Origin of the sequence: Luteibacter rhizovicinus DSM 16549 (genome assembly GCF_001887595.1) — a bacterium.
Lineage (GTDB): Bacteria > Pseudomonadota > Gammaproteobacteria > Xanthomonadales > Rhodanobacteraceae > Luteibacter > Luteibacter rhizovicinus.
In genome coordinates this window covers 4480723-4538393 of the sequence record NZ_CP017480.1, presented here as the reverse complement: position 1 = coordinate 4538393, position 57671 = coordinate 4480723, and the positions used below count along the sequence as shown (strand labels likewise).

Here is a 57671-nt window from a genome sequence, read left to right as displayed (position 1 = left end):
GCGCCGGTCAGCATCTCGCCCAGGTGCAGGCTGACGCCGGGTGCCGCTTGTGTGAAGCGCAGCAAGGTTTCCGGCAGCGCACGGTGAAATGATACGGAGACGGCATAGGCCAGCCTCAGCTGGCCGGTGAACCCCGCGGCCGCTTCGGTCACCACGGTTCGCGCGCTTTCCGCCCGCGCCAGGATGGCCTTGGCTTCGAGCAGGAACAGCCGGCCCGGCTCGGTCAGGGCGACGCGGCGACGGTTGCGGTCGAACAGGCGCACACCGAGATCCGCCTCGAGGGCGAGGATCTGCTGCGACAGCGGAGGCTGCGAAATATGCAGGCGCTGGGCGGCCTGGGTGAAACTGAGGGTTTCCGCCACTTCCACGAAGTAGCGCAGCTGGCGCAGATCGAACATAGTCGATTTTCGTCTAAGTGACTCGTGAAAGATATATTGGCGAGAATTTCCTAGGAAATCTATTATCCGTCTCGACCTACCAATCAACCCTCCCCCTGGGTCGGTAGGTCCCTCGCCCCGCATCGACGCTAAACACCGGTATCTGGCCTACCTCCCCCCCGAGGCCCATACCGAGGCGTCCTCTGCGGGGCGACTTTATTTCTGCTGCCGGAAATGTGGGAGCCGATTCATCGGCGAATGGACATGTGGGAGCCGATTCATCGGCGAAAAGCCTACGGAGCGGTCTAGCCGCAGCCCATCGCCGGCATAGCCGGCTCCCACAGAAGGCCAAAGCATCGCCGATAAATCGGCTCCTACCGGCTAGAGGTTTGCGGTAAAGGCGCACTCGGTGCTGGCGCGCACGTGACCTTCGTCGACGCCGGGGGCCAGCTCTATGAGTTCGAGACCGCCGGGCGTGACGTCGAACACTGCCAGGTCGGTGATGATGCGGTCGACCACGGCCTTGCCCGTGAGGGGCAGGGTGCATTCGGTGAGGATCTTCGGCGTGCCGTCTTTGGCGGTGTGTTCCATCACCACGACGACGCGCTTCACGCCGGCGACGAGGTCCATCGCGCCGCCCATGCCCTTGACCATCTTGCCGGGCACCATCCAGTTGGCGATATCGCCTTCACCGGTGACCTGCATGGCGCCGAGGATGGAGATATCCACGTGGCCGCCGCGGATCATCGCGAAGGAATCCGCGCTGGAGAAGAACGACGCGCCGGGGCGGGCGGTGACGGTCTGCTTGCCGGCATTGATCAGGTCGGCGTCCACTTCGTCTTCGGTCGGGAACGGGCCGATGCCGAGCAGGCCGTTTTCGGACTGCAGCCACACGTCCACGCCATCCGGCAGGTGGTTGGCGACCAGGGTCGGCAAGCCGATGCCCAGGTTCACGTAGTCGCCGTCGGAGAGTTCCAGGGCGGCGCGCTGCGCCATCTGTTCACGAGTCCAGGCCATGGTGTTCTCCTCAGGCGCGCACGGTGCGCTGTTCGATGCGCTTGGACGGCGCGGGATTGTGCACGATGCGATCGACGTAGATGCCCGGCGTGTGGACCTGGTCCGGGTCCAGCTCGCCGACTTCGACCATGATCTCCACCTCGGCGATGCAGACCTTGGCCGCCGTGGCAGCCATCGGATTGAAGTTGCGCGCGGTCTTGCGATAGACGAGGTTGCCGGAAGGGTCGGCTTTCCAGGCCTTGACCAGGGCGACGTCGGCCACGATGGAGCGCTCCATCACGTACATGTTGCCGTCGAACTCGCGGGTCTCCTTGCCCTCGGCCACCTGCGTGCCGTAACCGGTACGGGTGAAGAAGGCGGGGATGCCGGCGCCGCCGGCGCGCAGCTTCTCGGCCAGGGTGCCCTGCGGGGTGAACTCGACCTCGAGCTCACCGGCCAGGAACTGGCGCTCGAACTCCTTGTTCTCGCCGACGTAGGAGGAAACCATCTTGCGGATCTGGCGGGTCTCCAGCAGCAGGCCGAGGCCGACGCCGTCGATGCCGGCGTTGTTGGACACGGCGGTCAGGCCCTTGACCCCGGAATCGCGCAGGGCTTCGATCAGCCGTTCGGGAATACCGCAGAGGCCGAAGCCACCCACGGCGATGATCTGTCCGTCGGCCACGAGGCCGGCCAGGGCCTCACGGGCGCTGGCGACACGTTTGTCGCGCGAATGCGACTTCACCTGGTTCATGCGTTGTCGAGTCCATCCGGGCGGTCCCGCCGCCGGTTCGCCCGCCATCATAGCCGAGCGCCATCACGTCCCGTGGTCCTTCGTGGGTTCACGCTCGTCCATGGTGCTGGGCAGCAAAGTCGTATTCGGACAAGAACTGATGCCCGGTCTGCGGTTTGATTGACAGGTTTCCGAAGGCCCGTCTCCCGCAATTCCCCAACCTGGAGGTTCTCGTGAGCAAGCAGAAGATTGGCGTGATCGGCATGGCCGTCATGGGTCGCAACCTGGCCTGGAATATCGAAAGCCGTGGACACGCCGTTTCCATCTTCAATCGAAGTAAGGAAAAGACCGACGAGGTGATGTCCGAGAGCAAGGACAAGCAACTCGTGCCGACGTACTCGCTCGAAGAGTTCGTCGACTCTCTTGAAAAACCCCGCCGTATCCTGCTGATGGTGCAGGCTGGCAAGGGCACCGATGCGGTGATCGAGCAGTTGCGCCCCTTGCTGGACAAGGGCGACATCCTTATCGACGGCGGCAACACCTACTACAAGGACACGGTGCGCCGTGGCGAGGAGCTGGCGAAGGACGGCTTGCACTTCATCGGTACCGGCGTGTCCGGTGGCGAGGAGGGTGCGCTGAAGGGTCCGTCGATCATGCCCGGCGGTCCGCGCGACGCGTACGACCTGGTCGCACCCATCCTCACCGAGATCGCCGCGAAGGCGCCGGATGGGGAGCCCTGCGTCACCTATATCGGCCCGGGCGGGGCCGGTCATTACGTGAAAATGGTGCACAACGGCATCGAATATGGCGACATGCAGCTCATCTCCGAGAGCTACGCCGTGCTCAAGCACGTGCTCGGCCTCGACAATCAGTCGCTGGCGGATGTCTACAGCGAATGGAACGAGGGCGAGCTCGATAGCTTCCTGATCGAGATCACGTCGAAGATCTTCACCAAGAAAGACGACAAGAGCGACAAGATGCTTGTCGACATGATCCTCGACCGGGCAGCGCAGAAGGGCACCGGTAAGTGGACCAGCCAGAGCGCGCTCGATCTCGGCGTCCCGCTCACCCTGATCACGGAGTCCGTGTTCGCCCGCGGGCTGTCCTCCCTGAAGGAGGAGCGCGTGGCCGCGAGCAAGCAACTGGCCGGGCCGAAGGCCGAGAAGTTCTCGGGTGACCGTTCGGCGTTCAAGGAGTCGGTCCGTCGCGCCCTCTACATGAGCAAGCTCATCTCGTATGCCCAGGGATTTGCCCAGCTGCGCGCGGCCTCGGACGAGAACGACTGGAAGCTGGACTACGGCGCCATTGCCAAGATCTTCCGCGCCGGCTGCATCATCCGCGCCCGCTTCCTGCAGAAAATCACCGACGCCTACAAGAACGACGGCGACGTCAAGAACCTGCTTCTCGACCCGTACTTCCGCGATATCGTGCAGAACTACCAGGGCGCGCTGCGCGAAGTGGTCGCCGAGGCGGTTCGGGTGGGCGTGCCGGTGCCCGGTTTCTCCGCGGCCATCGCCTACTACGACAGCTATCGGGCCGAGCGTCTGCCGGCCAATCTCATCCAGGCCCAGCGCGACTTCTTCGGGGCCCATACCTTCGAGCGGGTGGACGAAAAGGGCAGTTTCCACGCCGAGTGGGCTGAGTAGAGCCATGTGGGAGCCGATTCATCGGCGATCCCGCGGCAGCGGGCCAGATGATCGCGGCCTGGTTATCGCCGCTGAAGCGGCTCCGACATGGACCAGGCTGTCTTCCGAGCGGACTTGCTTCACGGCTTGAGACGTAAGAACTAGCGCTGAGTGGGAGCCTCCCTTTAGAGTTGGCGCAATCGAGAGGGCTGCCGCGTGCGCGGCGGCCTTTTTGCGACCAATCAGGGAGTACGTTGTTTGACGCAGAGACGTAAGCTGACCGGCGCCGTGGCGCTCGCGATAGCGCTGGCCGGATGCTCGACCCTGCCTCAGCCGCGCGACGACGGGGCGTTGCAGCGCGAAGCCATGGCCGGCACCGAAAAACCCGCACCTCGGTCGGTGATCCTCCCCAGCACCAACCCGGCCGCGCCGAGCGTGGCTGCGCCGGAAGTGACGACGGGCACGGGCGAGTTCGTCAAGGCCGTCGGCCTGGCGAAGCCGACCCCGGTCGCCGAAGGCGCGGGCACGGTGACCTTCAATTTCGAGAACCAGCCGGTCGAGTCGGTGGTCAAGGCGATCCTCGGCGATCTGCTGCATGAAAACTATTCGATCGTGCCGGGCGTGCAGGGCAACGTGTCCTTCTCGACCTCCCAGCCGGTCACGGCCGAGCAGGCCTTGCCGATCCTGGAGACCCTGCTGTCGTGGACGGGCAACGCGCTGGTCCACAGCAATGGCCGTTACGTGGTGATGCCCGCAAAGGACGCCGTCGCCGGCAACCTCGTGCCGAGCATCGGCGCGAACGCGCCGGCCGGTGGCCTTCAGGCGCGGCTCTTCCCCTTGCACTTCATCTCCGCGACGGAGATGCAGAAGCTGATCAAGCCGTTCGCGCGCGCCGATGCCGTGCTGCTCGCCGACCCCACGCGCAACGTGCTGGTCATGGCCGGCACGCCGAGCGAGCTGGAGAACTACCAGCGCACCGTGGCCACCTTCGACGTGGACTGGTTGCGCGGCATGTCCGTGGGCGTGTTCAGCCTGCAGCGCGCGGAGGTCAAGGACCTTACGCCGATGCTCGACAAGCTGTTCGGCGACAAGGGCAATACGCCGATGGCGGGCCTGCTGCGTTTCATTCCCATCGAGCGGACCAATTCGCTGGTGGTGATCAGTCCGCAGCCGGCGTACCTGGACGAAGTGCGCAGCTGGATCGATCGCATCGACCATGGCGGCGGCAACGAAGCGCAGCTCTACGTCTATGACGTGCGCAACGTACAGGCGTCCGACCTGGCCGATTACCTCTCCGACATCTACGGCGGTGGCTCCAGTGGTGGCCGCTCGGGCGATCGCGGCGGCAAGGTCGGTCCGGGGCTGAGCTCGGGCACGCTCGGTGGCGACAGCGATTCGCGTAACGGTTCCGGCTCCGGCTTCGGCAACAGCTCGGGCACGTTCGGCAGTGGCTCCTCGTCCTCGTCGTCTGGCGGTTACCTCAATACGACCGGCGGCAACGGCATCAACGGCTCGTCGTCGGGTTTCGGTAGCGGCGGCGGTTCGTCGATCAACGGTTCGCAGAGCGGCTTTGCCGGCAGTGGCTTCGGTGACGACGACAATTCGCATCGCTCACATACCGGCGCGATCACGACCGACGAGGGCGTGCGTATCACCTCGGTGGATTCGAATAACCAGCTGATGGTGCGTTGCCGCCCGGCGCAGTGGGCGGAGATCGAGCAGGCGATCAAGCGCCTCGATGCCGTGCCGCTGCAGGTGCAGATCGAAACGCGCATCCTCGAAGTGGCCCTGACCGGCAACTTCCAGTTTGGTGTGCAGTGGTATCTGGAAGGTCTCGTCGGCGGCAAGAACGGGTCGGTGGGCCAGCCGGGCAACCAGCAACAGTGGGCACTCGGTAGCGGCGGCAACGTCTACAACCCGACCACGGACAGCTTCTTCTACTCGTTCGTCAACAACAACCTGTCCGTCGCGCTGAAGGCGATGGAGACCAGTGGCAATACGAAGACGTTGTCCGCGCCATCGCTGGTGGTGCTGAACAACCAGAAGGCGCACATCCAGGTCGGCGACCAGATTCCGATCACGCAGACCTTCGTCAACACCGGCGCGAACACGGACAACACGATCGGCCAGGTGGAGTACAAGGACACCGGTGTGATCCTCAACGTGCGTCCGCGCGTGAATCCGGGTGGCCTGGTGTACCTCAACATCAACCAGGTGGTGAGCGCGCCGGGTCAGAAGGACATCACGACCGGCAACTTTCCGATCCAGCAGCGCGAGGTCGCCACCCAGGTGGCCGTGCAGAGCGGGCAGACGGTGTTGCTCGGTGGTTTGATCAAGCAGGACGAGGGCACCACCGATACCGGTATTCCGGGGTTGAACCGCATTCCCGTCTTCGGACGCCTGTTCGGTTCGACCACGCGCAGCCGGAACCGCACCGAGCTGATCGTGCTGATCACACCGCGCGTCATCACCAATGGCGAAGACGCGAAGCAGATCACCGACGAGTACCAGCGCAAGTTCGAATCGCTGCAGCCGTATCGGGAGTCGCCGGCCAAGCCGCGCGCCGCCGAGCCGACGGTGACGGTGCCGTTGCATCCCTGAGGTGGCGGGAGTTCTATGTGGGAGCCGCTTCAGCGGCGATAGGGTGCTTGCCGCAACCTGGCCCGCTGCCGCGGGATCGCCGATGAATCGGCTCCCACAAGAAGCGGCTGTTACCGAGCTGGGGTTGGGGCTAACGGGGTGGGGTAGGTGACCTTCGGTCGGTAGGGCTGGACCGAGATGCCCAGGTTCGGGCCCATGCGGTGGCTGAGGCTGTTGGCGTTGTACAGGCCCAAGCTGTTGGTGGGGCGCTTGGTGATGTCCGCGTCCCTGGGCAGGGGTACCGGAGTCGCGCTGCTGGCGACCAGCTGGTTGAGGCAGGCGTAGGACAGGCTCGTGCCGTCGTTGCTGCCGTGCTCGACGCAGCCCGGCGTCGCCGATGCGTGCACGCCGGGCAGGGTGACCACGCTTTTCGTCTCCTGCGCGGAGGCACCAGACGTTGCCGCCATGGTCAGTACGAACACCATCTGCCGAATACGCATACATCATTCCCTGAGTCGTCGTTGCGCTGAATAGCACGTGCGGCGCGCCCTACGTAAGTGGCGAGGCTGTTGTCATGGCTTTGTCACTAACTTTGTCACGGAAACAGCGCGGTTGTGTCATTTGCCGCGCCTAGCCTTCCCACGAGACAAGTCCCCGTCCCGTACGCCCATGCGCGAAGGAATGACCGTGACACGCTGCGTTTTCGCGCTGGTCGCGTGCTCGATCCTGCTCGCATCGCCGCTCCTCGCGGCGCAGGCGCGGACCCCGGCGGACGCTTCACAGGGGTCGGAAGAAACGCATGCGCCAACGCGCTTCGACATCGACGCACAGCCGCTCGCTACCGCGCTCCGCGGTTATAGCGAAGCGACGGGCATTGCCGTGCTGTTCGACGATTCCCTTGTCGCGGGTCGCTCGTCACCGGGTATCCATGGTGTCGCCGGCGCACGTGATGCGCTACGTGTTTTGCTCGTGGGAACGGGCCTCAGCGCTCATTTCGCCTCGATGAGCGCGTTCACCGTCACCGCCGATCCGACGACCGATGCCGAGGTGCCGGCCGTGTCCGGCGTCGCCACGCACGATGAGTTTCCTGCGCTCGACGAGCACGGTGCCGCGGTGATCCAGGTGGCGATCGAGGCTGCGCTCTGCGCGCACGCAGCGACGCGTCCGGGTAGCTTTCGCCTGGCCATGCAGGTGTGGATCGACGCCGCAGGCGTCATCGGGCGCGTGTCCGCACTGGCGCCGTCGGATGACCCGCAGCGCGACGCGCGCGTCGTGTCGACGCTACGCGGGGTGCGCTTGCCAGCGTCTACGTCCCGTTTCAGCCCTGTGACAGTTCTGCTAACGCCGTCGGCTTCCGGCGCATCGCGCTGTGCCGGTTCGCGCGAGTGGGAGAGCTGACGTGGACACCACGATGCTCGGGCTGTTCCTCGCCAACTACGAAGACTTCCGCCGTCGGCTGCGTCGCCGTCTGCGTTCGGACGATCTCGTCGACGACGTATTGCAGGAGACCTACCTGCGCGTCGAGCGGCTCGATCCCGATGCCGAGCGCGCCACGCACCCGACCGGTTATCTGTTCCGCATGGCCCTCAACATGGCCGCGGATCATCATCGTTCCTCCGGCCGGCTGCTCACGGGCGAGGAAGTCGATGACCTGATCCAGGGTGCGGACGATCATCTCGATCCACCCACCGTGCTTTCGTCGCAGCAGGACATCGCGGCGCTGGGCCTGGCCCTGGACATGCTCACCCGTCGCCAGCGCGAGATCCTCATCGCGGCACGGATCGACGAGCTGCCGCAGGTGGAAATCGCGGCGCGTCACGGCATCTCCGTGCGCATGGTCGGCAAGGAACTGAAGAAGGCTCTTGAGACCTGTGCCACAAAAGTAGGCAGAAAATCGGTACAGCGGTTCGGTCCCGGGGCGGGAGATCCGTCTTGAGCGGTATGGACACGACCAAGACCAAGGAGAGCGAGCGCCAGGCCCAGGCGTGGCTCGTGCATCTGACCTCGGGCACGGCCACCCGCGAGGACGGCGAAGCGTTTCGTCGCTGGTGCCTTGCGAGCGAGCAGCACGCCGAAGCCTTCGCACGCACGCGGCAGATGTGGCACGACCTCGGCCCGGCCATCGCCCGGCGCCAGGACGCTGCGCCGCGTGGTGGGCGCCCGGCGCCACGTCACGCGGTGAGGATGAGTCGCCGCGCCTTCCTCGGGTCGGCCATCGCGGCGTCCGTCGCTGCCGTCGTCGTCGCCCGTTATGGCTTCGACATGGGCGGGCAACGCGGCACGGGTGCGACGCTGCGCACGGCTGTCGGCGAACAGCGGCACGTCGACGTGACGCAAGGCGTCGCGCTGGAAATGAACACCGCCACGGACATCGGCGTGCGTTCCTCGGGCAATGCGATCACCGGCTTTCGCCTGCGCTCGGGCGAAGCGGTCGTCCGCATCGACGCGAGTCATACCACCCCCTTCGTCGTTGAACTGGACGACGCCCGCGTGCTCTCCGGCCCGGGCGCGTTGTTCGCCGTGCGTTGCGTGGATGGCGTGTCCTCGGTCACCTGCCTCGAAGGGCAGGCCGTGCTGGCACGGGCCGCGACGAAGACCCTGGTCAAGCCGTCACAGCAGTTGGCCTTCGACGCCGATGGCCTCGGCGCCGCGATGGCCGTGAACCCCGATACCGCGCTCGCATGGAGGCATCGCGTCCTGATCTACGACAACCAGCCCCTGGCCGACGTCGTCACCGACATCAATCGCTATCGCCCCGGTCGCATCGTCATTACTGACCGTGCCCTCGGCGAGCGGCGCGTGCATGCGCGTTTCACCCTGGACCAGATGGCCGACGTGGCCACGCTGATCGAAGACGCCTATGGCGCGCACGCTACCCACCTTCCTGGTGGCTGGGTGTTGTTGAGCTGACTGTCGCCCGGGGCCGGCACCGTCGGCCTCATGAATTTTTCGTGACAACGGTTCAGTGCCGCCACTGCCCACGCGTCCTTAGGGCAGATGGAACATCAGGGGAAGGTCCGCGTGGCTACACGAGCAGTATGGGTGCGAGGCGCACGCGCGCTGGCGCTGGCGATCTCGCTATCGCTGACAGGTGCCGCCGCGGCGCAGGACGCGCCGACCGCGTTCGACGTCAACGAGTACGTCGTCGATGGCAACACGACACTGCAAGCGCTGGATATCGAAACGGCCGTGTATCCGTTCCTCGGCCCCGGCAAGTCGATGAACGACGTGGGCGCCGCGCGGGACGCGCTGCAGAAGCTTTACCAGGCGCACGGGTACCAGTCCGTCGTGGTCGACCTGCCGCCGCAGCAGGTGAAGGGTGGGGTGGTCCGTTTCCAGGTCACCGAGAACACCGTGGGCCGCGTGCGCGTGGAAGGCGCGACCTACCGCTCGCCCAAGGACATCCGCGATGCCGTGCCGGCGCTGCGCGAAGGCGACGTGCCGAACTTCACCGATGCCCAGCAGCAGCTCACCGACGTGAACAAGCGCGGTGGTGCGCAGGTGGTTCCGGTGCTCGCGCCGGGCAAGCTGCCGCAGACGATGGACGTGACGCTCAAGGTCACCGACAGCTCGCCGCTGCACGCCAGCCTCGAGGTCAACAACGACCATAGCGTCAACACGCCCGAGCTGCGCACCGTGGCCAGCGTGCGCGACGACAACCTGTTCCAGAAGGGACAGTCGGCGTCGCTGACGTATATCGTCGCGCCGCAGGATCGCAACGCGGCGGAAGTCTGGGCCGGCTCCTATCTGATTCCGCTGAGCAGCGACTGGAGCGTGCTCACCTCCGCGTACAAGTCCAACAGCAACGCCAATGCCGTTGGCGGCACCACGGTGCTGGGCAAGGGCAACGCCTTCGGCTTCACCTTCGTGCGTACGCTGCCGACGCATGGCGAGTACTCGCAGTCGCTGTCGCTGGGCGTGACGCGCAAGCACTTCGACCAGAACATCAGCCTGGGTGAGCAGACCTCGAAGGCACCGATCGCCTATATCCCGGTAGTGGCCAGCTACCAGGGTCAGTCGGTCGGCGAACGCTCCTCCAGCAGCATCGGCGTGAGCGGCACCTTCGGCTTCCGTGCCGGTGGCAGCGACTCGGCGGCCTTCGACAACCAGCGCTACAAGGCCAAGCAGAACTTCTTCTACGTGAAGTTCGACGGTGGCCACACGATGCTGTTCGAAGACGGCTTCAGCCTGGCGGGCCGCCTCGGCCTGCAGCTGTCGACCTCGTCGCTGGTATCCAGCGAACAGTACGCGGCCGGCGGCGACAGCACGGTTCGCGGCTACCTCGAAGCCGAGGAGACCGCCGACCACGGCGTCATCGGTTCGCTGGAATTCCGCACGCCTTCGATCGCCCAGCACATCGGCGGTTGGGTCAACGACTGGCGATTCCATGTTTTCGCCGACGCCGCGCGTCTGGCGCTGATGAACGCCTTGCCCCAGCTGATCGACGCGGCCAATCCGGATGCCGGCAGCACGCGCGTTACCAGCTACGACCTTTCCAGCGTCGGCGTCGGTACCCGTTTCCAGATTTTCAACATCGCCACCGGTGCGTTCGAAGTGGCCTATCCGTTCAACAACGGGCAGGCCACGCGGGCACACGACACTCGCATCCATTTCTCACTCAAAGCGGATCTCTGACCGGCAGGTCGGACCATAGACTCCAGGGGTATCACCGTGACTCGAATCTTGTTACTGACCTGCTTGCTGATCCTCGGCTGGGTGCCGGCGGCTCATGCCGACACCTCGTGGTGGAACCAGGACTTCTCCTTCCGCAAGGCCATCACCATCGACACGACGGCCAAGGGCGGCAACGTCACGACGGCGGTCGGTCGCACGCCGCTGCTGGTTCGCCTGCACTCGGGCAACTTCACCTTCGACGGTGTCTCGGAATCCGGCGCAGATGTTCGCTTTGTCGCCGCCGACGACAAGACGCCGCTGAACTTCCAGATCGAGAGCTTCGATCCGGTGCTCGGCGTGGCGCTGATCTGGGTCGACGTGCCGCAGGTCGCCGCGGACGCGCAGCAGCAGATCTGGATGTACTACGGCAACGCCAAGGCCCAGGGTGCCGAGAAGGCCGGCGCGGTGTTCGACGCCGACTACGCTGCGGTGTATCACTTTGAAGAGCCCGCCGGCACGCCGCCGCACGATGCCACCGCCTATGGCAACAACGCCGTCGGCAACGATATCGCCGGCGTCGACGGTGTCATCGGCAAATCCGCGCACTTCGATGGTTCCAAGATCGTCACCCTGCCGGGCAGCGTGTCGATGAATGTCGCCGAAGGTGGCACCTTCACGTTCAGCACCTGGATCAAGCTCGATGCCTTGGCCGACGGTCGCGCACTGGTCTATGCCCGTCGCCAGGGCGAGCAGAAGCTGCTGATCGGCCTCGATCACGGCGTGCCCTTCGTGCAGACCGGCGACGCTACCAGCACGGCCGGCGAGCCGATCAAGGCCGGTGCCTGGACGCACCTGGCGGTCACCGCCGCCGGCGACGACATCGCGCTCTATGTCGACGGCAAGCCCTACGCCAAGCTCGCTGCGAAACTGCCGGCGATGACCAGCCAGGCCACGCTCGGTGGCGATATCGCCGGCCAGGCCGAGACCTTCGTGCCGTTCACCGGCCTGATGGACGAAGTGCGCCTGTCGCGCATCGCCCGCCCGGCGACGCTGATCGCGGTGGACGCGCAGACCCAGGGTGCGGAATCCAGGCTGCTGAACTACGGCGCCGACGAGAAGCAGTCGGGTGTGGGCTTCGGTTACTTCGGCATCATCGTCAAGTCGGTCACCGCGGACGCCTGGGTCATCATCGGCATCCTGCTGGTCATGGCCGCGTTGTCCTGGGTGGTCATGTGGCAGCGCGCCGCCTACGTGAACCGCGTGACGAATGCCAACGAGGACTTCCTCGATGCCTTCCGCCAGCAGGGCCGCAACATCCTCGCGTTGTCCAAGGATCCGGCCGCCGCCCGCCTGCAGGATGCCTCGCTGTATCGCCTGTACAAGGTCGGCGCCGCGGAAGTCTGGAACCGCCGCGATGCCGACGGTCACGACCACATCGCCTCGGAATCCATCGAAGCCATCCGCGCCACGATGGACTCGGTGCTGGTGCGCGAGAACCAGCGCCTGTCCAAGTCGATGGTGCTGCTGACCATCGCCATCTCCGGCGGCCCCTTCCTCGGCCTGCTCGGCACCGTGGTCGGCGTGATGATCACCTTCGCCGCGATCGCCGCGGCGGGCGACGTGAACGTCAATGCGATCGCGCCGGGTATCGCCGCGGCGTTGCTCGCCACCGTCGCCGGCCTGTTCGTCGCGATTCCGGCGCTGTTTGGCTACAACTACCTGCTGATCCGCAACAAGAACGTCACCGCGAACATGCAGGTGTTCGTCGACGAGTTCGTGACTCGCCTGGCGGAACAGCAGCGCACCACCCACCCGTCGGCCGTCGCGGCCTGAGGAACGGATCATGCGCGCGCAAGACGAAGAGAAACCGTACGACGACATCAACATCACGCCGATGCTCGACCTGGCGTACGTGTTACTCGTGATCTTCATCATCATGACTACCGCGTCGGTGCAGGGCATCAAGGTGAACCTGCCCAAGGCCAGCGCGGCGGTGAGCATGGCCAAGCCGCAGACCAAGGCGATCACGATCTCCGAATCCGGGCAGATCTTCCTCGATGCCTATCCGGTGACGATCGGCGAACTCGAGGAGCGTCTTCGCTCGCTGAAGGCGCTCAATCCGGATTTCCCGGTGGTGGTGAAGGGCGATTCGACGGTCCAGTACCAGAAGGTCATGGACATCCTCGACCTGCTGCGTCGCGTGGACCTGCCGCAGGTCGGCCTGGTCACCGGCAAGTCGCCGAAGGGATGAGCGCGTGACCTTGCCCACATCCCGTCGCGCAACACCTAAACGCTGGCTCGGTCCGGCGGTCGGTGTCGTCGTGCTCGTCTTGCTCGGCCTGCTGATCTGGCACTTCGCCGGCAGCAGCGTCGGCGTGCGTCGCGAGGCACCGCGCATCGCCACCATCACGCCCTTGCCCCCACCGCCTCCGCCGCCGAAGGAAAAGCCGCCGGAGCCGAAGAAGGTCGAGGACGACATCAAGCCGATCGACAAGCCGCAGGACATCCCGCAGAAGCCGCTGGACGCACCGAAGCCGAGTAACGACGTGGCCAGGAACGTCACGATCAACGGCGATGCCCAGGCCGGCAGCGACAACTTCAACATCGGCGCCGGCGATGGCGGCGGCATGGTCGGCTCCGGTGGCGGTAACGGCACGGGTACCGGCAGCTACAGCCAGTACCTCGGTTATGCGATCCAGCAGGCCGTGCAGCGCGACGACCGGGTCAACCGCCTGGCCTTCGATGTGCGCGCCGACGTGTGGCTGGATGCCGACGGCAAGCTCGCCCGCGCCGAACTGGTCGGTGGCACCGGCAACGCGAAGACCGACGAAGCCTTGCTCGACGCCTTGCGTGCGATGCCGCGCATCGACGTGACGCCGCCCGCCTCGCTGCACTTCCCCGTGCGCGTGGCCATCCGCGGGAAGCGCCCCGTATGACGCCCACCACGCCAACCCCCTTTGAAACACACGCTTTGGAACCCCGGAGAGTTCGCATGACCATCGGAAAGGCCCGCCATCGACCCGCGCGAGCCGTGCTGGCCCTCGCCATCGGGCTGTCGCTCTGCGCGGGCGCTGCCCAGGCGCAGAGTGCCGCGTCGGACAACGCCACGATCAACCTCGTTCGCCTGCTGGTGAAGCGCGGCGTGCTGACCCAGTCGGACGCCGATGGCCTCATCGCCCAGGCCAATGCCGAGGCCGCGCAGGCGCAGAAGCTCGCCGGCACCGCGAATGCGGCGCCCGCCACGCCGGGCCAGGTGCGCGTCACCTATGTGCCCGAAGTGGTGCGCAACCAGATCAAGGATGAGCTGCGCCAGGAAGTGGTCGCCCAGGCCAAGACCGAGCATTGGGCCGAGCCGGGCAAGCTGCCCGAATGGCTCGACCGGATCAGCTGGACCGGCGACATGCGCGTGCGCGACGAATTCCACTACTACGACAAGGGCAATGCTTCGCCCGTCGTAGACTTCGCGCAGCTCAACAAGACGGGTCCCTACGACCTCAACGGCAACAATCCGCCGCCGCTGCTCAACACGCTGGAGAACCGCACGAACTCGCTGCGTATCCGTGCGCGTCTCGGCGTGAACGTCGACCTGGGTGAGGGCGTCACCGCCGGCATCCGCATCGGTACCGGCAACGACAACAACCCGGTCTCGACCACGCAGACCCTCGGCGGCGGCTTCGCCAAAAAGGACGTCTGGCTCGACCAGGCCTGGTTGGCCTGGAAGCCGACGGACTGGGCGCAGGTCATCGGCGGCCGCATGCCGAACCCGTTCATGAGCACGGACCTGGTCTACTCGAACGACCTGAACTTCGACGGCATCGTCGGCAAGTTCAACGTGCCGATGACCGACCAGCTCAGCACTTTCGCCAACGTCGGCATGTTCCCGATCGAATACCAGGCCGACGACTTCCCGTCGCAGCAGGGCGTCAAGCAGGCCAGCCGCGACAAGTGGATGACCGGCGCACAGCTCGGTGCCACGTGGAAGTTCAACGAAGACACCCAGCTCAAGGCTGCCCTTGCGTACTACCGCTTCGATCACATGCAGGGCCAGCTGTCCTCGCCGTGCTCGATCTACCTGGGCGTGACCGCCTGCGATACGGACACCAGCCGCTCGGCTTTCATGCAGAAGGGTAACTCGTTGTTCCTGATCCGCGACATCGTGCCGGACCCGAACTCGCCGACCAACTACGCGCAGCCGCAGTTCGTCGGCCTGGTCTACGACTATCACGTCGCCGATGCCAACGCCCAGTTCGATACCAAGGTGGCCGATACGCCGCTGCGCATCGAGGCCGACTACATCCGCAACATGGCTTACCACCGCGCGGATGCCTTCCGCCCCGACGTCGGCCTGAATCGCCTGGTCAACAACTTCGGTGCCGGCGATATCGCCGAATCCACCTACAAGAGCGGCCCGGTGGGCTGGATGCTGCGCGCCACGCTCGGCGATGTGAACCCGCATGCGGCCGGCGACTGGAACGTGAGCCTGGCCTACAAGTACCTGCAGCCCGATGCCACGCTCGATGGCCTGACCGACACCGACTTCCACCTCGGTGGCACCAATGCCAAGGGTTTCATCCTCGGCGGCAGCTACGGCATCTCGAAGTATTCGTGGCTCAGCCTGCGCTACTTCAACGCCAGGGAAGTGTTCGGCCCGCCGCTCTCGATCGACGTGTTCCAGCTTGAAATGAATGCCCGGTTCTAAGGAGGCGATATGAAACGCACCCTCATCGCGCTGGTCCTGCTCGCCGTCTTCCCGGCGGCGCAGGCACAAACCGCCAGCCTGGAAAGCCGCATGCGCGACCAGCTGCGCGAAACGCGCACGCAGTTGCAGGAACTCCAGACGCAGCAGTCCACCTGGGCTGCCGAGAAGGCGGCGCTGGAAAAAGAACGCGACGCGGCGAAGCAGGAAGCCGAGACCGCTCGAGCCTCGTCCAAGGCGTCTCCGGCGGTGTCGCCGGAGACCACGCGTGAGCTGGCCGCCGAACGCCAGCGCCGCGAGGCCGCCGAGGCCAGCCTGCAGCGTGGCAAGTCCGACGCGGAGTCCGCTGGTGTGGCCTTGCGTACGGCAGAGGCCGAACGTTCACGCCTGGCCAAGGAGCTCGACGTGTCGCACGCCCAGGTGGATGCCTGCACCGCGCGCAACGTGCAGATGTACCGGGTAGGGCAGGAGGTGATCACGGCCTACGAAAACATCGACACGACGGACATCGTCAGCTCACGCCAGCCGTTCGCGGCGAAGTCGCGGGTGAAGCTCGAAAACGCAGCGCAGTCGTTCGGCGACAAGCTTTACGACCAGCGCTTCGATCCCCGTGCCGGTCAGGTTTCCGCCACGAAATGAACCAGGACCCGTCAGCCCGGCGGCGGGGCGCAAAGGAATGCTTAGGACATCGCAACGGACAAGGACGTCTCTCTTTTGCGCATCAGGTCAGCGAGGCAGTGCATGTATCCCGACCATGATTCGACCAGCTTGCCCGAATACCGCGCTCCGCGGCCGCGCGCATCGCGTGCGCGCGCCGAAGTCGACGCACGGGTGGGCGGCATGAGCTGTCTGCACGCGCTGGCCGAGATGCTGCGCCAGTTGTATGCGGCGCGGCAGAACAAGCTGGCCGAGGCACTGTTGGATCGTTGCTCACGCGAAACGCTCGAGCAGTTGCTCGGCGAGTCGTCAGCTTTTCTCGGTGGTCGCGTGCGCTACGCGGTCGACGACCGGCTGAAACATCGCAAGGCTGGACAGGAACAAACGACGCTGCCGACGATTCGCGCGATCACCAGCGTGCTCAACGCGTGGCTCCACGACGGACGCCGCCTGGCGATCCGCGCGGTACTGCGCGAACTGTGCGACGACGAGCTCAGGGAGCTCGCCGCATTACCCGAACTCAATGATGAAGTGGCATCGATGACTGGTGATTTCTCATGAACAAGCCGCGCCCGATCTTCCGCCGCAACACCCTGTGCCAGTTCATCGCCATGGCGCTGTTCGGTGGCGCGGCCCATGCCGCGACGCCGCCCCCCTTCAGTCAGGCCTGGCTGGCCGCCAAGCAGGCGGGTGCCACGCAGCCGACGACGCCCACGCCCGGTAACGGTGCGGGCAACAACGGCGGCAACGTGTTCACGCCCGGCAACGTGATGTTGCAGCAACGCGTGCAGCAGTCGATCGCGAATCTCGACGCCGCCGCACAGGCGGTCGCCGCGCAGATGGCCGCGCAGAACAGCGCACAGAAGGCGGCGCAGCAGCTGGCGTCGAACGTACCGGACGGCATCGCCGCGGGTGGGCTTAAAGTCGACCGCAACGTCCTCAGCGATCCGACCTTGTGGCAGAACGCCAATGCGCCGACGCAGTCGGTCGCCAACGGTCAGACCACGGTCGAGATCAAGCAGAACGCCTCCAAGGCGATCATGACCTGGGAGTCGTTCAACGTCGGTCGTCACACCACGGTGCATTTCGATCAGACGGGCGGTACGCAGACGGACGGCAGCAACCAGTGGATTGCGCTGAACCGGATCAACGATCCCTCCGGGAATCCGAGCACGATCCTGGGGCAGATCAAGGCGGAAGGTACGGTTTACCTGCTCAACCGAAATGGCATGATCTTTGGGGGTGGGGCGCAGGTCAATACGCATTCGCTGATCGCCAGTTCGCTGGATCTGTTCACCAGAGATGTGACGAAGAGCAATGCGTTCTTCATGAAGTACGGCATCGGGGCGACGCAGGATCCCGAGCATATCCTCTCGAATGACGGAAACGTCACTGCGTTCCTTACCAGTGGTTCGGTCGAGAACTACGCGGAGTCGACGCGCGGCTCCGTCGTCGTCGAGAAAGGCGCATCGATTTCCGGCACGAAGGACGGCTTCGTACTCCTGTCGGCACCGACGATTGCACAGGCCGGTCAGGTCGTCGCCGACGATGCACAGGTCATTCTGTCGGCAGCGCCTGGCATCGTCGCGGTCACGGGAGCCACGGGTAACCTCAACGTCGCGCTCTACAGCGGCTTTCCCAGTTTCACCCCGCCCACGGGCAGTATCGAGAACACGGGCCTGATCCAGGCCCGTAGAGGCTCGATCCACTGGCTGGCCGATGACGCCCGCCAGGACGGCGTCGTGGTCGCGTCCACAAGCCTCAGCCACCCGGGCAGTCTGGTATTCGATCCCGCAAATACCCAAGGGGGGAAGATCACCTTCGGTACGGGGTCGGTCACGACCGTACTGCCGGAGAAGGATGGCGAGACGACGTCGTCCAGCCAGGATGCGGACAATGCGTTCACCTCCAGTAGCGTCAAGGTCAATACGCCTTCGGCGGTGATGGAGGCAGGTTCCCTGATGGAAGTACCTGCCGGCAATGTCACGTTTAATGGCAATGCCTATCTTGCCGGAGGCTCGATCATCGATGTGTCCGGCCTTGCGAACGTCGTGCTTCCCATGTCGGCGTTGCTGGTCATCGTCCCGCGTATCGGTCTGAACGAGCTGGCCGATTCGCCGCTGCTGCGGAACAGTCCCTTGTATACGGCGAAGAACGTTGCCGTAGACAGCACACAGTCCGGAACGCGCGCGGATGGCCTCGACTGGGTAGGTAGTCCGATCCTCAATGTAGCGGGCTACGTGGCAAACATGCCGCGTACCGTCGACCAGCTGATGATCAATGCGGGGAATATCACCTTCAACGGCGGTGCGATCGTCCGCACCGGCGCCCAGCTCCGGCTTGAAGGTGGCTTCCTGAACTATCTGCCGGGTTACATCCAGACGCCTCGCCTGCAGGGGGCGAATGGGCTGATGTACGACATCGCCTCGGCGGATCCCAATGTCGATTACACGGGCTTTGCCGGTGTCTTTACCGCAAACCACGCACGTTGGGGCGTCACCGAGACGTTCACGACCAGTCCGCTGCTGGCGAACATGGGCAGGTTCGATCCGGGGTTCATCAAGGGTGGCGATGCGGGGACGCTGACCTTCCAGCCGAAGGGAGGCCAGGACGTGGTGATCGACGGTGATCTCGACGCCCATGCCTACGCAGGCAGGGAGCAGGTGCGCAGCGGAAACCTGCCATTGGGTGGCGCGCTAGACGTCATCTTGTTGGATACATCCATCGCTTCGCCGACGTCCGCTATCGCTAAGACTGCGGTCATCAACTACGTCATCCAGACAGACCGCACGCCCATCGAATCGTACGTCCCGGATTTCAATGAGGACTCCGCGTTCCCTGTCCCCGGAGGGAATCCGGACGATCCGAACAATCCGCTGAGATGGCGAACGTTGTCTACCGCGATGATCGAGAACGGTGGCTTCCGCAAGCTTCGCCTGACGACGGGCGGTACGGTACTCGTTCGCGATGACACTGACCTCAACCTGGCCGATGGAGGAGAGGTCGACATAACGGCTTACGGGGTGGATGTCGAGGGGAAGATCGTCACACATGGCGGCGCGATCAACCTGATCTCGATTCCGACGGGCGCCAACGCGCCGTCGGACACACTCGCGCAGGCGTTTTTGCGCGTCGGCTCGAAGGGCGTCCTCGACACTAGCGGGCGGTGGACTAACGATGCCGGACGCACCGCCGATGACATCGAAGGCGATGCGTGGATCGACGGCGGCAGTGTTTCGCTTACTTCCTGGGCGGGCTTTATTCCACGGGGGCTAGCGGACGATACGGCAAACATCTACCTCGATCAGGGAAGCCTGATCGACGTATCCGGGGGAGGGTACGTGGCGGCCGATGGCCACCTCGCCATGAATGGCGACCTTCCCGTCGGCCGCGGTGGCGACGTCACGTTGCAGACGCACGTTGCGTCGGGGTTCTTTACTTATAGTGGCAGCGGCGCCACGCCGAACGATCTGCTCGGCGGAGCGATTCACCTGGATGGTTCGATCGTCGCGGAAGGATTTTCTGGCGGCGGTACGCTTACCCTTCACGCCCCCGCCATCCAGGTCGGCGGCTTGGAAAAAGCGAAGGATAAGCTTGCCCTGCTTTATCTCGATCCCACCTGGATCGAGTCGCTCGGCTTCTCGAGCTATAGCCTTATCGCGGACACCGACGCCTCGGTCGGGCCGGGGGTCGACCTCACCCTGAGGCCACGCTACATGCTTGCCGACCAGCAGGACTTGTTGAGTCTGGCAAGTACGACGGGCTTGCTGGGCCGGCCTGACGCAGCGGTGGCGATCACCACGGGCGATGTCGGCGCGTTTCAACGCTATACCCATCGGCGAAACACCGACGGGCTGTCGATCCAGGCCGGTATCTACCAGACCTGGGTCCGGAACGCGGCGGTTCCCTCCGCGGCGTTGACCGGCGTCACCGGTACGGTCGATATCGGCGAAGGGGCACGTCTGGATGTCGGATCCGGCAACACCCTTGCTCTGTCGAGCAGCGGTCATATCGTGGTCGACGGCTCACTTGTGGCACACGGCGGCAACATCACGCTGACCAACACGGCGGTTGGTTCGGGGATCGGCGAGAGCATCGTCGACCGCTCGCTTTGGCTCGGCGCGGATGCCGTTATCGATGCGAGCGGCGTGTCGTTGATCGACCCCGGCGCGGGCGCCTTGCCGGGCAAGGGCGGGCTGGCGGCGATGAGTAGAACCGGCACCGTGCTCGATGGCGGCAGCGTCGTGCTCTCCTCGTCGGGTGAGGTCGTCGCGGAACAAGGCGCTCAGGTCCTGATCAACGGTACCAATGACACGTTCGATCTGCCGACCGACGGCCGGCGGATCGGCCTGGGTGGAACGTCCTACGCGCCGTCGCCCGTCTGGAGCAACGGTGGCAAGCTCACGCTGCAGGCGACGCGCCTGTTCTTCGACGGCAGGATCGACGCATGGGGCGGCGTCGGCGACTCTCAGGGCGGAGGGCTGACGATCGTCGCCGACCCTAACGCTATTACAAGGCTCGGAACGCCCCAGATCATCATCGCGCAGAGTGGTTGGCGAGCACCTGTCGGAGGCGATCCTTACGGCCCCATGTTGGGGCAGGGCGATAACGGCGACCTGCGATTCTCGGCCGATCGCTTGAGCGGCTCAGGCATCGACGACCTCGAGATCGGCACGAACGGAAAAGAAACCGACGTCGTCTTCGCTGGCGATGTCGACCTGCACGTGGGACGCAGCATCCAGATCGACAGCGACCACGTTGCTTCCATCGGCGCGGGCGATCGAACGGCGACATTCGGCGGCACGGTAGCGGTCGGCGGACACGTCACGCTTTCGGCGCCCTACGTGTCGATCGAAGGTACCTACATTCCCAATGTCGCTGGCGCATCGAGTGGCAGCGGCTCGCTGGACGTGAATGCCGACTTCATCGATATCGGGGGACACGTTAACCTTTCCGGCTTCGGCAACGCATCGTTCCGGTCGACGGGCGACCTGCGTTTCTATTTGTCGGGTGACGAGCCACTGTTCCAGCAGACCGGCTGGCTGTTCACTACCGGTAACCTCGACTTCACGGCGACACGCGTGTATCCGACGACGGGTTACCGTTTTCTCATCGATGCGAGCAATCCTGCATCGGATACCACGGTCGCCTTCCATCAGGCAGGCGCTACCGACACGACGACCCCGCTCTCTGCCGGCGGCAGCCTGGCCGTCGGCGCGGATCACATCCTGCAGGAAGGGACGATCTGGGTGCCTTCCGGTGCCATCGCGCTCGGCACCGACGATCCGGCAGCGACCCTGAGCGTACTTGGCCTTTCCGCGTCGATGCCGCTTGCGGCTGCGAAGGATGTACACCTTGCCCCCGGAAGTATCACTTCGGTATCGCTCGATGGTGCGGTGGTGCCTTATGGAACCACGGAAGATGGCAAGGATTGGCACTTCGAGAGCGCGAGTGACACCGGCACGAACATCATCGACAAGCCGCCGGAAAAGTCGGTGTCGATCGCCGGTGACAACGTATCCATCGACGCCGGCGCGAAGGTCGACCTTTCCGGTGGTGGCCACGTCCAGGCAGTGGAGTGGGTGCCGGGTACAGGTGGCTCACGCGATGTGCTGTCGCAATACAATACCGACTTCAGTAACTCCGCCACCGGCACTCAGGTGCCGCAGTACGCGGATGGGCGCGCCATCTACGCGATCGTCCCTGGCTACCACGCGCCGCTGTCCGCACACGACGCGTCGTTGGAGAAGGGTGCTGGTGCCGGCCCGGAAGTTGGCCAAGGCGTTTACCTGAGTGGCGTACCCGGATTGCCCGACGGTGTGTATACGCTGCTGCCGGCTCGCTATGCGACGTTGCCGGGGGCCTTCCGTCTTGTGCAGGACGCAGGCGTAAAGGATCCCGTCGTTGGCCGCGTTTCCACCGCACCCGACGGAACGCAAGTCGTCGGCGGTTATTTCACCGACACCTTGACGGGGGCGCGGGATGCGCGTTCCAGTGCCTTCATGCTGCAGTCGGCGCAGACCTGGGGCCAGTATTCGGAGTACACGACGACCTCGGCCGATACGTTCTTTGCCGACCAGGCCGCCCGCAACGGTGAGGTCGCGCCGCGCCTAGGCGCCGACGCCGGGCGCCTGACCATCGCGGCCTCCAAGGCGCTGACACTGGGGGCGACCCTCGACGCCGCGCCGGCGGCCGGCGGTCGCGGCTCGCAGGTCGACATCGCCGGCGACGCCATTCAGATCCTCGGCGGCAACGAGACAGCTCTCGACGGCTACCTGCATATCTCGGCCGACGAACTCACCCAATTGGGCGCGGGTAGTCTGTTGATCGGTGGTAAGCGTGACAGTACGGCGCAGGGTGATGTCGTCGATGTCATCGCGGATCAGGTCGTGCTCTCGAACGACGCGGCGCATCCGCTACAGGGCACCGAGATCATCCTTGCCGCGAGTGGCAACGGTGGTGTCACCCTGGGCGACGGAAGCGTCCTTCGCGCCACGGCCAGCAACGATGCCGCATCGTCGCCGCTGCTGATCGGTCAGGATGCCACTGCCTCGTCGCCGGCGATCAACGGCGACGGTGCCCTGCTGCGCGTTTCGGGTCTGGATCCATCCGCCATCGTGCGTAACGACATCACCGGCATCGATGGCGCCACTGGCACACCGGGCGGCGACCTTACGATCGGCGCGGGTGCCGTCATCGACGCGGCCAACTCGCTCAGCATGGATGCGACGGGCCATACCCAGCTCGCAGCGGATGCAACCCTGCATGCAAAAGCTATCGATGTGACGGCTGGCCATATCGCCCTGGGTGGCAGCGATACGGACGCCCAGGCGGACGCGGGCACCTTGCTCATCGGTCCGCGAGTTCTCGCACAGCTCGCCAATAGCGACTCGACCACGCTCCGTGGGCGTCAGTCCATCGATCTGCTTGGCGATGCATCGCTGGCGGCATCGAACGATCTCATCCTCAGCACACCGACGCTGATCAGCGACGGTGGCAGTGCCTCGCTTTCCGCAGCGTCGGTGACGTTCGCCAACGATACGGGGGCAACCTCGACCGGCCCGGCTGCCGGCACAGGTTCCCTTGCTGTCAAGGCGGGGGCCGTTCATCTGGGCAACGGTGACATCGCTGCGAGTGGACTGGGTCACGTCGACGTGAATGCCTCGTCCGGTCTCTTTGCCTCGGGAACAGGAACGTTCGATCTTGGCGGCGCCGATCTCAAGGTGACCGCACCGCAAGTCCGCGCCGACAACGGCGCGGACAACCATCTGCTCACCACGGGCGCCATGCAGCTTGCACGAGGCGGACAGGCGTCGGCCGGCAGCGCAAATGCCGGCGGCAAGCTCGATCTCGAGGCCGGGTCGCTGGACATCGGTACCGACCTCGTCTCCCAGGGCGGCAAGTTCGTGCTGCATGCGACGTCGGGAGATGTCTCGATCGCCGACGGAGCGACGATCGATGTGTCGGGGCTGTCGTTGCCCTTCAACGATACAGCGGTCCATGTACCAGGTGGCACCGTGCAGCTGCACGCCGACCGCGGCAATGTCACCCTGGCCCAGGGCGCCACAGTCGACGTGAGCGGCGCTGCCGATGGCGGCAATGCGGGCACGTTCGACCTGGCTGCCGACCGTGGTGTGGCGACACTTTCCGGTCAGCTACTTGGAAAGGCGGCGGATGGTTATCTTGGTGGTGTGCTTTCCGTCGACACGCTGGGCGCATTCGACCTCAGTGACCTCTCGGGACGCGCCGGGGCAGGTGGCTTCGACGGCTCGGTGACGGTGCATACGCGCCAGGGCGATCTGGGTCTTGCCGCGGGCGATACGTTGCACTCACACCTGGTCCACCTGACGGCGGACGGCGGCGACGTGAACATCGCGGGCACGGTGGATGCCTCCGGCAGCTTCGGCGGTACGATCGATATCTTCGGTGCGAAGGGTGTCGATATCGATGGACGCCTGGATACGAGTGCATCCAGCGCGGGCCATCACGGTGGCGACATCACGCTTGGCACGTCCGGTGTGGCCGATGGTCAGCTCAATGCCACCTATGGCTACGAAGAGATTCAGGCGGCGGATGCCGGTCATATCCGCCTGGGTTCGCAGGCGACGCTGGTGCAGGACGGCGACCTCGGCGACGGTACGCTGTACCTTCGCGCGCCTCTGCTTGCCGATGGCAATGTGCCGGTAAGCATCGCGGCAGGGATCGATCTGTCACGTACGTCGTCGACGACGCTGGAAGCTTATGCGGTGTGGGATGCGCAGGATGCGTCGACGGACCTCACGAAGCATTTCGATGGATCGATCGATGCGGCGGGCTGGTTCCAGTATGACGCCGTGACCGGGAAGCCGACGCTCGTCGCCGGCTCGTTCACGGATGACGCCGGCAATGCGATTGCCGACCCGGACCGTAGCAACGATGCCCAGGTCGCGGATTACCTGTCCCGTTACCGGTTCACGCCCACCGGAACGAATACGGACCATGCCACGTTCTACGGCTACGTGAACGGCGATGAGAGCCAGGGTGCCGGTACCTTGATGCGCTTCGTACAGCAGCCGGGCATCGCTCTCGATCCCGGCCTTGCGGGAGTGTCCAACCTGCACGTGCGCCCCGGGATTGAACTGCGCAACAGCGGAACGACCGTCAATGGCGGTGACATTTCGGTGCTCACCAACTGGAACCTGGGTGCAGGCACGCAGGACGCCAATGGCGTCGTCCATCAGGTGTTCCGATACGGTCCCGGCGTCGAAGCGCCCGTCTTGACGCTGCGGGCGGATCACGACCTGGATGTGAGAGCCAGTGTGACCGATGGCTTCTATCAGGTAGGCAATGCGGGTGGATCGGTGGGCGGTGCGCCGCCGGATACGACGTATGAAGAGGCGAGTGCGGGCTGGCAGGCCCTCCTGGATACCGGAAACGGGGTGGATGGTTTTCCCGACCTTTTCAGTCCTCCCACGGATTTCAGCGGCGACTCGCAGGCCATTCACGACTACTACTCGGAGTACGTGGCGTATTCCAACTACCTGCTGTCGCCTCTGCCCGGCGCCCCGGGGTTCCGTCCGGTAGAAGCGATTACCTACGGACTGGGCTTCGGCTTTGTGGTTTCGGTACCGGATGCGCCTGCGCCGCTGACCAAGCCGACCAATATCAACGAATACGTGCCCTATCTCGCGGCGTATCCGGACTATCTGAACAAGTCGATCGCGTTGACCGACTTCTCCGACACGCTTTCCGTGCCGGATGTGATGCAGGCGCTGGCTCCGCCGCCGACGACGCTCGACGCGATCGATCGCAATCCACCGGTGGATAACAGTCCCTCGCCCCAGGCTGGCGCGCGTAATCCCTTGCCTCTCCTGAGCGCCACGCTTGTCGGTGGCAACAGCAGCTCGTATCGCTTCGTCGCCGGCGCTGACACACTCTCCGTGGATCCGCTGGCCCTGATGGGTGGCTCGACGGGGGACGTCGTCCTCGGAGGTCACACCGACTACACCGACACCGCGACGGGCAGGGTCATCGCGGCACCGACCCTGATCCGCACGGGTACGGGTGATATCGACATCGCGGCTGCCGGCGATATCCGCTGGACGGATGATCGCGCCCCGGCAGCCATCTACACGGCTGGTGCGCCCGCCGAAGGCACCACGGCCGATACATCGGTACAGATTCTGCAGCCTTCCAGAGTCAACGCGCTCGTCACCTCGGCGACGCCGGAACTCGTCGTGACAGGCCCTGTGAACCCCGATCAGGGCGGTCATGTGTCCTTGAACGCCAAGGGCGACATTCTCGGCCTTCAGAACACGACTGACACGACGGGCGATCTGACCGGCACAGCAGGAACGCCCACGGCGCAGTATTGGTGGCAATGGATGCAGACGGGCAACACCGAGGATCGCTCGTCGATCAATTTCGGTGCGTTCGACCAGGGCGTGATGAGTGTGGGTGGCAACGTCAGCATCCAGGCCGGCGGGGATATCCGCGAGCTTTCGGTATCGTTGCCGACGACGTGGATGATCGCGACGGATGCCTCAGGTGCACGCTCGTTGCGGACGATCGGTGGCGGCGACCTTTCCGTGAACGCCGGCGGCGACATTCTCAGCGGCAGCTACTTCGTTGCCAAGGGCGATGGCGTGATCCACGCGGACGGTTCGATCGGGTCGGATTTCTCGGCGACCTATCTGACGCCAACGCGAACACAGGCGACGATGCCTGTGTCCACCTTGATCGCGATGCAGGATGCCCAGGTGGAAGTGGATGCGAACGGTTCCGTGTCGCTCGGTGGGATATTCAACCCTTCCTGGGTGGACTACGCCGGGATCAACGCGTTGATCCCTGTGGGGCACGCGGATGGCCAGTCGTACTCGTCGGCATCCCGTGTCGACGTGACCGCCTTCGCCGGGGACCTGACCTACGGCGATCTCGCATCGCCGTTGGGGCTCTTCGCCCCCGGGTTGTCGATCGACAGCGTCGTCGCGACGGCGGGTGACATTTTGCCCGCTACGGTGAGCCTGATCGCAGCCAACGGCGATCTGAACCTCAAGTCTGCCGGCGAGCTGTTCCCATCGAGCAACGGAAACCTCAGCTTGTTGGCCCAGGACTCGGTCCACTTCGATATGCCGATCACGGCAAATCCGAACAGTCGCTACGTCTGGGGCTTGATCGACGCACCGCTTTCGTCGCTGCCTTCGCCGCTCTACCTCGATCCCTTGACGACGGACGCCAGTTCACCCGCCGCAAATGCACGAACGCGCGGCTATCTGGCCGATTCGCTCTCGAACGAGCTGGCGGATCAGCAATTTCTGCATGCGTCTACGCCGTGGCACGCCGACGACAACGATCCTGTCCGGGTTTACGCCCTGGATGGCGATATCGTCAACGGCAGCGGCGGTGGTGTGGGCGGCGTCTACCTGATGCCATCGAAGGTCGCCCAGATCGAGGCGGGCAGGGACATCGTCGATCTGGCCTATGTGGGGCAGCAGGTTCATGGCTCCGATATCTCGGTGATCCGAGCGGGGCGCGATATCTATGACACGCCGCTGACGGGGTCGAGGTTCAGCGCAGGCGGCGTCGACGTTCCCTGGTCGATCCTGCCGGTCATCGTCCAGGGCGGCTCGGGCGTGCTGTCGATAGAAGCAGGACGTGACCTGGGGCGCCTGGCGTCGCAGACCGAGTATTACTCACTCGATTCCAGCGTTCGCAGCCTCTACAAGGTACTGATCCAGAATGGAACGCCTTCGATTCTCACAGGCATCGATTCCTCGGGTAACAGCCTGAATCCGTTCCTGAGTTCCGACGGTGCATCGATCTATGCATCGTTCGGTGTTGGCCCCGGCATCGACCAGGTCGCCTTCATCAAGGCTTATGTCGATCCGTCGGCGGTCAAGCCCCCCGGCCTGGATGATGGTTCCGCCTCGCTGGTCGCTTTCGTCGAAGATTACGATGCGGGCCTGGTGGTCGATACCGGCCTGGCCGTGGACGACGTCAAGCCGACGTACTCCGTGGCGCAGGCGTGGGCACGCTTCCAGGAGCTCCCCGATGAAGCGAAGGCGATCTACACGCAGAAAGCGCTGTTCGGAATCCTTGCCCAGGTCGGTAAGGATTACAACGACGACACGAGCCCCTTCAAGGGTCAGTATGCGCGGGGCTATGCGGCAATCAATGCCTTGTTCCCGGCTTCTCTTGGTTACACGGCCAATGGGCTGGGCGGCGGAAGTAACGGTGCCGAGCAGCGCGTATCCACGGGCGATCTCGATCTTCGCGGCAGCACGATACAGACACAGCACGGAGGCGACATCTCCATCCTCGGTCCCGGCGGTGAGGCGCTTCTCGGCGGTACCTCGGCGCCGCCTCCTGCCACCGACTTCGGCGGGAACCTGCTGGATGGCCCGAATACGCAGGGCATCCTGACGCTGCAGAAAGGTGGGATCTCCATGTTCACCGATGGCAGCACCCTGCTCGCGCAGAGCCGCATCTTTACCGAGCAGGGTGGCGACGTCACCATCTGGAGTTCGAACGGTGACATCAATGCGGGCAAGGGCGCCAAGACCACGAGCGAAATCCCGCCGGTAAGCTATTTGTGCACGCTGGATGCCTGGTGCTTCGAGAACCCGGCAGGCCAGGTCAGCGGCGCGGGTATCGCTACGTTGCAGACCGTCCCCGATGCGCCGGAGGGCTCGGTCTACCTGATGGCACCGCGCGGCACCGTCGACGCTGGCGATGCGGGCATTCGTGTGTCGGGCAATCTCGTCGTCGCCGCAGCGCACGTGGCCAATGCGGACAACGTCCAGGTGAAGGGTGATTCGGTAGGCCTTCCGGTAGTGCAGGGTGTGAATGTCGGCGCACTTAATGCTGCCAGCTCGGCGGCGAGTGCGGCGACCAAGGCGGCGGAAGATGTCGCCCGTCAGCAGCAATCGGACGCACGCGACCGTCAACCGTCGATCATCTCGGTACAGGTCATGGGCGACAACCCGAGCGCGAGTGTCGATACGCCGCGCGACAATGTCTACGATGCTTCGAGCCCGGTACAAGTCGTTCGGCGCGCAGGGAAGGCGGGCGATGGTCTGACGGCGGCGGAGCGTGCACGCATGGCGCAGTGATGAATGTTTTCACCGATTTCGTGCATCGTCAGTTGATGACATGTGTATTTGGAAACGACATCGTCACAGCGCTTGTCATCTTGATCGAATGTGAGAACACGACGTTATGTCTGTCACGCAGCTGGCATGTTGAAGGACATCCAGCGGTCATTAGTAGGACAAGTTGAAAGCGAATACTCGATAGGCCTCCAGATGGAGGTCTATCGACTAGGGGTAACACCATGTTCAAGCGTAATGCTATGGGGAACACCCGCACGAAGATCATCGCGGGCGCGGTCATGCTGGCCATCGGCCTCTCGGCTGCCGGCGCGGCGATGAGCACGGACGTATTCGGCGGCGGTGCCACGCTGCCCGCCGGCGCGTATGTCGGTTTCAACTTCAATGGCGTCGTGCCGGCTGCCAAGCTGTCGACGAATGCCACCACCAACAATCTCGATCCGTCCGCCCCGGCGCCGGTCGGTGTGGCTTCCGGTTCGCTGTTCGGCGCCTGGGCCGCCACGTCAGGTAACCACGTGTCGTTCTGCCAGACCGGTAGCGGCAACGGCAAGAAGATCTTCGACAATACCGACGGCGCTTCGCCGGCCCATGCCCTGACCGCCACTGACTTCTGCGACGGCAATGCGTTCGTTGCTCCGAGCAAGACCAGCGGTTTCGGTGCTTCCCTCGCCACCATCGTCAACCCGCACTTCGCTGCCAGCGATGCGCCGATGTCGCAGTCGGAATACGGCTGGTTCTTCTCGCCGGGCAACAAGACCGCCAAGTACACCCAGCCCGTGCAGTTCCCGGCGGTTGTCGGTGCCGTCGCGCTCGTGCTCCACAACTCCAACATCTCGGCGCCGGTCAATCTGAACGACGTGGACGTCTGCCGCGTGTTCAACGGCCAGGCGACCAAGTGGAGCGACCTCGGTCTGCCCGCCGATGCTTCAGGCGACAACTTCAGCGTGGTGTTCCGTTCCGACGGCAGCGGCACGAGCTTCTCGCTGTCGAACCATCTTGCCGCGGTCTGCGGTACGGTCGGCACGGCTCACTTCATCGCCGACCAGGCCTTCGGCACGGTCGCCAGCCAGTTCTTCCCGTCGGGCCTGCCGACCCGCTTCATTGGCGTCAGCGGTAACCCGGCCGTCGTCAACACGATTGCAAATACGCAGAGCACGATCGGCTATGCCGAGGCGGCGAACTTCAAGAACGTGGCGTCCGCCAACCCGTCGCTCACCTATGCCACGGTCAACTCGTTCGATCCGTTCGCCCTCCCGGCCTCGATCACGCTTGCCACTGTCAACGATCGTGGCATCACGGGCGTGGACTCCAACGGCCGTCCGGTCACCGGCGTGCTTGCTCCGATCACCCAGGCCGGCTGCATGAATCTCGTCGAGCCGTCCACCTACGCCACCAGCACCACGCGTTACCCGATCATCGCCGTTTCCTACCTGATCGCCAACAACACCGGTAACGGTGTTGATACGGCGGCCGTGCAGGGCCTGATCGGTTCGGCATATGGCTCCCACACCGGCGTGACCACCATCGGTACCGGCACGGGCTACGCTTTCGCCACGGTTCTTCCGACGGTGTCGGCCAAGGTCACGACCTGCATCAAGTCCTGATCGTTTTTTGATAATCGATTCAAGGAAGAACGAGAAGGGCTCACACGAGCCCTTCTTTGTTTTTTGTGGTGCGACGAATCGTCATCGCCGCGACATAGCCCTGCGCTTATGCTTCCGGCACAAGGAGGGCATCGTGCAACGCAACGACCGGGGATTCAGTCTGCTGGAAACGCTGGCGGCCATGTTCCTTCTGGCCCTGTGTTTCGCCGCTCTGATGCATGCCGCGGGAGCGTCGATGGCGCTCGGCGTGCGCTCTGAGGGTTATACGCAAGCTTCGTTATGGGCGAGCGGTCTTCTCGACCGAACGTTCGTTGCCGACTTTCCGACGGAGGGGATTCACGAGGGTACGTTCGACGACACTTACCGGTGGACGATGAATGTCTCATCGCCGGCGGAAGACCAGGCATTGCGGACCTCCACGCCACTGCATCTGTATCGGGTGGATCTCACCGTGGAATGGAAAGAAGGTGGCCGCCCTGTCAGGGCACGCTTTGTCACGCTACGCACGATATCCACGCGTCCTCCTGCGGCACCCGTGCCGCCTGGCTCAGGCGGTGACTCGTGAGGAGGAGGATTCACGGTTTCAGCCTTCTCGAGACCTTGGCCGCCCTGGCTTTGCTTGCCTTGCTCCTGCTTGGTGTCACGGCCTCGCTGCATACGATTTCCAGCGCGACGCGTGCCGGCATGGCGCGCACGGAACGGCTGGACGAGGTGCGGGCCGCGCAGGCTTATCTACGTCGCGCGTTGACCGGCGCGATGCCTTATCCGTGGAATCTCACGAGCAAGCGAACGCCGATCGTGTTTCGCGGGGAATCCGCCGCGTTGGCTTTCGTCGCTCCGGGGCCCGGCTATCTCGCGACCCAGGGCCTGCAGTTGCAGACGTTGACGTTCGCCGGAACAAAGGACGATCTGCGCCTCGAGGTGTCCTTCGCGCCACTGGCCGCGCGTGGCGCATCACCGATCGTGCCCGAAGGGGCAGAAGTGCTGGTCGATCATCTGGCCTCGGGTCACTTTGTCTACAGCGGTATGGACGATGGCGGGCATGCTGTGACCTGGCAGTCGTCCTGGCCCTATTCGGGCCGTATGCCGACGATGGTCGGCGTGGAGCTGGTGCTCAAAGGCGGCGTCCGGTGGCCGGTGATGGCGGTACCGCTACGTATGGATACGGAGGCCGTGAACGGGCGAGAGGGCCTGGCCAGACTGACGGCGTTTGCCAAGCCATGACGACACGCCAGCCGATCGGCCATCTTCCGGGGCAGAAAGGTGTCGCCTTGCTCGTTGTGCTGTGGGGCTGCACGCTCGCTGCGATTACGCTCGGGGCGTTGGCGACCAATGCGCGGGTGGAGAGTCTGCAGGCACGCGGGCAATCGCTTCGCACGCAGGCATTCTACGCAGCTGAGGCGGGCATCGAGGCAGCGGTTTACCGGCTTCGCCTCGCTAATGAAGAACAGCGGTGGCACGTAGACGGACGTTCCCACGCGTTGCGCATCGGTGAGACTGACGTAACGGTCTCGCTCAGTGCGGAGGAGGGCAAGATCAACCTCAACCTGGCTACGCCTGAGCGGATCGAAGAACTGCTGCGAACGGCAGGTGTGGACGAAGACCGCATTCCCGCCGCCAAGAGGGCGATTGTCGGCTGGGGAGACCCGGGAAGCGTCAAAGCATCGTCCGTGCTGATGCGTGGTGGTTTTTCGAGCCTGGAAGAACTCGGGCGCGTGCCTGGCCTCACACCGGACATCATCGCCAGAATCGAGCCTGCCTTGACCTTGTGGACCGCGCAGGAGCCCAACCTCGCGTATGCATCGCCACTGGTGGTCGCTACGGTAACGGGTGCGGATATGGCATCGGCACGCGCCTATGTGGAGCGCGTCAGTCTCGCGCCGCAAGGTCTCATGTTGCTGCCACCTTTGCCGGGCACCAAGCCCGGCGATGCGTCGCGAAGTCCCGTATCGGCGTACGAGGTGATCTCGACAGCGACGGTGACCAATGGTCCGACCATCATCCTCGACGTCGTGCTGTTCCTGAAAAGCGAGCCGGGCGATCCGCGGGCCTATCGTGTCGTCCGCTGGCGCGAGCGATCGCTCGCGAGCGATAGCTGATGCCACGAAGCTGCAATCTTTCGCGTCACGCTTTGGGCAACTCACGGTAACGCCCTTGCGATAGCTTCACGCCGCGCACGCATGAGAACGCGACGGGGCGGCGGTGCGCCCATCATCTACTAACGGGGCATTCCATGACGATCGAACGTACGACATCCAAGAATCAGCCGGCGCGTAGTCGCTGGCTCGCACCTGCAGCTCGTTGCGCGCTCCCCTTGCTCCTGATGGGAGCGGCGTTGCCCGCGGCAGCGCGCAACAACAACGTGTATGTCGCCAATCAGGTCGACAACACGGTCTCGGTGATCGACCAGGCGACGAACGCCGTGACGGCGACGATACCGGTCGGTAGCTTCCCTTCCGGTGTCGCGGTGAGCCCCAGCGGAAAGGGTGTCTACGTGGCTAACGCCAACGACAACACCGTCTCCGTGATCGATGCAGCGACCAACGTGGTGGCGGCGATCGTGCCGGTGGCCAACACACCCGTAGCTGTGGCGTTCAGCCCGAATGGCGCCTTCGCCTACGTGGCCAATGCGAATGACAGCGACGTCTCGGTGATCGATACGGCGAGCAAGACCGTCGTCGCGACGGTTTCCGTGGGAAGCGTTCCGTTCGGCATCGCGGTCAGCCCGAACGGCGCCCGTGTGTATACGGCCAATACCGGCGACAACACCGTATCCGTTATCGATGCAGCCAGCAGGAAGGTGATCGCTACCATTCCGGTCGGCCTCTCGCCCTTCGGTCTGGATGTCGGTCCTTTCGGTGCGCGCCTGTATGTCGCGAACGTGGCGTCCAACGATGTCTCGATGATCGATACGCAGTCGAACAAGGTCATCGGTAGTGTCGCCGCGGGTAACGGTGCCGACGCCGTCATGACGAGCCCGATCGGCCTGCCGGTGTACGTGGCCAACTCCGGGGACAACACGGTTTCCGTGATCAATCCGCTGAACAAGGCGGTCATCGCCACGGTGCCGGTCGGCAGTGCCCCGGGCTCCATCGCGGTCAGCACCCGTACGGCCCGTGTGTATGTCACCAACACCGGCTCCAACACGGTGTCTGTGATCAACCCGCTCACCAACAAGGTGATCGCTACCGTGAATGTGGGCAACGTGCCGGCGGCCGCCGCCACCCAGCCCGAGTAGACAGCGACAAAGGGGAAGGCTCCCAGGAGCCTTCCCATGGGCGAGAGCTTGCTCTAGTGTGCGCGAACACCCTACGTCACGGGCCGGCAATACGTTCGCGGCACTCTCGCAGGCTTCAACAACCATGATGGTTCTTGCATGACGCGTTTTCTTACGATCGGCGCCACGGCGCTGGCGGTGGCTCTGGCAGGCTGCTCCACGCTGCCCCAGCCCCGCGACGATGGCGCACTGCAACGCGAAGCCATGGCGGGTACCGAACTCCCGGCGCCGAAGGCGCGGATCATGCCCTCGACCAATCCGACGGCGCCAGGCGCGACCGCGCCGCAGGTCACCACGGGCACGGGTGAATTCATCAAGCCGGTGGGCCTGGCCAAGCCGAAGCCCGTCGCCGAAGGCGCAGGCACGGTCACCTTCAATTTCGAGAACCAGCCGGTCGAGTCGGTGGTAAAAGCCATCCTCGGCGATCTGCTGCACGAGAACTATTCGATCGTGCCGGGCGTGCAGGGCAACGTGTCCTTCTCGACCTCGCAACCGGTCACGGCCGAGCAGGCCCTGCCGATCCTCGAGACCTTGCTGTCGTGGACGGGCAACGCTCTCGTCCACAGTAACGGCCGTTACGTGGTGATGCCGGCGAAGGACGCCGTCGCCGGCAACCTCGTGCCGAGCATCGGCGCGACGGCACCAGCGGGTGGTCTTCAGGCACGCCTGTTCCCGCTGCACTTCATCTCCGCGACGGAGATGCAGAAGCTGATCAAGCCCTTCGCACGACCCGACGCGACCCTGCTCGCCGATCCCACGCGCAATGTGCTGGTGATGGCCGGCACGCCGAGTGAACTCGACAACTACCAGCGCACAGTGGCTACGTTCGACGTCGACTGGCTGCGCGGCATGTCGGTCGGTGTGTTCGCCTTGCAGCGGGCCCAGGTGAAGGACCTCACGCCGAAGCTCGAAGGCATCTTCGGCGAGAAGGGCAACACCCCGATGGCCGGCATGCTGCGCTTCATTCCGATCGAGCGGACCAACTCGCTGGTGGTGCTCAGCCCGCAGCCGGTTTACCTGGACGAGGTGCGCAGCTGGATCGACCGTATCGATCGTGGTGGCGGTAACGAGCCGCAGCTCTACGTGGTGGACGTGCGCAACGTGCAGGCATCGGACATGGCCGATTACCTCTCGGACATCTATGGCAATGGATCCGGCGGTGGCCGTTCGGGCGACAAGGGCGGCAAGGTCGGTCCCGGCCTGAGCTCCGGCACGTTGGGCGGCAGCGACAGCGATCTGGGTAATCGGGGCGGCTCCGGCATCGGCAGCACGACGGGTGCTTTCGGCAATACAAGTTCGTCGACGGGCACCTCGACCACCGGAATGAGCTCCAGCAGCGGCCTGGGCGGCAGCAGCACCGGCATCGGTGGCAGCAGTACGACGGGTCTCGGTGCGGGCTCCGGTTCGTCCGACGATAGCGGCGGCGACACGGGCAACCGTCATTCCTCGACCACGACAGACGATGGCGTGCGTATCACCTCGGTGGACGCCAACAACCAGTTGATGGTGCGTTGCCGTCCGGCGCAGTGGGCGGAGATCGAGCAGGCGATCAAGCGTCTCGACGCCGTGCCGATGCAGGTGCAGATCGAGACACGCATCCTTGAAGTCACCCTCAGCGGCGATCTCGAGTTCGGCGTGCAGTGGTATCTCGAAGGCCTGACCGGCACGACCAACGGCCAGCCGACCCAGCCGGGCAACAAGCATCAGTACGCGCTCGGCGGTGGCGGTGCGACGCTCAACGCCAGCGACAACCTGTTCTATTCCTTCGTCAACAACAACATCTCCGTCGCCCTGCACGCGATGGAGCAGAACGGAAACACCAAGGTGCTCTCGGCACCGTCGCTGGTCGTGCTGAACAACCAGAAGGCCCACATCGAGGTCGGCGACCAGATCCCGATCACCCAGACCTTCGTCAACACCGGGGCGAACACGGACAACACGATCGGCCAGGTGGAATACAAGGACACCGGTGTGATCCTCAACGTCCGTCCGCGCGTGAATCCGGGTGGCCTGGTCTACCTCAATGTGAGCCAGGTGGTGAGCAGCCCCGGCATCAAGGACACCACGACCGGCAACTTCCCGATCCAGCAGCGCGAGGTAGCCACCCAGGTGGCCGTCCAGAGCGGGCAGACGGTGCTGCTCGGCGGCCTGATCAGGCAGAACGACGCCCTGACCGATACCGGCATCCCGGGGCTCAACCAGATACCGATCTTCGGCCGGTTGTTCGGCACGACGAGCCGCACGCGGACCCGCACCGAGCTGATCGTCCTGATCACCCCCCGGGTGATCACCAACGGCGACGAGGCCAAGCAGGTCACCGACGAGTACCAGCGCAAGTTCGAGTCGCTCCGGCCGTTGACCCAACCCGCCACACCTTGACCTCGGGGTGGCCGAGGGTGCATACACCCACATCACGGGGCGCGTTTCACATTGGGCGCGTGTTCCTGACGGGGGGAGATTCGCTTGATGCAGGATCTGGCCGGCTGGTCGACAGTGCTGGAGCTGATGCCCACGGCGATGTTCGTGCGCGATTCCGCGCACCGCTGGGTGTTCGTCAACCGCATGGGCTGCGAGTATTTCAGCCTGAATGCCGACGACGTGCTCGGCAAAACCGATGCCGAGCTGTTTCCGCCCGAGCAGGCCGCCCGCTTCGAAGCCGGTGACGACGCCGTGCTGCGCAGCCACGAGGTGGTCGAAACCGAGGAGACGGTGACCGACCCCCACGGCCACGTCCGCACCTTGCTCACCCGCAAGACCTGCATCGACCTGGATGGCGCACCGCATGTGCTGGCCTCGGTCACCGATATCACCGAGCTGCGCGAATCCGAGGCGCACGTGCGCTGGCTTGCCTGCCATGACGCCCTGACCGGGCTGGCCAACCGCACGGCGCTGTTCAGCCGGCTGGACGCGGCGATCGGCCGGGCGGCCAGTGGCGGCCTGCGCTCGGCCTTGTTTTACCTGGACATGGACGGCTTCAAGAAGGTCAACGACGCTTACGGACACCTGATCGGCGACGAGTTGCTGGTCCAGTTCGGTGCGCGGCTGCGTAGCGTGGTCGGCCCCGACGACACCGTGGCGCGGATCGGCGGCGACGAGTTCGCGCTGCTGGTCGACGATCACGGCGACCTCGATGCGCAGGCGCTTGCCGAGCGCATCCTGCTCCTGGCCGGCGAGCCGTTCGACGTGCTTTCGACGACCACCTTCATTGGTACGTCGATCGGCATGGTCGCGATCGATACCGACGCCGTCGCCGCGGGGGAGCTGGCGCGCAAGGCGGACAGCGCCCTGTACGAGGCGAAGAAGAAACGTAACCGCCTGGTGGTCTACACCAAGGCCATGGACGCGGCGCTGGCCCACCGCCGCGACATCGAAAAGGCCCTGCTCGAGGCCTTGCTGACCCGCGAGGGCCTGAGCTGTCACTACCAGCCGATGATCCGCAGCGCGGACGGCAAGGTCGTGGGACTGGAGGCACTCGCCCGCTGGCGGCATCCCACCCTCGGCGTGGTCTCGCCGGTCCAGTTCATCGCCGTGGCCGAAGAAACCGGCCTGATCGGCCAGCTCGGCGAATGGGTCCTGCGTACGGCCTGCGCCCGGGTGGCCAAGCTCGACGACCTGTTCGTAGCGGTCAACGTCAGCGCTGTACAGCTGCGCGACGACGGCTTCGCCGACATGGTCATGCGGGTGCTCCTGGAGACGCGCCTGCCGCCGAAGCGCCTGGAGCTGGAGATCACCGAGACCGCCATCGTCAACGCGGATGGTGCGGCGGTGCAGTTGCTGCGACGTCTTCGCCGGACCGGCGTACGCATCTCGCTGGACGACTTCGGCACCGGCTATTCCAGCCTGACCCTGCTCAAGGACCTCGCGGTCGACAAGGTCAAGATCGATCGCTCCTTCGTGCAGAACGCGACCCAGGCCGGTGATTCCGCGGCCATCGTGCGGGCCGTGTCCAACCTGGGCGCCGCGCTGGGCCTGTGCGTGGTGGCCGAAGGGGTGGAGACCGAGCAGCAGCGTGCCTTCCTCAGCGAGGCCGGTTGCGACGAGCTGCAGGGCTTCCTGTTCTCGCCGGCGGTACCCGAAGACCGTATCGAGCGGATCATCGGCCCGTACCCGGTACCGGCGCCGGTACCGGCTTATTCGGCCGGATAGGCGTCCGCAGGCATCGGCCAGGTGCGGCGCAGATCCGGCATGCCGGGCATCGTGGTGGGCTGCGGTAGCGGCAATGGCGTGTGCGCATCCACCAGGCCGCCGGTGGCGTCGCCGACGATGGCGATGATGCAGCCGCCACTTTCTTGCGAACTGCCGAACGACAGCCGGCCCCAGGGCATCTGCATGACCATATAGCGGTTTGGCAGCATCGATGGCGCGGCGGGCAGGCTGGTTTCCGAGGTGGCCGCGTGGAAGGCTTCGGTCAGGCCGCTGCGCGCGAAGCAGGGCCGCTGCTCGAGCTGGATCGAGGTGAAACGCACCATCGGCACGTCGCCTCCCTCGCTGAAGCCTCGCGCCTCGAAGGCGCTGACGCGGTAGCCGTCCCGGGTGACGAAGGGCACGCTGCGTACGATGAGCGGCGGTGCGTCGGCCGTGGCATGCAGTCCACCCGGCAGCTTGTTGGACAGGGAATCCACCGCGTTGGGCAGGGTGCCCATGGTCGAGTTGATGATCTCGACCAGGGTCTTGTCGCTACGCGGGACGCTCACGGGCTCGGCGGCCGCAGCGGAAGCCAGGGCAGCGGCAAGCAGGATGGCCAGGAGGCGAATCGGACGCATGGGGGCCATGTCGAGGTGAGCAGGGGCGCTAGTTTGCACGAGTTGACGCCCTTGCATGCGCCGTGAATGCCCGGATATTGGAAACAACGTCCTACCCCTGATGCCGATGACAGACCTGCGCTTCGACAATGCCTTCGTCCGCGAGTTGCCGGCCGACCCCGAAATTTCCAACGGTCCGCGCCAGGTCGTCGGCGCGGCGTTCTCCTGGGTGGAACCGACGCCCGTGGCGGCGCCACGGCTGGTCGCGGTCTCGACCGAGGTCGCGGCGATGCTTGGCGTTTCGCCCGATGCGCCGGATTTTGCGGCGGTGTTCTCGGGCAACGCGCGCTTGCCGGGCATGACCGGCTACGCCATGGCCTACGGCGGTCACCAGTTCGGCAACTGGGCCGGCCAACTCGGCGACGGCCGTGCGCTGGGCCTGGGCGAGGTGATCACGGCCCACGATGGCCGGCAGGAACTGCAGTTGAAGGGCGCGGGTCGCACACCTTACTCGCGTGGCGCCGATGGCCGGGCGGTCCTGCGTTCGTCCATCCGCGAATTCCTGTGCAGCGAGGCCATGCATCACCTCGGTGTGCCGACCACCCGAGCCCTGTCCCTCGTGGTCACCGGCGACGAGGTCCTTCGCGACGTGATGTACGACGGCAACCCGGCGCTGGAGCCGGGGGCGATCGTCTGCCGCGTCGCGCCGTCATTCATCCGCTTCGGTTCGTTCGAGCTGCCGGCCGCGCGTAACGACCTCGACCTGCTGCGGAAGCTGGCCGACTTCACCATCGGCACGCATTATCCGGCCTTCGCCGGGCTGGACGGGGAGGCGCGTTACGCCGCCTTTTTCGCCGAAGTCTGCGAGCGCACCGCTCGCCTGATGGCGCACTGGATGCGCGTGGGCTTCGTCCACGGCGTGATGAACACGGACAACATGTCCATCCTCGGCCTGACCATCGACTACGGCCCCTACGGCTGGGTGGACGACTTCGACCCCGACTGGACCCCGAACACCACCGACCGCGCACACAAGCGTTACCGCTTCGGTCACCAGCCACGTGTGGCGTACTGGAACCTGCAGCGGCTGGCCCAGGCACTGTCGCCGCTGTTCACCGGGGTGGAGGCGCTTCAGGATGGCCTGGACCGCTACGTGGAAGTGTTCGAAGCCACCGATGCCGCGTTCTCCGCGGCCAAGCTCGGCCTCGTCACCACCCGGGAGGGCGACGAGGCGCTGGTCGCCGATCTCCGTGGCCTGCTGACGCTGGGCGGCATGGACATGACGATCTTCTACCGCGACCTGGCGCTGCTCGATCTCGACGCGCCGCATCCGGGCGTGGTCGGGGCCGCTTTTTACGAGGACGAGAAACGGGTGGCGACGCAGGAGGCGCTGGGTGCGTGGCTGCAGCGCTATGCGGAGCGCGTCCGTGCGGAGGCGTCGCCGGCGTCGGAGCGGCTGGCCCTGATGCATGCCAGCAACCCGCGTTACGTGCTGCGCAACTACCTCGCGCAGCAGGTGATCGACAGCGCGGAGCAGGGCGACTACGCGCCCCTGCACGAGCTCATGGAAACCTTGCGTCGGCCCTACGACGAGCAGCCGGGCAGGGATCACCTGGCCGGTCGCCGGCCGGAATGGGCGCGCGATCGGGTCGGCTGCTCCATGCTTTCCTGCAGTAGCTGACCCACCACGGGGTAGAATCGGCGGCCCGGATATCCCTTTCAGGCCTTCGCGTTGTCCGCTGGTTCCGCCTCCGATGCTGCACTCGATGCCTTGTTCGTCCCGTTCGCTACGGGCGATCTCGCCTGGCCGGCGTCCGGCGATGTGCTGATCCTGCGGGCGCGCGATGGTTTCGTGCTGCGTGAGCAGCGGCGTCCCGGCTGGGTGTTGCAGCAGTCGTTCAAGCCGGCGGCGGATGCGCTCGCGCGCTCCGGCTTCGCGGTGAGTGCGGATGTGCCCGACGGCCGCTTCGCCGTCGTCATGGTCCTGCCCACCCGTCAGCGCGAAGAGTCGCGGGCCTTGTTCGCCCAGGCCATGACGCGCGTGGCGCCCGACGGTGTGGTGATCGCCGCGGTGCCGAATGCGGAAGGCGCGAAGACCGCCGAGGCCGACCTCGCGTTGCTGGCCGGCGGGGTGTCCAACCTTTCCAAGCACAAATGCCGCGTGTTCTGGACGCGCCCTGGGGCCATGCCCGATTCGTCGTTGCGGGACGCCTGGCTTGCGCTGGACGAGGCCTTGCCGATCGACGAGGGGCGCTACGTCAGCCGTCGTGGCCTGTTCGCCTGGGATCGCATCGACATCGCCTCCGCCTTGTTGGCCTCGGTGCTGCCGGTCGACTTCACGGGCCGTGTCGGCGATCTCGGCGCGGGCTTCGGCTATCTCGCCTGCCGCGTCATCGCCACGAATCCCGGCGTGACCGCCGTGGATCTGTACGAGGCGGAAGGTCGCGCCATCGAACCGGCCCGGCAGAACCTCGCCACGACGATCGCCGCCACGGGCAGGGCGGTTACCGCCAACGTGCACTGGCATGACGTCACGCACGGTATCGACGGTGGCTACGACGCCATCGTTTCCAATCCACCCTTTCACCAGGGGCGCGCCGACCAGCCGGAGCTGGGGCGTGCCTTCATTGCGGTCGCCGCGCGCGCGTTGTCGCCGCAGGGGCGCTTCTGGATGGTCGCCAACCGGCATCTCGCCTACGAAGCCACGCTCGAAGCGTGCTTCACCCATGTTCGACCCGTCGCCGAGCGCGACGGGTTCAAAGTGATCGAAGCGAAGGAGCCTCGTCGATGAAACTCGTGCGCCTGTTGGCGAACCTCGGCTATGGCAGCCGCAAACAAGTCGCCGCGCTGTTTCGCGAAGGTGTCGTCACCGATGCCTCGGGTGAGGTGCTCTACGCCGACGACAAGGTCGAGCATGCGGACGTCCGCTTCGAAGGCGAGCCGCTGGACCCGCCGGCCGGCATGCTGATCATGTTGAACAAGCCGGCTGGCTACACGTGCTCGCGCAAGGACGTCGGTCGCCTCGTCTACGAACTGCTGCCGCCGCGTTACGGCATCCGCAATCCGGTCCTGTCGACGGTGGGTCGTCTCGACCGCGAGACCTCGGGCCTGTTGCTGTTCACCGACGACGGCCCCTTGCTGCACCGGATCATTTCACCGAAGTCCTCCGTGGCCAAGGTGTACGAAGCCACGCTTGCCGAGGACCTGCGCGGCGACGAAGCCGCCACGTTCGCCGCTGGCACCCTCATGCTCGACGGTGAAACCGACCCGCTCGAACCGGCCACGCTCGAGGTACTCGGTCCCCGCCACATTCGTCTGGCGCTCACCGAAGGTCGCTACCACCAGGTCCGCCGCATGTTCGCCGCCATCGGCAACCACGTGGAAACCCTTGAGCGCGTCGCCCTGGGTGGCTTGACCCTCGACGGCCTGGCTTCCGGTGAGTGGCGTCAGCTAACTGCGGAAGACACCGCCAGGATTTTCGCTGGCTCTTGAGGCCGCCAGCTGTGGTAGGAGCCGATTCATCGGCGATCGGGTGCTAGCCTCACCCCGGCCCGCTGCCGCGGGATCGCCGATGAATCGGCTCCTACCAAAGCATGGATCGGCAGCCTGTGGACGCCCTGTCCACGCAGGGTGCAGTATCCGGGAGTCCTCATGACCCCAAGGAGCACCCCATGACCAAGATCGCTATTGCCGTTGCCGTCGCCAGCCTCTTCGCCGGTTCCGTGACCCACGCGGCCGACGTGGTCGACAAGAGCGTCGTCGTCCCGATGACGGTCGTCACCGCCGATGGCGCGGGCGCCTCGGTCGGCACCGTCACCGTGACGCAGTCCGCGGGCGGCCTGGTCTTTACCCCGAACCTCAAGGGTCTGCCGCCGGGCGAGCATGGCTTCCACCTGCATGAGAAGGCCAGCTGCGATCCGGGCGAGAAGGATGGCAAGAAGGGTGCGGCCCTCGCGGCTGGCGGTCACTACGACCCGATGAAGACCGGCAAGCACGAAGGTCCGGACGCGATGGGCCACGAAGGCGATCTGCCGCGCATCACCGTGGGCGCCGATGGCACGGACACCACCGCCGTCACCGCACCCCACCTGAAGACCCTGGCCACGCTGAAGGGCCATTCGCTGATGATCCACGCCGGTGGCGACAACTACGCCGACGAGCCGGCTCCGCTCGGCGGCGGCGGTGCGCGCATCGCTTGCGGCGTGATCAAGTAAGGGTCGAATGTCGCAAGGCGGTCTTTTCGCTCCCGAACCGCTCGTGATCGTCGATGACGACCACGGGCGGTTCGCGTATGAGCCGGGTGTGATTTCCCCGTCACTGGCGGAGGCGTGGTTCGCTACCTTGCTGGCCGAGGTTCCATGGCAGGCGAAACGACGCGAGATGTATGGCCGCGACGTGGATGTGCCCCGGCTGGTGCAGCATTACGCACTGGACGATCCCGCCTTGCCGCCGGTGCTGCGCGATGCGGGCCGCGAGGTTGTCGCGGCGACGGGCACCCCATTTACCTCGGTGGGCCTGAACCTCTATCGCGATGGACGCGACAGCGTCGCACCGCATAACGATCACATCGAGGAACTGGCCGAGGGCGCGCCGATCACGCTGCTCTCGCTGGGTGCCACGCGGACGATGACCTTGCGCGAGCGCGAGTCGCCCAAGCGGAAGTTCGACGTGAAACTGGAGTCGGGCAGCCTGCTGGCGATGAGCTACGCAACGCAGTTTCATTGGGATCATGGGATCCCCAAGGCGCGCGGCGAGGTGGGACCGAGGATCAGCCTGGCGTTTCGGGTGAAGGGGTCGCAAGCACCCATTCGCCGATGAATCGGCTCCCACAAGGAGCACTAGAACAGGTCGATGCTTCCGAGGGCTACGGCGGCGCCCAGTTCGCCGCGCTCGGTCAGGGCCTCGTAGCCGTGCACGCTGTTCCGCCCGTTTTCCTTGGCGAAGTACAGCGCCTTGTCCGCACGGTCGAGCACGATCTCGGGGTAGTCGTTCTCGGTGATGCGGGCATAGCCGATGCTGACCGTGACGTGGCCGACCTGCGGGAACGCATGCTCGGCGACGAAGTGGCGGAAGCGATCGAGCGCCATGTGCGCGACGCGTTCGTCCTGCGCGGCGATGAGCATGACGAATTCTTCGCCGCCGAAACGGAACAGCACGTCGCTCTGGCGGAAGCTGTGCCGCATCTGCTGGGCGAGCATCAGGATGACCTCGTCGCCGTACACATGGCCGTAGGTGTCGTTGATGCGCTTGAAGTGGTCGATGTCGAGGATGGCCAGCCAGATCTGCGAGACGTCGGCCTCGAAGGGCAGGCGGCGCTCGTCTTCGCCCTTGGCCGCGGCGCGGGCACGCTGGCGCTGCAGCTTGAGCAGGCGTTGCAGGCGTTGCTCGAAACTGCGCCGGTTGTACAGGCCGGTGAGCTTGTCGCGCTCGCTCTCGTTGAGCAGGGCGATGTAGTTGCCGTAGATGCGGGCGTAGCCTTCGACCATGTTGCGCACGCCGTCGAGCGAGTCTTCCGACTCCAGCATCAGGGCGCCGATGGCGGCATGGTCGCGCTGGATCGGGATGACCAGGCGGCAGGTGCCGTCCTCGGTGACATCGCTGATCGCTTCGAGGGTTTCCATGGCGCAGACGATCGTGTCGATCGGGTCGCCGTCACGGGAAGGGTCCAGGGCTTCGACGACGAAGGCGCCGGCGGCATTGCGCGAGCAGACCACGATCGAATCCACCGGCAGCTGCAGGCTTTCGCCGCGCTTGCACAGGGTCACGCTGCTGACCGAGATCAATTCGGCCAGCGACAGGACCAGGCTGTGGTCGAGCGCATCGATGTCGCGGTGGTGGGTGAACTCGGCCACGGAGGCGAGCAGGCGCGACTCCGGCGGGCCACCGGCAAGCGAATGCCATGGAGACCTCATGAGCGCATGTCCCCGGCGACCTGGCGTCCGCTATATGAGCAACTGGCTGGCACCGACCCCATCCTCCCCCGAGTCGGACACGCGTGATGCGCGTCCCTTGTTGGTGTCACTACGGTGGTTTCCCACCGCGTTACCTCGAAGGTGTTAGCGGCACCGCAGCCGATAACTTTAGAGCATATTCGGCAAGAACTAAGGAAAGTGAGAACGGGTTCCGCTTTTCCGTCTTCACGAATGTGATGGAGTCAGGTATGGCGTCAGGCCTGAAGCGGCCAGTGCGAGAGCAGCCCCGGGTCGACTCCCACCCGGCGGCAGGAGCGTGAGGCCACCCCCTCGGTCAGCGCCACGCGGAAAAGCGGGGCCATGCCGCGCAGGGTGCCACGGGCCAGCTTCGCCTTGCGCAGGTCGGCGTCGCTCCTCTGCAACAACGACGCGGCCCAGTCGGGCAGCAGTGCTGCTCCCGCGTGCAGGAAGAGGTCGCGCGAAAGCCCGGCCATCGGTACCGGCAGATCCAGTCGGCCGAGCACCTCGAGCACGACCCGCGATCGCTCGCCGAACACCAGCGACGGCAGGACGCGCGCGATATACGCATCCATCTCGGCGACCGAACGGGGGACATCGCGTGCGCCCAGGGCTTCGGCCACGCGCCGTGTCTCGTCGAGATAGGCGTCGGCCACCGGGGCGGACACGGTCATGGGCCCGTAGGACCGGTAGCCGGCGAGGAAGCTCGACATCTCGCTGACGTGCACCCAGGTGAGCAGGTCCGGATCGTCAGCGGCGTAGGGAAGGCCCGCCTCGTCCAGTCCACGCACGTGGCCATGGATCGTGCGGACGCGCTCGATCATCGCCTGGGCGTCGTGGGTCGGGGCATAGGTGGTCGCGCCGACAAAGGCCGTGGTCCGGCGCAGGCGGCCGACCAGATCCTCGCGGAAATTGGAGTGATCCCACACGCCGGCCAGGGCGCGCGGATGCAGCAGTTGCAGGTAGAGCGCACAGAGGCCCCCGGCGAGCATGCCGCAGAAATCCGAATGCATGCGCCAGGTCACGCTGGAGGGGCCGAACAGGCCCGGGTCGCCGGCTGGGTGTTCGTAATCGATGCCGCCGGAGGGCGGCCGCGGAAACGCCGTGAGCACCCAGCGCCGGATCGGCGCAGAGGCAGGACGGAGCAGCCGCGCGAAGGCCGTCATCGGCTCAGTCTCCCGACCACCAGCCTCGCCACTTGAAGAACCACACCGGCAGGAGCGTGCTGAGGATGATCACGCCCAGCGCGATGGGATAGCCGTAGGGCATGTTGAGCTCGGGCATGTCCTTGAAGTTCATGCCCCAGATGCCGGCCAGGATGATCGGTGGAATGGTCGCGACCGAGGCGACCGTCAGCACCTTCATCACGTGGTTCTGGTCGGTACTGATGAAACCGAGCGTGGCATCGAGCAGGAACTGCAGCTTGTTGGTGAGCTGGTCGTCGAACTCGTCCAGCGTGCGCAGGTCATGGTCGACCACGCGCAGGCGCACTTCCACGTTGTCGGACATCCACTCCGGTTTCTTGGCGCGTACGAAGGAGACGATGCGCTGCACGCCCAGCATGGACGAGCGGTTGCGTGCCTGCAGGCCTTCGAGCCGGCCGATCTCCAGCATGATGTCGCGCAGCAGCGGGGTGCCGAGCCGCTCCGGGGTGAATACGCGGTCGGAGAGCTTCTTCAGCTCGGCCGAGACATCTTCCATGCGCTGCGCGGAGAGGTTCACGATGGCTTCGATCAGGGTCGCGAGCACGTCGGCGCTGGATTCCCAGCGATGCTCGTGGCAGCTGTCGCTGGCCAGCTTGAACGCGGGCGACTCGGCGAAGCGCAGCGTCATGAGCACGTGGTTGGTCACGACGATGCCGACCGGGCCGGGATAGTGGCCGTTGTCGGTATCGGCGAAATAGGGGATGGAGAGGTACATGGCGTCGTCGTCCGTACGAATACGGCTGGACAGCGCCAGGTTCACGATGTCGCTTCGCTCGGGCACGCGCAGGCCGGTGATCTCGGCGGCGCAACGGCGTTCGTCTTCGTTGGGGTCGAACAGGTCGATCCAGATCGGCGCTTTCGGCTTGCCCATCTCGGCGGACCACGTGATGGGGCCGGAGTAATTGCCGTGTTCGTGAACGATCAGCACGTGCGAGGGTGTCCTTGGCGACCTGGGAGCGCCACCGGCAAGGCCGGTGGCGCGGGCAGTTTACGCTTCCAGCGTCGCGTCCATCGTGATGGTGGCCTTGAGCACCTTGGACACCGGGCAGCCTTGCTCGGCCTGCTTGGCGATGGCCTCGAAGCCGGCCTGATCGGTGCCGGGCACCTTTGCCTTCACGGTGAGGTGGGCCTTGGTGATGGTGAAGCCGTCGCCGTCCTTCTCCAGGGTGATCGTGGACTTGGTCTCGATCTTGTCGGCGGTGAGGCCGGCGGCGTTGAGCAGGCCGGACAGCGCCATGCTGAAGCAGCCGGCGTGCGCGGCGCCGAGCAACTCCTCGGGATTGGTGCCCGGGCCGTCCTCGAAGCGGGACTTGAACCCGTACGGGGCTTCCTTAAGGACGCCGGTCTGGCTCGAAATGACGCCCTGGCCGTCCTTGATCCCGCCTTGCCATACTGCTGATCCCCACTTTTGCATGATGCTCTCCTCACTGGTGATGGAATGCCGCTTCGAACACGCGCATGCTGATCCACGGACGTTACCGGCCGATGCATCCACATAATGCGAAAGGTCGCCCTGCCTTGATTGGAGAGAACGATGAGCGATACGGCAAAACCGCTTGAGATCAGTCACGACACCGCCAACCAGCTGTTCGTGGCCAAGGTGGATGGCTATGACTGCGAGCTGGAATACCGGCTGCAGGGCAAGATCATGAGCATTACCCATACCGGCGTGCCGTCGCCGGTGGGCGGCCGGGGCATCGCTGCCCTGCTGACCAAGTTCGCGGTGGAAACCGCGGAAAAGCAGCATTGGAAGATCGACCCGGCCTGCGCGTACGCCGACGCCTGGTTCAAGCGGAATCCGGAGTACAGCCACCTATTGGCGCAAGGTGCTGCCCGAACCTGAACGGACGTGCTAGTTTTCGTCCTCCCCATTCAGATTCAGGGTCACCTATGCGTACGAAGTGGATTGCCGCCGCCGTGGCGCTTGCCTGTGCGGGCGTTGCTCAGGCCGACACCGCCGTAAAGGCCGACGACGCGGCGAAACCCGCGGATCCGCGTATCGCCGCGATCCTCGACTCGCTGGGCAAGGTCCGCACTGTCGAATCGGTGGCCCTGTCGCCCGATGGCAAACACCTCGCATGGGCCGTGAAGACCAACGGCAAGCCGGTCATCGAAGTCGCCGACGCCGACGGGCGCAACGCGAAGCGCATCACCAAGTCCAGCGGCTGCAGCGAGATCGGCGTCAGCTGGGCGCCGGACTCGCGTCACCTGGCTTTCCTTTCGGACTGCGCCGGCAAGGCGCCGGGCGTGGAAGAGGGCAAGCAGAATGACATCAACGTGGTCGACATCGCCGGCAAGGCCGCGCCGCAGCGCCTGACCCACCTGACCGGCTACATCGACGGCCTGGAATGGCGTCCGGACGGCAAGGCGCTCGCCTTCCTCTATGTGCCCAACGCCACCCGCCGGTCCAGCGCGACCGCCGCGGCGAAAGTGCAGACCGGCGAAGTCGGCGTCGAAGGTATCGAGATCCAGCAGGTCGCCATGGTCGAGGCCACGGGTGGCGCGGTCACCACGCTGACGCCGGCCGGCCTGCACGTCTATGAATTCAGCTTTGCGGCGGACAGCCGCCGCATCGCCTATGTCGCCGCCGAACCGCCGGGCGACAACAACTGGTGGGTCGCCAAGCTCTACGTGCAGCCGGCCGCGCCGACCGCCAAGGGCAAGCCGGTGACGGTGGTCGACACCGCCACGCTCACCGGTCCGCTCAAGGACCTGCAGATGGCCGTGCCGCGTTTCTCGCCGGACGGCTCGCGCATCGCCTTCATCGGCGGCCTGATGAGTGACCAGGGTTCCACCGGTGGCGACATCTGGACGGTACCCAGCGCCGGTGGCGCCGCGCCGGTCGACGTGACGCCGGGCATCACCACCACGCCTGCCTGGATCGCCTGGACGGGCGCCGACGAACTGCTTGTTTCCGAGGCTGCGGCTGGCGCCAGCCGGGTGTCGCGTTACGCGCTTTCGGCCAATGGTGAGGCCTCCGCGACGACCCTGTTCGAGGTTCCGATGACGATCGGCGACGGTCGCCTGTCGATGTCCGTGTCGCTCACGACCGATGCCAGCAAGGCGGCCTTCACGGCCAGCTCGTTCGAGCAGCCCTATGAAGTGCACGTCGCCAGCCTCGACGGCAAGGCCACGCCTGCCGCGGTCACCGCGTTCAACGCCGGCCTGAAGCCGTCGTGGGGCAAGGCCGAATCGATTACCTGGAAGAACGAAGGGCAGAACGTGCAGGGCTGGCTGCTGTACCCGGCCAACTACAACCCGAAAAAACACTACGGCATGATCGTGTCGATCCACGGCGGTCCGGCGGCGGCCGTGACGCCGCGCTGGCCGGGTGCGGGTTACGGTGGCGCGCCGTTGTCGGCCCTGGGTTATTTCGTCTTCATGCCCAACCCTCGCGGCAGCTATGGCCAGGGTGCGGCCTTCGTCCAGGCCAACCGCAAGGACTTCGGTTACGGCGACCTGCGCGACGTGCTCGCCGGCGTCGATAGCATCGAAAAAACCCATCCCGTCGACGATAAGCGCCTCGGCCTCACTGGCTGGAGCTACGGCGGCTTCATGACCATGTTCGCGGTGACCCAGACCCATCGCTTCAGCGCGGCGGTCGCCGGTGCGGGCATCTCGAACTGGCAGAGCTATTACGGCCAGAACCTGATCGACCAGTGGATGAAGCCGTACTTCGGAGCCTCGGTGTATGACGATCCGGGTGTCTACGCGAAGAGCTCGGCGATCAACTTCATCAAGGAAGTCCGCACGCCGACCCTGATCGTCGTGGGCGAACGCGATGCCGAAACGCCGGCGCCGCAGTCGTTCGAGTTCTGGCACGCGCTGCGCGCCCAGAACGTGCCGACGTCGCTGGTGGTTTATCCGGGGGAGGGGCACGGTTTTGCGCGCGATGCCAGCCGGCGTGACGTGTTGGCCCGGGCCCTTGCCTGGTTCGACCGTTACCTTCCGGCCAGCGCGAAGTAGCGTTTCCCCAACGGTGGTTGACTGAACGACCATCATGGATTGCGTTTTTCCGCCGACCCATCATCATTCGGGCTGGTTTCGACACTAAAGTCGGGGGTGGTAGTGGCCGATACTCCCAAGGGAAACGTCTTGTGCAGGGCCGGAGCGTGGCGTGCTGACAAATCGTAGCGATGCCGGCTTCGACCTGGCGATGGCGAAGTGCGCTCGCTGGTCCCTCATCGGGTCCGGCGAGGGCGACCGCTGCTCGGGTTTCAGCACGGTCGGTGCCGGCCTCGGCTGGCTGGTCGCCCTTCTCGTGGTCAGCGCGCTGGCTGGCCTGGTCATCGGCTGGCTGTACACCCAGCGCCGCCGTCTCCATGCTCGCCTGAAGGATCCGCGTGAGCAGGCCCGCCGTGCGCTCGCCTTCCACGCCTACCACGACACCCTCACCGGGCTGCCCAACCGCGCCTACCTGATGCAGGAGCTGGAGCAGGCACTGGCCTCGGGCGAGACGAAGTCGCTGGCGGTCCTGTTCATCGATCTCGACGGCTTCAAGTCGATCAACGACACGCTGGGTCACGAGGCCGGCGATGCTTTCCTGCGTGCCGTGGCCACGTCGCTACGTAGCAGCGTGCGAGAGCGCGACGTGGTGTCGCGCTTCGGCGGCGACGAGTTCGTCGTCGTCGTGCAGGCATACGGTGGCCTCGAAAACCTCGTGCGGGTCTGCCGCAAGGTGCTCGACCTGGTGTCGCAGCCGGTGAACGTCGCCGGCCAGTTCGTCGCGGTGAGTCCGAGCATCGGCATCGCCGTGGCGCCGCGCGATGGCGACGTCGCCGAAACCCTTATCCGCAACGCTGACGCCGCCATGTACGCGGTGAAGGAAACCGGCAAGGCCGATTTCCGTTTCTACGAAGAGGGCATGCTCGAGCAGGCACGCGAGCGGCTCGCCCTGACGGTGGAGCTGCGCGAAGCCCTGCAGCGCGGCGAGCTGGACGTGGAATACCAGCCCAAGCGCAATCTGCGCGACGGTTCGTTGGCGGGTGTCGAAGCCTTGGCGCGTTGGCACCATCCCACGCGCGGCGACGTGCCACCTGCGATCTTCGTGGCGATCGCCGAACGCTCCGCCCTCATTCATGCGCTGGGCGAGTTCGTGCTTCGCTCGGTGCTGGCGCAGGTGAAGCTGTGGGATGCCTCGGGTACCCACGTCGACTATGTCGCCATCAACCTTTCCATGCACGAACTCAGTCGCCCGGCCTTCGTCGAGACGCTGGCCCGCACGGTGCGCTCCTACGGCGTGGATCCCATGCGCATCCGGTTCGAGTTGACCGAGTCCACGGCCATGCGCGAGCCGGAAGAAACCCTGCGCCAGCTGGTCAAGTTGCGTTCGCACGGTTTCGACCTGCTGATTGACGATTTCGGTGCCGGCTACTGGAACCTCGGCCACCTTCGCGAGCTGCCCGTCGGCACGATCAAGATCGACCAGTCCTTCGTGCGCGGCAGCGGCTTGAACCTGGTCGACCGCGAGATCACCGAAGCGATCGTCGGCCTGGCCAAGAAACTCAACATGCGCACCATCGCCGAAGGTGTGGAAACCGAAGCCCAGGCCGACTGGCTGCGCGAGCTCGGTTGCGACGTGGGGCAGGGCTACTTCTTCGCACGACCGATGACGCCAGACGCGTTCCGCCGCTATCTCGATCCGTCGTTGGTCTATGCAGGCTGACGCACGGCCGCGCCGCATGCGCTTCACGCGCTTGCGCGCTGGCATCCTCGCGGTGGCGCTCGCACTTGTGGGAGCCGCTCCTGTGGGAGCCGCTTCAGCGGCGATAGCCAGTTCACCGGCAGCCCCATCGCCGGCACAGCCGGCTCCCACACAAAGCTTGCCGGCACAGCCGGCTCCCACACAAAGCCAGGCAGCCGCCGCTGTGCCTGCCCCTGTGGGAGCCGCTTCAGCGGCGATGCCTTCCGCCGCACCGGCCCCCACCGTCGGACTCGACCCCTGGGCCGTCTACGAGACGGCCTGGTTCGACACCGTCGGTGTGGCCGACGGCTTGCCGCACTCGACCACCACGTCCATCGTGCAGGACACGCGCGGGGTGATCTGGATCGGCACGTTCGGTGGCCTGGCCCGTTACGACGGCTACCGGATGCAGGTCTTCGGCCAGGAGCCCGACTCTTACGCCGGAGCGGTACTGCCCGACGCCTACGTGCGCGACCTCATGCCCCTGGCCGACGGTGGCTTGCTGATCGGCACGAACGCCGGTGGCCTCGTGCGCTTCGATCCGGTGACGACGCGTTTCCACGTCTATCCGACCGGTCCCGGTGGTACCTCGAACGGAAAGATCTTCGCGATCGCGCGCGCACGCGAACGCAACGCGTTCTGGATCGCCACCGAAAGCGGCATCGATCGCGTCGACGTGAGCACGGGCAAGATCACCCGGGAATCCGGCCAGCCCGGCGACGCGAAGGACATGCTCGCGCGCACCTTCGTCGTCGCCGAAGACAAGGCGGGCAATCTCTGGGCAGGGGCGGACAACGGCCTGTTCGTCCGTCGTCCGGGCGAGCGCTTCCAGCGTGTGGTCTCGACCGATCCAGCCGTCGACGAGATCCTCCACGACCAGGTCTGGGCCCTCTTCCAGGACAGCCAGTCGCGCCTGTGGGTCGGCACCGGCCAGTCCGGTGCCGTCTACATCGACGCCCAGGGACATGCGCAGCTGGTACCGGGCTTCTCCGGCAAGAACGGCATGGCCCGTCGGCGCACGGTGCGCGCTTTTCATGAGACGCCGCAGCATGTGCTCTGGGCCGCGACGGACGGCGCGGGCGTGGTCACCTACGACTTCAACACGCACCAGCTGCGGATACTGAGCCACGATGCGGCCATGCCCTCGTCGCTGCCGGGTGACATCACGCGCGACATCTTCCAGGACAGCACCGGCAACATCTGGGTCGCCACCGAGCTCGGCGCGGCGCATTACGACCCGAACGGGCGCAAGGTGTTTTCCGTCCTGCCTTCGCCGCTGCAGTCGCATACGTTGTCCAACGCCAACGTGCACTCGGTCTTCGTCGATCCGCGCGGCCGTGTGTGGCTCGGCCTGGGCATGGGCCGCATCGACGTGCTCGACCTGGGCAAGGGCACGATGCACCACCTGCAACTCGGCGGTGAGCAGGCCGAGCGCGACGTACAGGCCTTCGTCGTCGCGCCGGATGGCTCCATCTGGGCCGGCGCGCAAGGTATCTCACGCATCGACCCGGACACGTTCGCCCTGCACAGCTCGATGATTCCGAGCCTCGACGGCCGGCTGATCCTGTCGATGCAGCGCAACGGCAACGAAATCCTGATCGGCGGCTACGACGGCCTTTTCCAGTACGACACGGTCACCGGCAAGCTCATCCAGATGCGCCATGATCCCGCTGATCCGGCCAGCATCGTGGGCGACCAGGTGCGCCACATCGTGCGCATGCCCGACGCCTGGTGGTTCGCCACGATCAGCGGCATCAGCATCGCTTACGACGGCCAGAAGGGCTTCGTGAACCTGCGCCACGACCCCGCCGATCCGACCAGCCTGCCGCAGGATTACACCGGCTCCATGGTGTTCGACTCGCACCATCGCCTGTGGCTGGGCACGTTCGGTGGCATCGCCTACCTGGACACCTTCAATCCGCATGGGCCGTTCCGGTTCAGCCTGATCGGTGCCCGTGAGGGCCTGGTCAACAGCAAGATCAATGCGCTGCTGGTCGACCACGACGATCGCGTCTGGGCATCCATGGCCAACGGCGTGGCCGTGGTCGACACCGCCAGCCACCGTGTCTCGGACCTTGGTATTCGCGACGGCCTGCGCATTCCCAGTTATATCCATCGCGCAGCGGCCGAAGCTCCCGGCGGCGAACTCATGTTCGGCGGTCTCGGTGGCCTCACCGTGATTCGTCCGTACTGGGTGGCGCCGCAGATCGTGCCGCCGCGCATGGCCGTGACCCACGTAAGCGTCAACGACAAGCCCTTGCCGCTGGCCGACATGCCCGAAGATGGCGGCCGGATCACCATCGGCGGGGACGGTCGAAACCTGCGCGTGGATTTCGCCTTGCTCGACTACCGGGCACCGATGGAAACGCATTACGCCTACCGCATGGACGATGCGGATACGGGCTGGAACGAAGTGGCGCGCGGCATCCCGCCCAGCGCGATCTACACCAACCTCGCCAGCGGCACGTACACGTTGCGCCTGCGCGCGACGATGCGCGGCCTGGACGCGCGCACCGTGGAGACCTCGGTACGCGTCGATGTCACCCCGCGCTGGTACGAAAGCCCCTGGACCCTGCTGGCCGCGGTGGCGCTGGCCGTCGCCGCCTTCTTCGGCCTGGTCTCGCTGCGCACGCTCTACCTGCGTCGGCGTGCGGAGTTGTTGCAGGCCCAGGTCGATGCCCGTACGCGCGACCTCAAGGCCGCCAACGAACGCCTCGACCATCTCGCCGGCACCGACGAGCTCACTGGCTCACTCAATCGCCGCCGCTTCCTCGAACAGGCGGAGCGCGTACGCCAGGGTGCGGCCAACGACGGCATCCCCTTCAGCCTGGTGTTGCTGGACATCGACGACTTCAAGACGGTCAACGACACCTTCGGTCACCTGGCCGGCGATACGGTGATCCGCGAGACGATGCGGGTGATCTCGTCGATGTGCCGCGCCGACGATCTCGCCGGCCGCTTCGGCGGCGAGGAGTTCATCCTCTGTCTGCCCGGCGCATTGGCCGAGCATGCCCTGGACATCACCGAGCGCGTCCGCCACGCGCTGGCCGCCCTGGTGATCGTGCACGGCGACTATCGCATCCGCATCACGGTGAGCGCCGGTGTCGCGATGTGGCGCTCGCCGGAGTCGTTGAACTCGTTGCTGGGGCGCGCGGACGAGGCGCTGTACGAGGCGAAGAACGACGGGCGTAATCGTAGTCGTATCGCCGGGTTGTAAGAAATCCTGCTTTAGTCGCGGAAATTATCGAACTGCAGCGGCAGTTCCACATCCGCCTTGCGCAACAGGGCCATCGCCGTCTGCAGGTCGTCGCGCTTCTTGCCGGTGACGCGGACCTTGTCGCCGTTGATCTGCGCTTCGACCTTGAGCTTGGCTTCCTTCATCGTCGCGATGAGCTTCTTCGCGATCGGCTGCTCGATGCCCTGCTTGATGGTGATCTTCTGGCGAGCCTGGGCGAGGTTGGTTTCGACCTTGCCCAGGTCCATGGCGCGGACGTCGATATGGCGCGCCGCCAGGCATTCGCGGAGGATCGGCATCAGCTGCTCGAGCTGGAATTCGTTGTCGGCCTTCAGCGTGACGGTGCTGTCGTCCAGTTCCATGCCGGCGGAGGTGCCCTTGAGGTCGAAGCGGCTCGTCACCTTGCGGTTAGCCTGGTCGATCGCATTGGTCAGTTCGTGCTTGTCGACTTCCGAAACGATGTCGAAGGAGGGCATGGCGGGGATCCTTGGGCTCGGGGCGAGGTCAACAAGTTTACGCGAGGGCGCTACCATGTGTGTTTGTACGGTGGAAAATCCAGCATGGAATACGACGTCCTCGTCGTCGGGGCGGGCGCGGCAGGCCTGATGACGGCCATCGTCGCGGGCGGCCGCGGCAAGCGCGTGCTGGTCGTGGACCACGCCAACCGGGCCGGCAAGAAGATTCTGATGTCCGGCGGCGGGCGCTGCAACTTCACCAATACGGCTACGACCCCGGCCAATTTTCTCTCGGCGAACCCGCATTTCTGCAAGTCCGCGCTGGCGCGCTACACGCCGTGGGACTTCATCGCCATGGTCGACAAGCACCGTATCGCCTGGCACGAGAAGTCGCCCGGGCAGCTGTTCTGCGACGATTCCTCCAAGCAGATCGTGCGCATGCTGCTCGACGAATGCGCCGCGGCGGGCGTTCGGGTGGAGATCAACTGCGCGGTGTCCCGCCTGCGCGCCACGGAGACAGGCTTCGGCGGCGACACACCGCTCGGCCACGTACGCGCGGCTTCCGTCGTGGTCGCCACGGGTGGCCTGTCGATTCCCAGCCTGGGCGCCACCGGCTTCGGCTATGAGCTGGCCAAGCAGTTCGGCCATGCGGTGCTGCCGTTGCGTGCGGGGCTCGTGCCCCTGACCCTCAGTGGCAAGCACCAGGAGCGCTTCGACGGCCTGGCGGGTGTGGCGCTGCCGGTCGAGGCGGCGGCGAACGACGCAAGTTTTCGCGACGCCTTGTTGTTCACCCATCGCGGCCTGAGCGGTCCCGCCATCCTGCAGATCTCGTCGTACTGGGAGCCGGGCACGGACCTGCGCGTCGATCTGCTTCCGGGAATGGACGCCGCCGAGGCGCTGCTCGAAGGCCGCGCCGAGCGTCCCCTGGCTGAACTGAAGACGGTGCTGGCTGGCTTGCTGCCACGACGCCTGGCCGAGCGACTGTGCGAGATCTGGCTGCCGAACCGACCTATGCGGCAATACCGTGACGCCGAGTTGAGGGACATCGGCGCACAATTGGCCAGTTGGCCGGTGGTGGCCAGCGGCACCGAAGGCTATCGCACGGCCGAGGTCACCCTCGGCGGCGTGGATACCGACGAAGTTTCGTCGTCCACGATGATGTCCAAACGCCAGCCCAGCCTGTATTTCGTCGGCGAAGTGCTCGACGTCACAGGCCACCTGGGTGGCTACAACTTTCAATGGGCCTGGGCCTCCGGCAATGCCGCCGGCCTGGCCGTCTGACGCGGAGTAACGCAATGCGGATCGGTTTTCTCGGACTGGGCAACATGGGTACCGGCATGGCCGGCAACCTGATCAAGGGCGGCCATGACGTGACGGTGTGGAACCGCTCGGCCGACGCGGCCAGGCCGCTGGCAGAGCAGGGCGCGACCGTGGCCGCGAAGCCGGCCGATGCCGCCACCGGTGCCGATGTGTTGCACAGCATGCTGGCCAACGATGCCGCGGTGCGCGAGGTCATCCTCGACAGTGGCGTGCTCGATGCGCTGCCCAAGGGTGCGGTGCACGTCAATCACGCGACGATTTCCGTGGCGCTGGCGCAAGAACTGATCGAAGCGCACGAGAAGCGCGGTCTGGGCTACGTCGCCGCGCCCGTGTTCGGCCGCCCGGAAGTCGCCGCGGCAGGCAACCTCAACGTGGTCGCCTCCGGCAAGCCGGACGCGGTGGCCAAGGTGCAGCCGCTGCTAGAGCTGATCGGCCAGAAGGTCTGGCCGATGGGCGACGACCCGATTCGCGCCACGATCGTCAAGATCGGCGGCAATTTCCTGATCGGCGCCGCGATCGAGAGCATGGCCGAGGCGACCACGCTCACGCGTGCCCACGGTGTCTCGGCGGCGGATTTCCTCGACGTCATGTCGAATTCCTTGTTCGCCTCGCCGATCTACAAGATCTACGGCGGGATGATCGCTGCGCAGACCTATACGCCGGCGGCGTTCAAGCTGAGCCTTGGCTTCAAGGACATCGGCCTGGCGCGCGCCGCCGCCGACGCCAAGCGCGTGCCCATGCCCTTCGCCAGCGTCCTGCACGATGCCTTGCTGGAGTCCCTGGCGGCGGGCGACGGCGAGCTGGATTTCTCCGGCCTGGCCCGCGTGGCCGGCGCCCGGGCACGCCTGAAGGATTGAAAGCGAGCCCGATTTCGGCAAGCCTTCACAATCATTACCCCTGCGGGTCCGCAACAATCGGATCCGCACACTGCTGTGCAGCTGAGGACGGACATCATGACGGTAAGCTGGAAGACGGTATACGAAGGCATGCACGAAGGTCGCAACGTCACGGTGAAGGAGTCCAACGACGGCACCTTCAAGCTCGCTACCAAGCAGATCTACCATGACGAAGGCATCGCCTACCAGGAAGGCAGCCGCTACGTGCACGTCTCGCCGGCCAGTGTCGGCGAAGAAGTGGAAGTCGAAGCGAACTCGCGCGATTCGCTCGAGGAAGCCCTGAAGGAACTGCATTTTTCGTCGGAAACGGTCAGCGCGATCGGCGGCAAGCTGGCCTGACGGACAGCGCTGCGTTTCTGCCATGATGGGGGCTCGTTCCCCCATCCCGGCGAGTACCGTCCATGGCAGAAACGATGTCCCCCACGATGGAACGCACCGTTCCTCGTGTCCTGATGTGCGCAC

The 57671-nt window shown here is 65.3% G+C and carries 43 protein-coding genes (2 of these 43 only partly in view); 33 read left to right on the top strand and 10 right to left on the bottom strand.

Annotated features, from left to right (window positions below; all coding sequences use genetic code 11):
- The 3 genes from BJI69_RS20700 to BJI69_RS20690 all read right to left on the bottom strand — a co-directional run.
- Positions 1-398, bottom strand: the beginning of a protein-coding gene (locus tag BJI69_RS20700; protein ID WP_046966322.1) for a LysR substrate-binding domain-containing protein. 517 nt of this gene lie to the left of the window's left edge; 398 of the gene's 915 nt are visible here — the first part of the coding sequence; it begins with the start codon at positions 396-398; the stop codon falls past the left edge of the window.
- Positions 399-758: 360 nt separating this feature from the next.
- The gene (locus BJI69_RS20695; protein WP_046966323.1) at positions 759-1394 is read right to left on the bottom strand and encodes a CoA transferase subunit B; all 636 of its coding nucleotides are present in this window, start codon (positions 1392-1394) and stop codon (positions 759-761) included.
- 10 nt (positions 1395-1404) lie between these two features.
- Entirely contained in the window at positions 1405-2124 is a 720-nt protein-coding gene (locus BJI69_RS20690) for a CoA transferase subunit A (protein ID WP_046966324.1), read from the bottom strand.
- 212 nt (positions 2125-2336) lie between these two features.
- Here BJI69_RS20690 and gndA point away from each other — a divergent pair, with 212 nt between their 5' ends.
- Both gndA and gspD (BJI69_RS20680) read left to right on the top strand, forming a co-directional pair.
- On the top strand, positions 2337-3749 hold the full coding sequence (gndA, locus tag BJI69_RS20685) for an NADP-dependent phosphogluconate dehydrogenase (RefSeq protein WP_046966325.1): 1413 nt from the start codon (positions 2337-2339) through the stop codon (positions 3747-3749).
- A 237-nt stretch (positions 3750-3986) separates the two neighbouring features.
- The gene (gene gspD, locus BJI69_RS20680; RefSeq protein ID WP_046966326.1) at positions 3987-6329 is read left to right on the top strand and encodes a type II secretion system secretin GspD; all 2343 of its coding nucleotides are present in this window, start codon (positions 3987-3989) and stop codon (positions 6327-6329) included.
- A 110-nt stretch (positions 6330-6439) separates the two neighbouring features.
- Here the strand turns inward: gspD (BJI69_RS20680) and BJI69_RS20675 are convergent, their stop codons facing one another.
- On the bottom strand, positions 6440-6808 hold the full coding sequence (locus BJI69_RS20675; protein WP_071925052.1) for a hypothetical protein: 369 nt from the start codon (positions 6806-6808) through the stop codon (positions 6440-6442).
- Positions 6809-6995: 187 nt separating this feature from the next.
- Between BJI69_RS20675 and BJI69_RS20670 the strand changes: the two genes are divergently transcribed.
- From BJI69_RS20670 to BJI69_RS20585, 18 genes are all read left to right on the top strand, one after another.
- Entirely contained in the window at positions 6996-7706 is a 711-nt protein-coding gene (locus BJI69_RS20670) for an STN domain-containing protein (RefSeq protein WP_125903151.1), read from the top strand.
- A 1-nt stretch (position 7707) separates the two neighbouring features.
- On the top strand, positions 7708-8244 hold the full coding sequence (locus BJI69_RS20665) for an RNA polymerase sigma factor (RefSeq protein WP_244890700.1): 537 nt from the start codon (positions 7708-7710) through the stop codon (positions 8242-8244).
- Positions 8245-8249: 5 nt separating this feature from the next.
- A complete protein-coding gene (locus BJI69_RS20660) occupies positions 8250-9218 on the top strand; it encodes a FecR family protein (RefSeq protein ID WP_046980873.1) in 969 nt (322 codons plus the stop codon).
- A gap of 111 nt (positions 9219-9329) precedes the next feature.
- A complete protein-coding gene (locus tag BJI69_RS20655; protein WP_053057344.1) occupies positions 9330-10943 on the top strand; it encodes a ShlB/FhaC/HecB family hemolysin secretion/activation protein in 1614 nt (537 codons plus the stop codon).
- A 36-nt stretch (positions 10944-10979) separates the two neighbouring features.
- A complete protein-coding gene (locus BJI69_RS20650) occupies positions 10980-12755 on the top strand; it encodes a DUF2341 domain-containing protein (RefSeq protein WP_046980871.1) in 1776 nt (591 codons plus the stop codon).
- A 10-nt stretch (positions 12756-12765) separates the two neighbouring features.
- Positions 12766-13173: an ExbD/TolR family protein gene (locus tag BJI69_RS20645; RefSeq protein ID WP_046969330.1), complete on the top strand. Its 408-nt coding sequence runs from the start codon at positions 12766-12768 to the stop codon at positions 13171-13173.
- 4 nt (positions 13174-13177) lie between these two features.
- The gene (locus BJI69_RS20640; RefSeq protein ID WP_046969331.1) at positions 13178-13858 is read left to right on the top strand and encodes an energy transducer TonB family protein; all 681 of its coding nucleotides are present in this window, start codon (positions 13178-13180) and stop codon (positions 13856-13858) included.
- A gap of 56 nt (positions 13859-13914) precedes the next feature.
- Positions 13915-15621, top strand: a complete 1707-nt coding sequence (locus BJI69_RS20635) for a putative porin (protein WP_046969332.1) — start codon at positions 13915-13917, stop codon at positions 15619-15621.
- Between the two features lie 9 nt (positions 15622-15630).
- Positions 15631-16257, top strand: coding sequence for a hypothetical protein (locus BJI69_RS20630; protein ID WP_046969333.1), 627 nt, complete (start codon positions 15631-15633; stop codon positions 16255-16257).
- Positions 16258-16386: 129 nt separating this feature from the next.
- Positions 16387-16836 carry a hypothetical protein gene (locus tag BJI69_RS20625; protein ID WP_125903149.1) on the top strand — a complete coding sequence of 150 codons (450 nt, stop codon included), beginning with the start codon at positions 16387-16389 and terminating at the stop codon, positions 16834-16836.
- On the top strand, positions 16833-28865 hold the full coding sequence (locus tag BJI69_RS20620) for a filamentous haemagglutinin family protein (RefSeq protein WP_046969335.1): 12033 nt from the start codon (positions 16833-16835) through the stop codon (positions 28863-28865). Before BJI69_RS20625 ends, BJI69_RS20620 begins: the two co-directional genes overlap by 4 nt.
- 221 nt (positions 28866-29086) lie before the next feature.
- The gene (locus BJI69_RS20615; RefSeq protein WP_046969336.1) at positions 29087-30466 is read left to right on the top strand and encodes a substrate-binding domain-containing protein; all 1380 of its coding nucleotides are present in this window, start codon (positions 29087-29089) and stop codon (positions 30464-30466) included.
- Between the two features lie 133 nt (positions 30467-30599).
- Positions 30600-31031 carry a type IV pilus modification PilV family protein gene (locus BJI69_RS20610; RefSeq protein ID WP_071925051.1) on the top strand — a complete coding sequence of 144 codons (432 nt, stop codon included), beginning with the start codon at positions 30600-30602 and terminating at the stop codon, positions 31029-31031.
- Positions 31028-31690, top strand: coding sequence for a prepilin-type N-terminal cleavage/methylation domain-containing protein (locus BJI69_RS20605; RefSeq protein WP_046969337.1), 663 nt, complete (start codon positions 31028-31030; stop codon positions 31688-31690). Before BJI69_RS20610 ends, BJI69_RS20605 begins: the two co-directional genes overlap by 4 nt.
- Entirely contained in the window at positions 31687-32565 is an 879-nt protein-coding gene (locus BJI69_RS20600; protein ID WP_052767363.1) for a type II secretion system minor pseudopilin, read from the top strand. The genes BJI69_RS20605 and BJI69_RS20600 overlap by 4 nt, the downstream gene beginning before the upstream one ends.
- 134 nt (positions 32566-32699) lie before the next feature.
- Positions 32700-33704 carry a YVTN family beta-propeller repeat protein gene (locus BJI69_RS20595; protein ID WP_052767364.1) on the top strand — a complete coding sequence of 335 codons (1005 nt, stop codon included), beginning with the start codon at positions 32700-32702 and terminating at the stop codon, positions 33702-33704.
- A 138-nt stretch (positions 33705-33842) separates the two neighbouring features.
- Positions 33843-36122: a type II secretion system secretin GspD gene (gene gspD / locus BJI69_RS20590; RefSeq protein WP_046969338.1), complete on the top strand. Its 2280-nt coding sequence runs from the start codon at positions 33843-33845 to the stop codon at positions 36120-36122.
- 87 nt (positions 36123-36209) lie between these two features.
- On the top strand, positions 36210-37889 hold the full coding sequence (locus BJI69_RS20585) for a putative bifunctional diguanylate cyclase/phosphodiesterase (RefSeq protein WP_052767365.1): 1680 nt from the start codon (positions 36210-36212) through the stop codon (positions 37887-37889).
- Here BJI69_RS20585 and BJI69_RS20580 read toward each other — a convergent pair.
- Positions 37874-38506, bottom strand: a complete 633-nt coding sequence (locus BJI69_RS20580) for a hypothetical protein (protein ID WP_046969340.1) — start codon at positions 38504-38506, stop codon at positions 37874-37876. The two genes, BJI69_RS20585 and BJI69_RS20580, sit on opposite strands and share 16 nt — an antisense overlap.
- Before the next feature lie 106 nt (positions 38507-38612).
- Here BJI69_RS20580 and BJI69_RS20575 point away from each other — a divergent pair, with 106 nt between their 5' ends.
- From BJI69_RS20575 to BJI69_RS20555, 5 genes are all read left to right on the top strand, one after another.
- Positions 38613-40166: a protein adenylyltransferase SelO gene (locus tag BJI69_RS20575; RefSeq protein ID WP_046969362.1), complete on the top strand. Its 1554-nt coding sequence runs from the start codon at positions 38613-38615 to the stop codon at positions 40164-40166.
- Positions 40167-40217: 51 nt separating this feature from the next.
- On the top strand, positions 40218-41276 hold the full coding sequence (locus BJI69_RS20570; protein ID WP_046969341.1) for a class I SAM-dependent methyltransferase: 1059 nt from the start codon (positions 40218-40220) through the stop codon (positions 41274-41276).
- A complete protein-coding gene (locus BJI69_RS20565) occupies positions 41273-41977 on the top strand; it encodes a pseudouridine synthase (protein ID WP_046969342.1) in 705 nt (234 codons plus the stop codon). The genes BJI69_RS20570 and BJI69_RS20565 overlap by 4 nt, the downstream gene beginning before the upstream one ends.
- A gap of 179 nt (positions 41978-42156) precedes the next feature.
- A complete protein-coding gene (gene sodC / locus BJI69_RS20560; protein WP_046969343.1) occupies positions 42157-42699 on the top strand; it encodes a superoxide dismutase family protein in 543 nt (180 codons plus the stop codon).
- 43 nt (positions 42700-42742) lie between these two features.
- On the top strand, positions 42743-43303 hold the full coding sequence (locus BJI69_RS20555; protein WP_244890699.1) for an alpha-ketoglutarate-dependent dioxygenase AlkB family protein: 561 nt from the start codon (positions 42743-42745) through the stop codon (positions 43301-43303).
- 20 nt (positions 43304-43323) lie between these two features.
- Here the strand turns inward: BJI69_RS20555 and BJI69_RS20550 are convergent, their stop codons facing one another.
- From BJI69_RS20550 to BJI69_RS20535, 4 genes are all read right to left on the bottom strand, one after another.
- Entirely contained in the window at positions 43324-44397 is a 1074-nt protein-coding gene (locus BJI69_RS20550; RefSeq protein WP_046969345.1) for a GGDEF domain-containing protein, read from the bottom strand.
- Positions 44398-44651: 254 nt separating this feature from the next.
- Positions 44652-45581 carry an oxygenase MpaB family protein gene (locus BJI69_RS20545; RefSeq protein ID WP_046969346.1) on the bottom strand — a complete coding sequence of 310 codons (930 nt, stop codon included), beginning with the start codon at positions 45579-45581 and terminating at the stop codon, positions 44652-44654.
- Between the two features lie 4 nt (positions 45582-45585).
- Positions 45586-46548, bottom strand: a complete 963-nt coding sequence (locus BJI69_RS20540; protein WP_052767367.1) for a CorA family divalent cation transporter — start codon at positions 46546-46548, stop codon at positions 45586-45588.
- Between the two features lie 60 nt (positions 46549-46608).
- Complete coding sequence (locus tag BJI69_RS20535; protein ID WP_046969347.1) at positions 46609-47034, bottom strand: OsmC family protein; 426 nt, start codon at positions 47032-47034, stop codon at positions 46609-46611.
- Positions 47035-47154: 120 nt separating this feature from the next.
- Here BJI69_RS20535 and BJI69_RS20530 point away from each other — a divergent pair, with 120 nt between their 5' ends.
- The 4 genes from BJI69_RS20530 (at position 47155) to BJI69_RS20515 (ending at position 54520) form a co-directional block, all read left to right on the top strand.
- A complete protein-coding gene (locus BJI69_RS20530) occupies positions 47155-47463 on the top strand; it encodes a GNAT family N-acetyltransferase (protein WP_046969348.1) in 309 nt (102 codons plus the stop codon).
- A 47-nt stretch (positions 47464-47510) separates the two neighbouring features.
- Positions 47511-49586, top strand: a complete 2076-nt coding sequence (locus BJI69_RS20525; RefSeq protein WP_071925050.1) for a S9 family peptidase — start codon at positions 47511-47513, stop codon at positions 49584-49586.
- Positions 49587-49737: 151 nt separating this feature from the next.
- Positions 49738-51285 carry a putative bifunctional diguanylate cyclase/phosphodiesterase gene (locus tag BJI69_RS20520; protein ID WP_052767368.1) on the top strand — a complete coding sequence of 516 codons (1548 nt, stop codon included), beginning with the start codon at positions 49738-49740 and terminating at the stop codon, positions 51283-51285.
- A gap of 235 nt (positions 51286-51520) precedes the next feature.
- Positions 51521-54520, top strand: a complete 3000-nt coding sequence (locus BJI69_RS20515) for a ligand-binding sensor domain-containing protein (protein ID WP_052767369.1) — start codon at positions 51521-51523, stop codon at positions 54518-54520.
- 11 nt (positions 54521-54531) lie between these two features.
- Here the strand turns inward: BJI69_RS20515 and BJI69_RS20510 are convergent, their stop codons facing one another.
- On the bottom strand, positions 54532-55014 hold the full coding sequence (locus BJI69_RS20510; RefSeq protein ID WP_046969350.1) for a YajQ family cyclic di-GMP-binding protein: 483 nt from the start codon (positions 55012-55014) through the stop codon (positions 54532-54534).
- Positions 55015-55098: 84 nt separating this feature from the next.
- Between BJI69_RS20510 and BJI69_RS20505 the strand changes: the two genes are divergently transcribed.
- From BJI69_RS20505 to BJI69_RS20490, 4 genes are all read left to right on the top strand, one after another.
- Complete coding sequence (locus BJI69_RS20505) at positions 55099-56274, top strand: BaiN/RdsA family NAD(P)/FAD-dependent oxidoreductase (protein ID WP_046969351.1); 1176 nt, start codon at positions 55099-55101, stop codon at positions 56272-56274.
- A gap of 14 nt (positions 56275-56288) precedes the next feature.
- Complete coding sequence (locus tag BJI69_RS20500; protein ID WP_046969352.1) at positions 56289-57170, top strand: NAD(P)-dependent oxidoreductase; 882 nt, start codon at positions 56289-56291, stop codon at positions 57168-57170.
- Positions 57171-57266: 96 nt separating this feature from the next.
- A complete protein-coding gene (locus BJI69_RS20495; protein WP_046969353.1) occupies positions 57267-57548 on the top strand; it encodes a hypothetical protein in 282 nt (93 codons plus the stop codon).
- Positions 57549-57634: 86 nt separating this feature from the next.
- Positions 57635-57671: the 5' end (the start) of a dimethylarginine dimethylaminohydrolase family protein gene (locus BJI69_RS20490; protein WP_046969354.1), read on the top strand. The gene runs 797 nt beyond the window's last position; 37 of the gene's 834 nt are visible here — the first part of the coding sequence; the start codon lies at positions 57635-57637; the stop codon falls past the right edge of the window.

Excerpts from the sequence above, each read along its gene's own strand:
- BJI69_RS20695 (WP_046966323.1), bottom strand. The coding sequence starts at position 1,394 with ATGGCCTGGACTCGTGAACAGATGGCGCAGCGCGCCGCCCTGGAACTC.
- BJI69_RS20690 (WP_046966324.1), bottom strand. The coding sequence starts at position 2,124 with ATGAACCAGGTGAAGTCGCATTCGCGCGACAAACGTGTCGCCAGCGCC.
- BJI69_RS20675 (WP_071925052.1), bottom strand. The coding sequence starts at position 6,808 with ATGCGTATTCGGCAGATGGTGTTCGTACTGACCATGGCGGCAACGTCT.
- BJI69_RS20660 (WP_046980873.1), top strand. The coding sequence starts at position 8,250 with ATGGACACGACCAAGACCAAGGAGAGCGAGCGCCAGGCCCAGGCGTGG.
- BJI69_RS20645 (WP_046969330.1), top strand. The coding sequence starts at position 12,766 with ATGCGCGCGCAAGACGAAGAGAAACCGTACGACGACATCAACATCACG.
- BJI69_RS20635 (WP_046969332.1), top strand. The coding sequence starts at position 13,915 with ATGACCATCGGAAAGGCCCGCCATCGACCCGCGCGAGCCGTGCTGGCC.
- BJI69_RS20630 (WP_046969333.1), top strand. The coding sequence starts at position 15,631 with ATGAAACGCACCCTCATCGCGCTGGTCCTGCTCGCCGTCTTCCCGGCG.
- BJI69_RS20620 (WP_046969335.1), top strand. The coding sequence starts at position 16,833 with ATGAACAAGCCGCGCCCGATCTTCCGCCGCAACACCCTGTGCCAGTTC.
- BJI69_RS20615 (WP_046969336.1), top strand. The coding sequence starts at position 29,087 with ATGTTCAAGCGTAATGCTATGGGGAACACCCGCACGAAGATCATCGCG.
- BJI69_RS20600 (WP_052767363.1), top strand. The coding sequence starts at position 31,687 with ATGACGACACGCCAGCCGATCGGCCATCTTCCGGGGCAGAAAGGTGTC.
- BJI69_RS20595 (WP_052767364.1), top strand. The coding sequence starts at position 32,700 with ATGACGATCGAACGTACGACATCCAAGAATCAGCCGGCGCGTAGTCGC.
- gspD (WP_046969338.1), top strand. The coding sequence starts at position 33,843 with ATGACGCGTTTTCTTACGATCGGCGCCACGGCGCTGGCGGTGGCTCTG.
- BJI69_RS20585 (WP_052767365.1), top strand. The coding sequence starts at position 36,210 with ATGCAGGATCTGGCCGGCTGGTCGACAGTGCTGGAGCTGATGCCCACG.
- BJI69_RS20580 (WP_046969340.1), bottom strand. The coding sequence starts at position 38,506 with ATGCGTCCGATTCGCCTCCTGGCCATCCTGCTTGCCGCTGCCCTGGCT.
- BJI69_RS20575 (WP_046969362.1), top strand. The coding sequence starts at position 38,613 with ATGACAGACCTGCGCTTCGACAATGCCTTCGTCCGCGAGTTGCCGGCC.
- BJI69_RS20565 (WP_046969342.1), top strand. The coding sequence starts at position 41,273 with ATGAAACTCGTGCGCCTGTTGGCGAACCTCGGCTATGGCAGCCGCAAA.
- sodC (WP_046969343.1), top strand. The coding sequence starts at position 42,157 with ATGACCAAGATCGCTATTGCCGTTGCCGTCGCCAGCCTCTTCGCCGGT.
- BJI69_RS20550 (WP_046969345.1), bottom strand. The coding sequence starts at position 44,397 with ATGAGGTCTCCATGGCATTCGCTTGCCGGTGGCCCGCCGGAGTCGCGC.
- BJI69_RS20545 (WP_046969346.1), bottom strand. The coding sequence starts at position 45,581 with ATGACGGCCTTCGCGCGGCTGCTCCGTCCTGCCTCTGCGCCGATCCGG.
- BJI69_RS20535 (WP_046969347.1), bottom strand. The coding sequence starts at position 47,034 with ATGCAAAAGTGGGGATCAGCAGTATGGCAAGGCGGGATCAAGGACGGC.
- BJI69_RS20530 (WP_046969348.1), top strand. The coding sequence starts at position 47,155 with ATGAGCGATACGGCAAAACCGCTTGAGATCAGTCACGACACCGCCAAC.
- BJI69_RS20525 (WP_071925050.1), top strand. The coding sequence starts at position 47,511 with ATGCGTACGAAGTGGATTGCCGCCGCCGTGGCGCTTGCCTGTGCGGGC.
- BJI69_RS20515 (WP_052767369.1), top strand. The coding sequence starts at position 51,521 with ATGCCTTCCGCCGCACCGGCCCCCACCGTCGGACTCGACCCCTGGGCC.
- BJI69_RS20510 (WP_046969350.1), bottom strand. The coding sequence starts at position 55,014 with ATGCCCTCCTTCGACATCGTTTCGGAAGTCGACAAGCACGAACTGACC.
- BJI69_RS20505 (WP_046969351.1), top strand. The coding sequence starts at position 55,099 with ATGGAATACGACGTCCTCGTCGTCGGGGCGGGCGCGGCAGGCCTGATG.
- BJI69_RS20500 (WP_046969352.1), top strand. The coding sequence starts at position 56,289 with ATGCGGATCGGTTTTCTCGGACTGGGCAACATGGGTACCGGCATGGCC.
- BJI69_RS20495 (WP_046969353.1), top strand. The coding sequence starts at position 57,267 with ATGACGGTAAGCTGGAAGACGGTATACGAAGGCATGCACGAAGGTCGC.